The organism is Streptomyces sp. NPDC023838 (genome assembly GCF_040639555.1).
Lineage (GTDB): Bacteria > Actinomycetota > Actinomycetes > Streptomycetales > Streptomycetaceae > Streptomyces.
On record NZ_JBFAAD010000023.1, the window covers coordinates 39,399 to 96,245 of the forward strand.

The following is a 56,847-nucleotide window of genomic DNA, read 5'->3' on the forward strand; positions in this document are numbered from 1 at the left end:
GTTCGCGGCCCCGGCCCGCGAACGGCTGGGGGTCCGGGGGTTATCCCCCGGGACAACACAGCGTGGCGCGGCTGAAGCGGCCGACGGACTGAGACGGCCCCGGCCCGCGAACGGCTGGGGGTCCGGGGGTTATCCCCCGGGACAACACAGCGTGGCGCGGCTGAAGCGGCCGACGGACTGAGACGGCCCGGGCCCGCGAACGGCTGGGGGTCCGGGGGTTATCCCCCGGGACAACACAGCGTGGCGCGGCTGAAACGGCCGACCGACTGACGGGCTGACGGACTGACCGGCTGACGGGCCCAAAGAGGCCGACCCACAGAACCTCCACGTCCGGTATCCGGTACAGGGCTTCCGTGGCGCGATTCCGTCCCCTAGATTTCGTGCGCATTACACCAGGTGTGCACAGCGAGGGGACGGAGCCACCATGCCGGACACAACACACGAGCGGAGACCGGTGATCACGCCTGTGCGCGTGGTCATCGCCCTCTGCCTGACAGCGCCCTTCGTGGCGATGCTCTGGGTGGGTTCCTACGCGAAGGCCGACCCGGCACTCGCCGGGATCCCGTTCTTCTACTGGTACCAGATGCTGTGGGTGGTCATATCGACCGCGCTCACGATGCTCGCGTACAAGCTGTGGCAGCACGACCAGCAGGGCCGCAAGGCGGGTGAGGGCAAGTGACTCTCGCAGCCAACGACGGTGTCAACGGCGTCGCGCTCGGCGTCTTCATCTTCTTCTTCCTGGCCGTCACGGTCATCGGCTTCATGGCCGCCCGCTGGCGCCGCGCCGAGAACGAGCAGAGCCTGGACGAATGGGGGCTCGGCGGCCGCTCGTTCGGCACCTGGGTCACCTGGTTCCTGCTCGGCGGCGACCTCTACACGGCGTACACCTTCGTCGCGGTCCCCGCGGCGGTCTACGCGGCGGGCGCGGCCGGGTTCTTCGCGGTGCCGTACACGATCCTCGTCTATCCGCTGATCTTCACGTTCCTGCCCCGGCTCTGGTCGGTCTCGCACAAGCACGGCTATGTGACGACCTCGGACTTCGTACGCGGCCGGTTCGGCTCCAAGGGGCTCTCGCTCGCAGTCGCGATCACCGGCATCCTCGCCACGATGCCCTACATCGCGCTCCAGCTGGTCGGCATCCAGGCGGTGCTCGACGTGATGGGCATCGGCGGCTCCAGCAACTGGTTCCTCAAGGACCTGCCGCTGCTGATCGCCTTCGCGGTGCTCGCGGCGTACACGTACTCCTCGGGTCTGCGCGCCCCCGCACTGATCGCGTTCGTGAAGGACACCCTGATCTACATCGTCATCCTGGTGGCGATCATCTACATCCCGATCAAGCTCGGCGGCTTCGACGACATCTTCGCGGCGGCCCGGCACAAGTTCGAGACGCCCAACGCGGCCGGGAAGCCCACGGGCGCGCTGGTGCCCGGCGACGCGGGCCAGTGGACCTACGCCACGCTCGCCCTCGGCTCGGCGCTGGCGCTCTTCATGTACCCGCACTCGATCACCGCGACCCTCTCCTCCCGCAGCCGCAACGTCATCCGCCGCAACACCACGATCCTGCCGCTGTACTCGCTGATGCTGGGTCTGCTCGCGCTGCTCGGCTTCATGGCGATCGCGGCCGGGGTCAAGGTCAAGAACGGCCAGCTGGCGATCCCGCAGCTCTTCGAGGACATGTTCCCGGACTGGTTCGCGGGCGTGGCGTTCGCGGCGATCGGCATCGGCGCGCTCGTCCCGGCGGCGATCATGTCGATCGCGGCTGCGAATCTCTTCACCCGCAACATCTACAAGGACTTCCTCAAGCCGGACGCCACGCCGGAGCAGGAGACCAAGGTCTCCAAGCTGGTCTCGCTCCTGGTGAAGGTGGGCGCGCTGGTCTTCGTCCTGACGATGGACAAGACGGTCGCGATCAACTTCCAGCTGCTGGGCGGCATCTGGATCCTCCAGACCTTCCCCGCGCTGGTCGGCGGTCTGTTCACCCGCTGGTTCCACCGCTGGGCGCTGCTGGCGGGCTGGGCGGTCGGCATGGCGTACGGCACGCTCGCCGCGTACGGAGTCGCCTCGCCCACCCAGAAGCACTTCGGCGGCAGCTCCAAGGAGATCCCCGGCATCGGTGAGATCGGCTACATCGGCCTGACGGCGTTCGTCCTGAACGTCGCGGTGACGGTCGTCCTCACGGTGGCCCTGAGGGCCCTGAAGGCCCCCGACGGCGTCGACGAGACGTCCCCGGAGGACTACACGGCGGACGCGGGCGACCCGGGCGTACAGACGGAACTGCCCCCGGCGACGGCGGGCGCGTTGCACTAGCCGCCTCCCTCCTCCGTACGCGACGACGGGCCGCCGGGAATCCGGCGGCCCGTTGTCGTGTTCCTGGAAGACGAGTTGACGCTCCGACACCCTCCGAAGCCGACACGACACAACATGTGGGGGTGCCGCCGGAGCCCGGCACAAGATGTATGCTCATGCTCGCTGTCGCCGCAGGGGAATCCGGTGCAAATCCGGAACTGTCCCGCAACGGTGTACTCGTACGCATTTGCGTACCTGTTCAGTCCGAGGACCTGCCGACAGCGCGCCCTGGCCGTCCGGCCCGGGTGCCAGACGTCCGGGCCTCGCGGAATGGGCAAGTGGACGCGGCGTACCCCCGAGGGGGTGTGTCCGTGTGCCCGCGCACTTCCCCAAGGCCCCGTGCCGAGCGAGGAGTGCCCCCACGTGACCATCGCCCCTGCGGATCCCGCTTCAGCGATCGCCGAAGAGCCGGCCGATGCCCCCGGGACCGCCCTGCTGCGGACCCTGACCGACCTCACCGCCGATCTGCCGGACACCGACCCCGGCCGTGTCGCCGCCGCCGCCCTGCGCGGCCGCAACGCGCGCTCGGACGAGGCGGAGCTGCGTGGGCTCGCCACCGAGGCCGCCGCCGGGCTGATCTCCGAGGACCCGGCGTACTCCCGCCTCGCCGCCCGGCTGCTGACGATCACGATCGCCGAGGAGGCCGCGACCCAGGGCTCGGTCACCTTCTCCCAGTCGGTCGGGGTCGGCCACGAGGAGGGCCTGATCGCGGACCGCACGGCCGACTTCGTGCGGCTGCACGCGGCCCGCCTGGACGCGCTGGTCGAGGCCTCCCTCGCGGACGGCGCCGACGACCGCTTCGGCTACTTCGGCCTGCGCACGCTCTACTCCCGCTACCTGCTGCGCCACCCGATCACCCGCCAGGTCATCGAGACCCCGCAGCACTTCATGCTCCGGGTCGCGGCGGGCCTGGCCGAGGACGACTCGGTGCGTGCCCTGGACGAGGTCGCCTCGCTGTACGGCCTGATGAGCCGGCTCGACTACCTGCCGTCCTCCCCCACGCTCTTCAACTCCGGCACCCGTCACCCGCAGATGTCCAGCTGCTACCTGCTGGACTCCCCGCTGGACGAGCTGGACTCGATCTACGACCGCTACCACCAGGTGGCGCGCCTGTCGAAGCACGCGGGCGGCATCGGCCTGTCGTACTCCCGCATCCGCTCGCGCGGCTCGCTCATCCGGGGCACCAACGGCCACTCCAACGGCATCGTCCCGTTCCTGAAGACGCTGGACGCCTCGGTGGCGGCCGTCAACCAGGGCGGGCGGCGCAAGGGCGCGGCGGCGGTCTACCTGGAGACCTGGCACTCCGACATCGAGGAGTTCCTGGAGCTGCGCGACAACACCGGTGAGGACGCCCGGCGTACGCACAACCTGAACCTGGCGCACTGGATCCCGGACGAGTTCATGCGCCGCGTGGACGCGGACGGCACCTGGTCGCTGTTCTCCCCGGCCGACGTGCCCGAGCTGGTCGACCTGTGGGGCGACGAGTTCGACGCCGCGTACCGCAAGGCCGAGGCGGCCGGTCTCGCCCAGAAGACCATCCCGGCCCGGGACCTGTACGGCCGGATGATGCGCACCCTGGCGCAGACCGGCAACGGCTGGATGACCTTCAAGGACGCCTCCAACCGCACCGCCAACCAGACGGCGGAGCCCGGCCACACGGTCCACTCCTCCAACCTCTGCACCGAGATCCTCGAGGTCACGGACGACGGCGAGACGGCCGTCTGCAACCTCGGCTCGGTCAACCTGGGCGCCTTCGTGCTCGCCTCCGGCGAGATCGACTGGGAGCGTCTGGACGCGGCCGTCCGTACCGCCGTGACGTTCCTGGACCGGGTCGTCGACATCAACTTCTACCCGACCGAGCAGGCAGGCCGCTCCAACGCCAAGTGGCGTCCGGTGGGCCTGGGCGCGATGGGCCTCCAGGACGTCTTCTTCAAGCTGCGCCTGCCGTTCGACTCCCCCGAGGCGAAGGCGCTCTCCACCAAGCTGGCCGAGCGCATCATGCTCACCGCGTACGAGGCGTCCTGCGACCTCGCCGAGCGCAGCGGCCCGCTGCCCGCCTGGGACAAGACCCGCACCGCGCGCGGCGTGCTGCACCCCGACCACTACGACGTCGAGCTCAACTGGCCGGAGCGCTGGGCGGCGCTGCGCGAGCGGATCGCCTCGGTGGGCATGCGCAACTCGCTGCTGCTCGCGATCGCCCCGACCGCGACCATCGCCTCCATCGCGGGCGTCTACGAGTGCATCGAGCCGCAGGTCTCCAACCTGTTCAAGCGCGAGACGCTGTCGGGTGAGTTCCTCCAGGTCAACGGCTACCTGGTGGAGGACCTGAAGAAGCTCGGCGTGTGGGACGCGCAGTCCCGCGAGGCGCTGCGCGAGGCCAGCGGCTCGGTCCAGGACTTCAGCTGGATCCCCGCCGACGTGCGCGCGCTCTACCGCACGGCGTGGGAGATCCCGCAGCGCGGCCTGATCGACATGGCGGCGGCCCGCACCCCGTTCCTGGACCAGTCGCAGTCGCTGAACCTGTTCCTGGAGACGCCCACCATCGGCAAGCTGTCGTCGATGTACGCGTACGCCTGGAAGCAGGGTCTGAAGACCACGTACTACCTGCGTTCGCGCCCGGCGACCCGGATCGCCCGCGCCGCCCAGGCCACCGCCCCCATCCCCGTCCAGCAGGCCGCCCCCGACGCCGACGCGATCGCCTGCTCCCTTGAGAACCCCGAGTCCTGCGAGGCCTGCCAGTAATGAGCTCCAACTCCGAAAAGAACCTGCTCGACCCGGGCTTCGAACTGACCCTGCGTCCGATGCGCTACCCGGACTTCTACGAGCGCTACCGCGACGCGATCAAGAACACCTGGACGGTGGAGGAGGTCGACCTCCACTCCGACGTCGCCGACCTCGCCAAGCTCTCCCCGGGCGAGCAGCACATGATCGGCCGCCTGGTGGCGTTCTTCGCCACCGGCGACTCGATCGTGGCGAACAACCTGGTGCTGACGCTCTACAAGCACATCAACTCCCCCGAGGCGCGGCTGTACTTGAGCCGTCAGCTCTTCGAGGAGGCCGTGCACGTCCAGTTCTACCTGACGCTGCTCGACACCTACCTGCCCGACCCGGACGACCGCGCGGCGGCGTTCGACGCGGTGGAGAACATCCCCTCCATCCGCGAGAAGGCCCAGTTCTGCTTCAAGTGGATCAACGAGGTCGAGAAGCTGGAGCGCCTGGAGACCCAGGCCGACCGCCGCCGCTTCCTGCTGAACCTGATCTGCTTCGCCGCGTGCATCGAGGGCCTGTTCTTCTACGGCGCCTTCGCGTACGTGTACTGGTTCCGCTCGCGCGGGCTGCTGCACGGCCTCGCCACCGGCACCAACTGGGTGTTCCGCGACGAGACGATGCACATGAACTTCGCCTTCGAGGTCGTGGACACCGTCCGCAAGGAGGAGCCGGAGCTCTTCGACGACGCGCTCCAGCAGCAGGTCACCGACATGATCAAGGAGGCGGTCGAGGCGGAGCTCCAGTTCGGCCGCGACCTGTGCGGCGAGGGCCTGCCCGGCATGAACACCGAGTCGATGCGCGAGTACCTCCAGTGCGTCGCCGACCAGCGCCTGCAGCGCCTCGGCTTCGCCCCGGTGTACGGCTCGTCGAACCCGTTCTCGTTCATGGAGCTCCAGGGCGTCCAGGAGCTCACGAACTTCTTCGAGCGCCGCCCGTCCGCCTACCAGGTGGCGGTCGAGGGCTCGGTGGGCTTCGACGAGGAGTTCTAGCCGTACGTACGTGAAGGGGCCCCGCACCGGTCGTGGTGCGGGGCCCCTTCACGTACTCCGGGCAACCGGAATCAGGCGTTCGGGACGACCGGGTACCGGGGCGTGTTCTCCTCCATCTGCCGCAGCGCGTCCTTGCGGTCGCGCTTGGAGAGGCGGTCGATGTACAGGTACCCGTACAGGTGGTCCGTCTCGTGCTGGAGGCAGCGGGCGAAGTAGCCGGTGCCGCGCACCTTGATCGGGTTGCCCTCGGCGTCCTGGCCGCTGACCTCCGCGTAGTCGGGGCGGGCCAGCTCGGCGTAGGCCGTGGGGACCGACAGGCAGCCCTCGTTGGACTCGTCCAGGACCCGGCGGTCGGCCGGCAGCTCCTGGAGGACCGGGTTGCACACGACGCCGACGTGGCGCACGCCCTCGTCGTCCATGCAGTCGTAGACGAAGACCTTGAGGTCGACGCCGATCTGGTTGGCGGCCAGGCCCACGCCCTCGGCGGTGCGCTGGCTGGCGAACATGTCGTCGATGAGCGCGGCGAGCTTGTCGTCGAACTCGGTGACGTCCTTGCACTCCTTGTGCAGCACCGGGTTGCCGACGACCGTGATCGGCCGGGACGTGCCCCGCGCGCGGTACGCCTGCTCGCGCTCCTCGCAGTCCTCCGTGTCGACGACGAACCCGTCGTTCTCGACCTGCTGGTCCGTCTCCTGCTGCGACATGTCCGCCGTACGCCTTCCTCAAAACCCGATTCCGAACCCGTACAGCCTACGGGGACGGTCAGCAGACTTCCTCCAGATCCCGCCACTCGCGGCTGTCCGGGCTGTCCGCGACCCAGCCGTCGAGCAGTCCGCGCACCAGGCCGGGCGGGGCCGCGATGCCGCACTCGCGCTCGGGCACCCACAGGTCGCCGGCCGTGCGGTGGCCCAGCGGGCCCGGGTGGCCCGGCTCGCTGTGGTCGTGCGGGTCCAGGTGCTCGCCGTCGCCCTCGTCGCTGGGCATCCGCGACTCCGAGCAGGCCCGGCACAGCAGCCGCACCGACGAGGACCAGTCCTCGGCGGCGAAGCCCGCGTCGGCCGCGAGCCGCTCCAGCGCGTCCCGGTCGGCCTCGGTGGCGGCCTCCAGGAGCACCACCCAGGTGGGCACCGGCGAGGGCGCCCAGAGCTCGATCTCGTCGAAGACCGGGAAGGACGGCCCGGCCGCGACCGTGCGCTCGCCGTGCGGCACCCCGTCGTGCAGGACCACCTCGCCCCAGCGCCGCCCGGAGGACGGCAGCGGGATCGAGAGGACCTCGATCCGCGCCGGGTCCAGCCTGCGGCCCCACACCACCTCGGCCTCGCCCTCGGGCGAGAGCCGCACGGCGGCGCTGCCCAGCTCCATCCCGGACGGCTCGCCGGTGCCGGTGGAGCTCTCCTGGTAGCCGCGCACCTTCAGGCCGTACGCCTGCCAGGCGCGGCGGGCCAGCGGCCAGTCCTGGAGCGCGGTGGCGGCGATCCCCACGTTCCACCAGTCGGGGGCCCCGGTCTCCTTGTCGAGCAGCGCGACGGCCCGCAGGCCCGCCGCCCGCGCCTGCTCCCAGTCGTGCCGGAACTTGTGGAGCAGCGCCAGGTTGAACCAGGACTCGGAGAGCCAGGGCTCCAGATCCGCCGCACGCGTCAGCAGCGCGCCGGCGTCCTCGTACCGACCGTCGCCGATCAGCGTGAACGCACGGTCCGTGGCCTGCCGCCACGAGGCGGAGGGCCGGTGCCGTCCCTTGCCGAAGATCCTCACGATTCCCGCCTGCCCAGACCGACCTGCCTCCGAGCCGGTCTTACGGTCTCCCAGTTTTCTGGGTTCTTTCGCATCCAACCATGCCCGGCCGGAAGGCCGCTCATTACTCCTGGGTTACCCAGGTGCCAGCAGGGTCAGACAGCCCCTGGCCAGGACGCGTGCGAGTGATTCGACGACCTCGGGCTGATAGTCCCGTCCTGTCCCCAGCCGCAGCTGTTCCAGGGCGCTCAGCGAGCTGCCGGGGCGGCCCGGGGAGCCCGCCAGGTCGTCGTAGGCGTTGACCGCGCGCACGATCCGGGCGGGCAGCGGCTGCTCGCGGTACGGATCCGCCTGCCGCTCGACGATCACCGCGACCTCGGCGCTTCCCCCGGTCTGGCGCACCACGGCCCCGCCGAGCAGCGCTATCCGGCGCTGCTCGGCGGCGGGCAGCGGCGCGGTGGCCCCGGCGGGCACCGGGTCCACCAGCGAGAGCTGCCCGATGTCGTGCATCAGGGCCGCGTATTCGAGCACGGTCAGCTCGGACTCGCTCAGCCCCAGCTCGCGCCCGACGGCCCGGCTGAGCACCGCGACCCGGCGGGCGTGGCCCGGCTGGGTGTACCCGGCGATCTCGGTGGCCCGGGCGAGCGAGGTGATGGTCTGCCGATAGGTGGTGCGCACCGCCGCGTACCGCCGGAACGCCAGCTGGGTGAGGAGCAGCGGCACGCAGAACAGCGGCAGCGCCCACAGCCCCGCCACGGCGACCGCCAGCGCGATGACGGCCCCGGTGGCACAGACCGCCGAGCCGACACCGAGCAGCGCGCGCAGCTCGTCGCGGAGCAGCGGGCCGTACGGGAACGAGGTGCGGGCCCGCAGCAGCGCGGCGGCGACGACCGCGTCGCACAGCGCGGTCAGCACCAGGACGAGGAGCAGGAAGAGCGCGTAGTACGGGCCGTGCCCGACCCACAGCCCCAGCGTGCCGGAGTTGTAGAGCGGCTGGAAGCAGGCGGCGGCGAAGGCGACGGTCAGCACCCGCCGGGCCACCTGGTCCAGGCTCGGGCCCCGGCCGAGCGCCACGTGCGGCACGGCGCCGGCCAGGGCGGCGGCGAGGACGACGGCGACGGCCTGCAGGACGCCGTGGTGGGTGGCGTGCCCGGCGTTCTGGCCGAGCAGGGCGTACGCGAGGGCGCCCGCCGAGCCGAGCGGCGCGGACTCGCGTTCCCCGTCCTGGGAGACCTGGGAGCCCTGGGAGCCCCAGCGGGCGAGCTCCCCGACGGCCACGAGGGCCCCGAAGGCGAGCGCGACCTTGGGCTCCACGACCCCGTACCAGAGCGTCCTGGCCAGCGCCCAGACGGTGAGCGAGGCGGCGGCCGCGTACACCCCGGTGACGGTCAACGGCACCCGGGGCGCCCTGGCGGGGCGCGGGCACGCGGGGCCTCTGGGCGCGGGGCTCATGCGTGCCCGGCCGGGGCGGCGTCGCACGCCGGGACGTTTCCGCGCCCGGCGCCCGGGTCCCGGTCCGGCTCGTCCGCCGTCACGGCCGGGCGCCAGCCGTGCCGGTCGAGCGCGCGCACCAGCGCCCGGACCATCGCGGGGTCGAACTGGCGCCCCGCGCACCGCTCCAGCTCCTCGACGGCCGCCCCCACGGGGCGGGCGCGGCTGTAGGAGCGGGTCGAGGTCATCGCGTCGAAGGCGTCGGCCACGGCGACCACCCGGGCGAACTCGGGGATCTGGGAACCTGCCAGACCGTACGGATAGCCGCTGCCGTCGAGCCGCTCGTGGTGGTGCAGGATCGCGGCGCGCGCTTCGCCGAGGAAGCCGATCCCGCGCACGATCTCGTGCCCGTACTCGGGGTGCAGCTCGATCACCGCACGCTCCTGCAGGGTGAGCGGCCCGTCCTTGCGCAGCAGCCGGGTCGGCACCCCCAGCTTGCCCACGTCGTGCAGGATCCCGGCGAACCGCAGCACCTCCAACCGGCTCTCGTCCATGCCGAGTTCCCGGGCGATGAGGACGGAGGCGAGGCCGACGCGCTCGCTGTGGCCGCGCGTGTAGGTGTCCTTGATGTCGACGGCCTGCACCAGCGCCCGGATGGTGGCCTGGTGGGCGGCGTGCTCGCGGTGGTACTGCGCGAAGACCCAGCACGAGATGCACATCGGGAGCAGCACCAGGAGCGCGGCGGGCGGGCCGTACGGGCTGCGCCAGAGCACGGCCATCATCAGCCCGGCGAGCCCGTGAACGCAGTACGGGGCCAGGGAGCGCAGCAGCAGCCCGCGCCAGGCGGTGCGGGCGGGCAGCCGCTCGGCGGTCCACAGGATCAGCCCGTCGAGCGCGGCCAGCACCGCGCAGAAGACCAGCGCGGCCGCCCCGGCGGGCAGCAGGACGTACGGGAAGTCGGGGGCGAGGGGGGCGAGGGCCGCCCGGGCCCCGCCGAGGGCTTCGCGCCCGCCGAGCCGTCCGTACACCTCGGCGGCGGCGCCCACGGCGAGCGCCAGCTGGGCGGCGCGCCAGACGCGGCGCGGGGACCGGGGCGGCTGCTCGACCCGGGCGAGGAGCGCGCCGGGGACGGCGACCAGTGCGGCGGCGGGCGGCGGCAGCAGGAACGCGGCGGCGAGCAGGACGGGGAAGAAGGAGCCGGAGCCGGTCGGAATGGTGACGCATCCCCGAGCTCTCAACTTCGTTCGAGCAGGGGAGACCCCACTGGCGAGGAGGGGACAGCGCGCGGGCCATGCGCAGAGCGCGTACAGCCCGGCGAGCAGCCCGAACGCGCCCCACGGGACGCTTGCGCGCGCCACGGGTAACGCGCACGCCCCGGCGGCCACGACGGCGCCCAGGAGAGCGGCGCGCGCCCCCCAGGGCAGGGCGCGGCGCTGCGGTCCGTCCATGGCGCGCCTCCCTCCTGCTCCGGATCGGGAGGATAGGCCCGCGCGGGAGGGGAGGTAGGCGCATTGTCGGATTGAACCGTTTCGGTCCCACCGGATTAGCACCTTCGAGTGACAGGGAATCCGCGTACCGGAGAAACGGGGAAGGCGACAGGAAAAAGGGCCGCACCCCGTGGCTGCGGCCCTTCAGCGGAGCTGTTCCGACGCGATCCGACTCGATCCGACTCGGTCTGACGCGATCCGACTCGGTCTGACGCGATCCGATTCAGTCGGCTCAGCTCTCGGTCACGATGTCCTGGTCCGGCACGGCCTGGCCGGACCGGATCAGATCGATCCGCCCCATGACCTTGGACCGCAGATCGGACGGCACGTCGTCCGACCCGCAGCACCGCTTGACCAGCTTCTTCACGGCCTGCTCCAGCCCGTACTTCTCCAGGCAGGGCGAGCACTCCTCGAAGTGCACTTCGAACTTGTTGCAGTCACTGTCGGGCATCTCGTGGTCGAGGAACTCGTAGAGATGGTCCAGGACCTCAGAGCAGTCCGTCTCGTGCGGCTCTCCGCAGCTCATGAGCCCGAGCCTTTCGCTTCGTCCGACTCGCCGGCGCCGGCCGGGACGAGCCCGCGGTCACGGGCGTAGTCCTCCAGCATTCCGCGCAGTTGGCGGCGGCCCCGGTGCAGCCGGGACATCACCGTACCGATGGGTGTACCCATGATGTCCGCGATCTCCTTGTACGCAAAGCCCTCGACGTCCGCCAGATACACGGCGATACGGAACTCCTCGGGGATCGCCTGGAGCGCTGCCTTCACATCGGAGTCGGGCAGGTGGTCCAGCGCCTGCGACTCGGCCGACCGCAGTCCGGTCGACATGTGCGACTCCGCGCGCGCGAGCTGCCAGTCCTCGATCTCCTCGGCGGCGCTGCGCTGGGGTTCGCGCTGCTTCTTCCGGTACGAGTTGATGAAGGTGTTGGTGAGAATCCGGTAGAGCCAAGCCTTGAGGTTCGTCCCCTCCCGGAACTGGTGGAAGGATCCGTACGCCTTGGCATAGGTCTCCTGCACCAGGTCCTCGGCATCGGCGGGGTTGCGCGTCATGCGCAGCGCGGCCGAGTACATCTGGTCGAGGTAGCCGAGGGCGTCCCGCTCGAAGCGCGCGTTTCGCTCGGCGGTCGACTCTTCCACGTGGCCGTCGTCGGTCCCTGTGACCGGACCCACCTCCTCGAACGGTGTGGCGAGTCCGAAGCTGGACCCGCTCGAATCGGAGGATAGACGACGATCCGGTCCGCCCGCCGCTCGAATAGGAGCGGTCTTCGCCGCCGACAGCACCGTCCACTCCAGGTCAGCGGCGCGCGAGCGGCTGGGGCAGATGGTCGAACCCATGCGACGGACTCCCTCTCCACGAAATACCAGGCCTACGAATGTGTACGTCCGTCACAACAGCGGCTCGGTACGCGTCATTCCCGCAGGGCACCCGCCCAGCGGGTGATCCCGTCGGTGATGATCCCCAGAGCCTCGTCCTGGCTGAGGGAGGCGCGCTTGGGGACGGCGAACCCATGGTCCCCGAAGGGCACTTCCACCATCTCGTACTCCCCCTCCGGGAACTCCCCGGGCCGCCCGAAGGGATCGTTCCCGCCCTGTACGACGAGGGTGGGCACGCCGGCGCCGAGCAGCTCGTCCGCGCGGGACTTCTCGGGGCGGCCGGGTGGGTGCAGGGGGAAGCTCAGCGCGAGCACGGCGTGCGCGCCGAGCTCGGCGGCGGTGCGGCAGGCGACGCGGGCCCCGGCGGAGCGCCCGCCGGCGACGACGGGCAGCCCGTCCGCCTGCTCGGTGAGGGCGGGCCACAGTCCCCGCCACCCCACGTCGAGCGTCTTGGGCGCGGGCGCCACTTTCTTCCCGGCGACGCGCCAGGGCTGCTCGACGAGGGCGACGGTGACGCGGTGCGTCGGCAGGGCGTCGGCAATGGCCTGAAGATCACGTGCGTCGATGCCCCCGCCGGCGCCGTGGCTGAGGGCGAGGACAAGCCGGGCGCGCGCGGCATGATGCCAGGTGACGCGGGCGGCTCCGGCGGGGGTCTCGATGAGCTGGGTGTGGGTCACGGGTCCCATGGTGCCGGGTGAAGGGGCCCGGGGTTCGTCTGCGGACCGCGTGTGGCTGGTCGCGCAGTTCCCCGCGCCCCTAACCCATCTGGACCTGCGGACCGCGGTGGGTTGCTCGCGCAGTTCCCCGCGCCCCTAAAAATGCCGCTTCGCGGCATCCTCGGGAAGCCCCGGAGGGGCGCCTTTAGGGGCGCGGGGAACTGCGCGAGAAGCGACCACGGTCTGCAGACGACAGCGGGTTGGGGGGCGCGGGGAACTGCGCGAGCAACCCAGCACGGCCCGCAGACGAAATGGGGGTCGGGGCGCAGCCCCGTGAGCGGGGTGCAGGGGCCGCAGGTCCTGCGGAGGGTCCGTGGGCGCAGCCCCGGCAGCGGGGTGCAGGGGCCGCAGGCCCCGCGGAGGGGGCCGGGGGCGGAGCCCCCGGGAAAACCCACCTCCACCCCCACCCACCCCCGGAGGGTTCAGGGAAGGGGCGGGGTGGGGGCTAAAACAGCGTCCCCACCTCCGGCCCCGCCAGCTCCTTCACCAGCTCCGCCCCGTTGTTCCGGACATTGCTGACCGCCGTCGAGACGGCGTACGCCCGCATCAGCCCCTCCTCCGGCGGCGCGAGCAACCCCCGCACCTCCTCCACGGCCGTGACCGACGGGTCCAGCCAAGAAGCCCACCGCTCCCGCGGCAGCATCAGCGGCATCCGGGGATGGATCGCGGCCAGCGAGGACGGCCCCTCCGCCGGGCCCACCCCCAGCGGCCCCGTCTCCGCCTCCGTCGTGATCACCGAGCACGTCGCCCACCAGGCCGCCGGATGATCGTCCGGCAGCGTACGGTCGCGCCAGAACTCGTACAGCCCGGCCATCGCGAACACCGACCCGTCCGCCGGCGAGATGAAGTACGGCTGCTTCCGCGCCCGCTTCTTCTTCCCCTCGACCTCCAGCTCCCGCTCGTCCGCCCCGGTGACCCACTCGTAGTAGCCGTCCGCCGGGATGATGCAGCGGCGGGCCGCGAAGGGCTTGCGGAAGGACGGCTTCTCGTGCACCGTCTCCGCCCGCGCGTTGATCATCCGCGCCGCTCCCTCGGGCGACTTCGCCCAGGACGGCACCAGCCCCCACTTCAGCTTGCGCAGCTGGCGAACCGGACGCGGGTCGTCCGCGTCTTTCAGGGGACGCTCCAGGACCGCGTAGACCTCCTTGGTCGGGGCCACGTTCCAGTCGGGCGCCAACGTCTCGCGCGGATCGGGGTCCCACTTCTCTATCTCAAAGACTTCCGCGAGATCCTCGGGTCCACGACTCGCTGCATACCTCCCACACATGCCCGACACCCTGCCACGCGGCAGCCGACCACGAGGAGCCGTCCCGCACATGCCCGCCGAAATGGCCGATCTGCACCTCTTCGACACCCAGGCCGCCCCCACCCAGTGGCTGGTGGTGGCCACCGGGATAGCCGCCCTCGCCGCCGTCCTCCCGCACCGCGCCTGGCGCCTCTCGCGCAACGCGATCACCATCGCCCACGAGGGCGGCCACGGCCTGGTCGCCCTGCTCACCGGCCGCCGCCTGGACGGCATCCGGCTGCACTCCGACACCAGCGGCCTCACCGTGAGCCGGGGCCGCCCGACCGGCCTCGGGATGATCCTGACCGCCGCCGCCGGCTACACCGCTCCCCCGCTGCTCGGCCTCGGCGGCGCCTGGCTGCTCGCCGCCCACCACGTCACCCTGCTGCTGTGGGTCGCCACGGCCCTGCTCCTGGCGATGCTGGTGATGATCCGCAACGCGTACGGCGTACTCACCGTGGTCCTCAGCGGCGCCGCCTTCCTGCTGGTGTCCTGGCTCACCTCGCCCGATGTGCAGTCGGCGTTCGCGTACGCGGTGGTGTGGTTCCTGCTGCTGGGCGGCGTGCGGCCCGCCTTCGAGCTCCAGCGCAAGCGGCGCGGGCACAACAGTGGCGATTCGGACGCGGACCAGCTCGGGCGGCTCACCCACGTACCGCCCGCGCTCTGGCTCTTCCTCTTCCACGCCGTCTCGGTCTGCTCGCTCATCGGCGGCGGACGGTGGCTGCTCGGACTCTAGGTTCTCCCCCCACTAAAGTGAGAGCCATGACCGAAACGCCCGTGCACCCCGCCCTCTGGCCCGCCCCCGTCGCAAGCGGAGCCGTCGACGCGACGGTCACCGTGCCCGGATCGAAATCGGTCACCAACCGAGCGCTCGTGCTGGCGTCGCTCGCCGCCGAGCCCGGCTGGCTGCGCCGCCCCCTGCGCTCCCGGGACACCCTGCTGATGGCCGAGGCACTGCGTGCCCTCGGCGTCGGCATCGAGGAGGGGGTGGGCCCCGACGGCTCCGGCGAGGCCTGGCGCGTGATCCCCGCCGGTCTGCACGGCCCCGCCACGATTGACGTCGGCAACGCCGGTACGGTCATGCGCTTCCTGCCCCCGGTCGCCGCCCTCGCCGACGGGCCCATCCGCTTCGACGGCGACCCCCGCTCGTACGAACGGCCGCTGAACGGCGTGATCGACGCGCTGCGCACGCTCGGCGCCCGGATCGACGACGACGGCCGGGGCGCGCTCCCGCTGACCGTGCACGGCGGCGGCGCCCTCGACGGCGGCCGGGTCCGCATCGACGCGTCCTCCTCGTCGCAGTTCGTCTCCGCCCTGCTCCTCTCCGCGCCCCGCTTCAACCAGGGCGTGGAGGTGCGGCACACCGGCGCCTCGCTGCCGTCCATGCCGCACATCCGGATGACCGTCGACATGCTGCGCTCGGTCGGCGCGCAGGTGGACGAGCCGGAGACCGGCGGCGAGCCCAACGTGTGGCGGGTCTCGCCGTCCGCGCTGCTCGGCCGCGACCTCACCGTCGAGCCGGACCTGTCCAACGCCCAGCCGTTCCTGGCGGCCGCCCTGATCACCGGCGGCAAGGTGCTCGTACCGGACTGGCCGGAGCGCACCACCCAGCCGGGCGACCAGCTGCGCCGGATCTTCACCGAAATGGGCGGTTCCTGCGAGCTCACCGACCTGGGTCTGGTCTTCACCGGCTCCGGCTCCCTCCACGGCATCGACGTGGACCTGAGCGAGGTCGGCGAGCTCACCCCGGGCATCGCGGCGGTCGCGGCGCTGGCCGACTCCCCCTCGACGCTGCGCGGCGTGGCCCACCTGCGCCTCCACGAGACGGACCGTCTGGCCGCTCTCACCAAGGAGATCAACGAGCTCGGCGGCGACGTCACCGAGACCGCCGACGGTCTGCACATCCGCCCGCGCCCGCTGCACGGCGGCGTCTTCCACACGTACGACGACCACCGGATGGCCACGGCGGGGTCGATCATCGGCCTCGCCGTCGAGGGCGTCCAGATCGAGAACGTGGCGACGACCGCCAAGACCCTGCCCGACTTCCCGCGGATGTGGACCGAGATGCTCACCGGGACCGGAAACTGAGCGGGGCCTGAGCAGATGCGCCGCTACGGCAAGAACCCCGACGAGGACGACATCCGGGTCCGCCCCAACCGCAAGGGCAACCGTCCCCGCACCAACATCCGTCCCAAGCACGAGGACGCCTCGGAGGGCATGGTCCTCACCGTCGACCGGGGCCGGCTGACCTGCCTCGTCGAGGACCGCACAATCCACGCCATGAAGGCCCGTGAACTGGGGCGCAAGGCCGCGGTGGTGGGCGACCGGGTCATGATCGTCGGCGATCTCTCGGGCGACAAGGACACCCTGGCGCGGATCGTGCGCATCTCGGAGCGCACCTCGGTGCTGCGCCGCACGGCCGACGACGACGACCCGTTCGAGCGGGTGATCGTCGCCAACGCCGACCAGCTGGCCATCGTCACCGCGCTCGCCGACCCCGAGCCGCGCCCACGCATGATCGACCGCTGTCTGGTCGCGGCGTACGACGCGGGGCTCTCACCGCTGCTCGTGCTCACCAAGTCGGACCTGGCCCCGGCGGACGAACTCCTGGAGATGTACGGGACGCTGGGCGTCCCCCATGTCGTCACCTCCCGCGAGGAGCTCTACAACGGCGACGCGGCGGACCGGGTGCGCGAGCAGCTCGACGGCAAGGCCACCGCCTTCGTCGGCCACTCCGGCGTCGGCAAGACGACGCTGGTCAACGCGCTCGTCCCGGAGGACCAGCGCCGCATCACCGGCCATGTCAACGCGGTCACCGGCCGCGGCCGCCACACCACCACGTCCGCGCTGGCGCTGCCGCTGGCCAGCGCGCACGGCGGCTGGGTGATCGACACCCCGGGCGTGCGGTCGTTCGGCCTGCACCACGTCGACCCGTCCCGCGTCATCCTCGCCTTCCCGGACCTGGTGCCCGGCACCGAGGAGTGCCCGCGCGGGTGCAGCCACGACGAGGAGGAGTGCGCGCTGGACGCGTGGGTGGCCCAGGGGCACGCCGACCCGGCCCGGCTCTACTCGCTGCGCCGGCTGCTCGCCACCCGGGAGCGCCACGAGGGCGACTGACGGGCGCCGCGTGCATAATCACATCCAGCAATGACGAGCAGTCACCTATGCGTTGCGGGAGGGCCTGGACATGGCGTGGCTGCTGGTGGTGGTCGCCGGAATCCTGGAGACGGGGTTCGCCGTCTGTCTCAAGCTGTCACACGGCTTCACCCGGCTCGGCCCGACCATCGCCTTCGCGGCCTTCGCCCTCGGCTCCTTCGGCCTGCTGACCCTCTCCCTGAAGAAACTGGACGTGGGCCCGGCGTACGCGGTGTGGACCGGCATCGGCGCCGCGGGCACCGCGATCTACGGCATGGTCTTCCTCGACGACGTGGTCTCCACGCTGAAGCTGGTCTCGATCTCGCTGGTGATCGTGGGCGTGATCGGGCTGCAGATCTCGGGCTCGGCGCACTGAGGCCCGGACGCCACGCGTGCGTCGTTCACGGCACCGGGCGCACCGGCGTGCGCGCCAGGACCGCGCGGACGTGGGCGGCGTGCCCGCCCCCGCCGGGCGCTCCGGGCGCCCCTGGCGGGCCCGGGTCCGGCGCCATGACGTACGACAGCGCGAGCCGCACCACCGTCTCGCAGCAGCGCGCCAGCTCCCCCGGCTCCACGGCGGGCAGTTCCTTCTCCAGCGCCGCGAGCGAGCGGTCCCGTACCGTCGCCACCAGCTCGGACGGACCCGGAACCCCGGCGTCCGCGCGCCGTTGCGCCGGTACGGAAGAGTGCGCGCCGAGCGTGCGCTGGGCGCGCGGGGCCGGCAGACGCTCCCCCCAGCAGCCGGTGAGCAGCGCCCGGATCAGCGCGCTGGTGCGGGCCGAGCGCACGGTCCACTCGGCGAGCGCGACCAGCCGGTCGGCCGGGAACGCCCGCTCGGCGAGGACGCGGTCGACCCCGCGCAGATAGACGTCGGCCTCGCGCCGCACCAGGGCGCGGGCCAGGCCCTCCTTGCTGCCGAACTCGTTGTAGAGCGTCTGGCGGGACACCCCCGCGGCCGAGGCCACGTCCACCATCCGCACCGCCGACCAGGGCCGTGCGCAGAGCGCCGAGAGAGCGGCGTCCAGTAAGGCTTCTCGCGCTGTGGGCATCGCGCCTCCCCGGGCCGATGGAGGTCCCCCTGCTCCTGGAGAGCTCGGGGGGAGGCTCGTCCTCAGAGTTGACGCGTGCCCCCGCACTGTCAATAGCCGCGGCGGGCGGTACGGGGCCGCCGGCCGGTGTCCGCATCCCGGGCCATGTGGTCCCCGCAGGTGCTGGTCGATACGGTGTGGCCATGCCCGACTACCACGATGATCTGCGTCTCGCCCACGTCCTCGCGGACGCCGCCGACGCCGCCACGATGGACCGGTTCAAGGCGCTCGACCTCAAGGTCGAGACCAAGCCGGACATGACGCCGGTGAGCGAGGCCGACAAGGCCGCCGAGGAGCTGATCCGCGGCCATCTCCAGCGGGCACGGCCGCGGGACGCGATCCTGGGCGAGGAGTACGGCCTGGAGGGCACGGGTCCGCGCCGCTGGGTGATCGACCCGATCGACGGTACGAAGAACTATGTGCGCGGGGTGCCGGTCTGGGCGACGCTGATCGCGCTGATGGAGGCGGGCGAGGGCGGCTACCGGCCGGTGGTCGGCGTGGTGTCGGCGCCCGCCCTGAACCGGCGCTGGTGGGCGGCGAAGGGGCACGGCGCGTACACCGGCCGCAGCCTGTCGCAGGCGACCCGGCTGCGGGTGTCCAGCGTCGCGGAGCTCGCGGACGCGTCGTTCGCGTACTCCTCGCTGAGCGGCTGGGAGGAGCGCGGCAAGCTCGACGACTTCCTGGATCTGACCCGGGCGTGCTGGCGCACGCGCGCGTACGGCGACTTCTGGCCGTACATGATGGTCGCGGAGGGGTCGGTGGACATCTGCGCCGAACCGGAGCTGTCGCTGTGGGACATGGCGGCGAACGTGATCGTGGTGCAGGAGGCGGGCGGCGTCTTCACCGGCCTGGACGGCCAGGAGGGCCCGCACAGCGGCAACGCGGCGGCCTCCAACGGCCTGCTCCACGCCGAGCTGCTGAACTACGTGGGGACGGCGGACTGACGCGCGTCCTGGCGCGTCCTGGCGCTTCCTGGTGTGTCCCGGCGCAGCCCGCGCGGCTGAGGCGGTTCCCCCGCTGAGGCGCGAGAGGGGCGTGGGTCGTACTTTTACGCGCCCCTCAACTGACCTCTACCACCCTCTTGTTGACGCGCACCCGGTGATGCGACTCTAAGAGTCCCCCCACTTGTGAACTTGTGAATCCGTTCTCGTATCCCGTACTTCCGTACGCGATACGGGGGTTCACCAAGGAGGTGGCTCCATCCATGCTCGTCCGTGACGCCATGAGCACGGTGGTCCTCACCATCGGACCCGCGCACACCCTCCGCCAGGCGGCCCGGCTGATGGCCGCGCGCCGCGTCGGAGCGGCCGTCGTCCTCGACCCCGACACCAGCGGGCTCGGCATCCTCACCGAGCGCGACATCCTCAACTCCCTGGGCCAGAACCAGGACCCCGACCGCGAGACCGCGAGCACGCACACCACCACCGACGTCGTGTTCGCGGCGCCGGGCTGGACCCTGGACGAGGCGGCCCAGGCGATGGCGCACGGCGGCTTCCGGCATCTGATCGTCCTCGACGGGGACGGGCCGGTCGGCGTGGTCTCGGTCCGCGACATCATCCGCTGTTGGGCCCCCGGCCGCCGCCACCCGGCGGAGCTGGTCGGCTGAACCGCCCCGGGCACGCGCAGAGGACTGGGCACGCGCAGAGGGCCGGGCCCCCGAAGGGATCCGGCCCTCTGACTGCCTACGACAAGCGATCCAGTGCTGTTCAGCCGCGCAGGGCCTGGACCGCGGCCTCCAGCCGCTTGCCGAAGTCGGTGTCCGCCTTGCGGAAGTTCTCGATCGCGCGCTCGGCGATGTCGTCGCGCGAGACCTTGGCGATGAACCCGGAGAGGTTCTCGATCAGACGGGTCTTCTCGTCCTCCGAGTACAGCCGGTACAGGTTGCCCGCCTGGACGAAGTCGTCGTCCTCGGCGTGCAGCGGGGCCGCGTGGCCGCCCGTCGCGCCGGTGACCGGGACCGGCTGCCACAGCGGGCGGTCCGTCTGCCGCGGGCCGCCGAAGCTGTTCGGCTCGTAGTTCTTCGCGCCCTTATGGCGGCCGTCGTACAGGTAGCCGTCGCGGGAGTTGGTGCGCGCCTCGGTGGCGTGCGGGCGGTTCACCGGCAGGTGGTCGGCGTTGATGCCCACCCGGTAGCGGTGCGCGTCGCCGTACGCGAAGAGGCGGCCCTGGAGCATCTTGTCCGGGGACGGGCCGATGCCGGGCACGAAGTGCGCCGGGCTGAAGATGGACTGCTCGACCTCGGCGAAGACGTTCTCCGGGTTGCGGTTGAGCTCCAGCTTGCCGATCTCGATCGGCGGGTAGTCCTCGTGCGGCCACACCTTGGTGAGGTCGAACGGGTTGAAGCGGTAGTGCGCGGCCTCGGCGGCGGGCATGATCTGCACCTGCACCGTCCAGCTCGGGAACTCGCCGCGCTCGATCGCCTCGCGCAGGTCGCGCTGGTGGCTGTCCGGGTCCTCACCGGCGAGCCTGTTGGCCTCGGCCTGGGTGAGGTTCTTGATGCCCTGGTCGGTCTTGAAGTGGTACTTGACCCAGAAGACCTCGCCCGCCTCGTTGTTCCACTGGTACGTGTGCGAGCCGTACCCGTTCATGTGGCGCAGCGTGGCCGGGATGCCGCGGTCCCCGAAGAGCCAGGTGACCTGGTGCGTCGACTCCGGGCTCAGACCCCAGAAGTCCCAGACGTTGTCGGCCTCCTGGGAGCCCGTGTACGGGTCGCGCTTCTGGGTGTGGATGAAGTCGGGGAACTTGATGGCGTCCCTGATGAAGAAGACGGGCGTGTTGTTGCCGACCAGGTCGTAGTTGCCCTCCTCCGTGTAGAACTTAAGCGCGAAGCCGCGCGGGTCGCGCACGGCGTCGGCCGAGCCGAGGCTGCCGGCCACGGTGGAGAACCGCAGGAACGTCTCGGTCCGCTTGCCGACCTCGGAGAGGAACTTCGCGCGCGTCCACTGCGTGACGTCACGGGTCACCGTGAACGTGCCGTACGCGCCCGCACCGCGCGCGTGGACTATGCGCTCCGGGATGCGCTCCCGGTTGAAGTGCGCCAGCTTCTCCAGGAGCAGCTGGTCCTGGACGAGCACCGGACCGCCGACGCCGGCGGTCTCGCTGTTCTGGTTGTCGGCCACCGGCGCGCCGGCCTCCGTGGTGAGCGGTCCCTGCGTCACGTGCGCCTCCTGCGTCATTACGTGCAAGTCCTGTCCTGGGCGTTAGCCGTTCCCAATCCCGCTTCGAATCCTACAATGGACATTGTCTAAGTCAAACACCCATCCAAAGTCACACCCGTTCGGGATTCGATCCCCCGGCTGTTAGGCTGGCCCTCATGAGTGACCTGCTGGAACGACTGCGCGGACGCGGCTGGCGCATGACCGCACAGCGGCGTGTCGTGGCCGAGGTCCTCGACGGGGACCACATGCACCTGACGGCGGACGAGGTGCACGCCCGCGCGGTGGCCAAGCTGCCCGAGATCTCGCGCGCGACCGTCTACAACACGCTCGGTGAGATGGTGACTCTCGGTGAGGTCATCGAGGTCTCCACGGACCGCCGCGCCAAGCGGTACGACCCGAACGCGCACCGGCCCCACCAGCACCTGGTCTGCGCCCAGTGCGGCGCGATCCGCGACGTCCACCCCACAGGCAATCCGCTCTCGGCCCTCCCCGCAACGGAACGCTTCGGCTTCACGATCTCGGACGTCGAGGTCACGTACCGGGGGATCTGCCCGGACTGCACGGGGGCCTAGAGCGGCCGGCGGAACAGGGGGGCCGGTTCACATCGCACCCCTGCCGGCCTGGCTTGCGCCGGACCTTGGCGCTCAGGCTTGCGCCGCACCCCTGGCGGACTGACTTGCGCCGCGCCCCCGGTGGTTTGGCTTACGCCGCACCCCCGGCGGTCTGGCTTGCGCCGCGCCCTGGCGGTCTGGCTTGCCACCCGTGGCTTGTGGGCAGGCGTTCCGCACGGCGGAACGGGTGGGCACAAACCACCCACCGGGCCGTACCCGAGAAACGACTCAAGGCCCGGATCCATTGGATCCGGGCCTTGAATACTTGGTAGCGGGGACAGGATTTGAACCTGCGACCTCTGGGTTATGAGCCCAGCGAGCTACCGAGCTGCTCCACCCCGCGTCGGTAAACCCAACAGTACGTCACCGCGCCGACCAGCGCAAACCCGATCGGCGCACCCCACGTGCACGCCGGAGCGCGGCGCGCTAAGCGGCAACGGCAGCGGCAGCGGCAGCGGCAGTGGGAACGGTGGCGGCAGTGGGAACGGTGGCGCGGCGCGGCGGCGCCGCGCTAAGCCGTCAGCTCCTGATGCAGAGCCTCCCGCAGCCGCCCCGCCCGCTCCGCCACCTCCGCCGGCCCCAGCTCCACGGCCCGCGCGCACCACCGCTGCCCCTCCGCCAGCTCCCCGCACCGCGCGGCCAACAGCGCGAGCCGCAGCGCCGCACGCCCGTGCCCCGCGTGGGCGGCCCGGGTCCACCACAGCGCGGCCTCCCGCTCCCGCCCCTCGCGGGCGAGCAGCAGCCCGAGGTTGAAGGCGCCGTTGCGGCTGCCCGCCTCGGCCGCCTCCCGGTACCAGCGCGCGGCGCCGTCCTGGTCGCCCCGGGCCGCCGCGAGCATGCCCACGCGCACCTGGGCGCGCCGGTGCCCCTGCGCGGCCGCCCGCTCGTACCACTCCTCGCACTCCGTCTTCTCGGCCACCGGCTCGCCGAGCACCGGCGCGCCCGGCGGCGGCTGGCGTGCGTCGAGCACGGTGGCCAGCCGGAACGCCGCCTCCGCGCTGCCGCCGCCCGCCGCGCACCGCAGATGCCGCTCGGCGGCCGCCTCCTCGCCGTCCCTGAGCAGCGCCATGCCGACCTGGAGGGCCGCCTCGGTGTGCCCGGCCGCCGCCGCCCGCTCGTACCACTTCAGGGCCTCGCGGTCGTCGTCGCGGCTGGCGAAGAGGATGCCGAGGTTGAAGGCCGCGTCCACGCTGCCCGCCTCGGCCGCCTTGGAGAACCACGGCTCGGCGCCGGTCGCGTCGCCGGCCTGGAGCAGCAGCACGGCGAGCGCGTTGGCCGCCTCGCGATGCCCCGCGTACGCGGCCCGCCGGTACCACTGCTCGGCCTGCGCCGTCCGCTCCTGGGCGGCGCAGAGCAGTGCCAGGTTGTACGCCCCGTTGTCGTCCCCCGCGTCCATCGCCGCCCGGTACCAGCGCTCGGCCGTCTGCGGCTCGCCCCGGGCCGCGTGCAGCGCGCCCAGCGCGTTGGCGGCGTTGCCGTCGCCGTCCTGGGCAGCCCGCAGCCACCACACGGCCGCGCTCTCCTCGTCGCCCGCGTCCCGCAGCAGGAAGCCGAGCGCGCAGGCCGCCTTGGCCTCGCCGTCCTTGGCGGAGGTCAGGTACCAGCGCCCGGCCTCCTTCAGCTCGCCGCGCCTCTCCAGGATCGCGCCGAGGTGCAGCGCGGCCCGCCGGTGGCCGCGCGCGGCGGCCTGGCGGTACCACTGCTCGGCCTCGGCCGTCCTGGCCTCGGTGTCCGGTTCGGCTTCGACAGCGATGTCAGGCTCGCCGCTGTCGGGCTCGCCGCGCTGGTCGATGAGCCGGGCGAGGCGGTACGCGGCCTCCCGGTGGCCCTGTTCGGCGGCGGCGCGCAGCCACCGCTCGGCGCCCACGTCGCTGCGGTGTTCCAGCAGGTCCGCCAGGGCGTACGCCCCCAGCGCGTGGCCCTGCTCGGCGGACTGGCGCAGCCAGTACTCGGCGGCCGGCTCGTCGCCGCGCTCGCGGTAGTGCCGGCCCAGCGCGTGCGCCGCGGCGGCGGAGCCCGCGACGGCGGCGATGCGCCACCACCCGGCCGCCTCGTCGGCGTATCCGCGCTGGTGCAGCAGCACGCCCAGGTTGTTGGCCGCGGCGCGGTCGCCCTCGGCGGTGGCGCCGCGCAGATACGGCTCGGCGCTGTCGAGGTCGCCGCGGCGCAGCAGCAGGGAACCGAGAACGCTCATGGACGCAGCGTCGCCGCCGTCGGCAGCACGCCGGTGCCGTGCCTCGGTCTCGGCATCGGCGGCGTCATCGGAGCGCATCTGCGCAAACCGCCCTGTCTCCAACAGAGTTGCCCTGTCCCCCATAAATACCATCGTCGCACCACCCGCAACCGCCGTACACCTGGTATACCGCAGCCAGTGAGGTCACTTCAGCGTTTTGTCGACATGCCCACAGAGAGATAAGCCAAACGCAGCAAGGGCACATCCGGACACGCCAAATCGACGAGGGCCCGGATCCTGATGGATCCGGGCCCTCGTCTGTGAGTAGCGGGGACAGGATTTGAACCTGCGACCTCTGGGTTATGAGCCCAGCGAGCTACCGAGCTGCTCCACCCCGCGTCGGTGAACACAACGTATCACGACGCGGGACGGAGCCTTGACCGGTTTACCCGCCGCTGCCGGTCCCCCCGGTCGACCCCTTGGCCTTGGCCTCGGCCTCGGCGGCCCGCTGGAGCGCCGCCTGGAGCTCCTGCTGGGCCTTGCCGTACGCCGTGAAGTCGCCCTTCTGCAGCGCCTTCTGGCCGTCGTCGTACGCCTTCTGCGCGTCCTTGATGGCCTGTTCCACCGTGGCGTTCGTCCCGGTGGACGGCGGCTTGGTGGTATCGGCGGGCGGCTTGGTCGCGGGCGGCTCGGAGCCGTCCACGCCGAACACCGCGTTCAGCGCCTGCGCCAGGGTGTCCTTGAAGACGGTCTTGTCCCCGTAGGAGACACCGACCTTCTTCAGGAGCGGGTAGTTGGCGGAGCCACCGCGCGCGTACACCGGCTCGATGTACAGGAACCCGCCGCCCAGCGGCACGGTCAGCAGGTTGCCGTAGTCGATCTCGGAGTCGCTGCCGCGCAGGTTCCGCACGAACTCGGCGACCTCCGGCAGGCCGTTCAGCTTGCTCTGCACCTGTTGCGGGCCCTGGACGTTGTCCGTGACCCTGAGCAGTCTGATCGTGCCGAAGTCCTTGCTGGCCGCGTCCGCGTCGATCGCCATGAACCCGCCGAGGTTCGGCCGTCCGTTCGGCGTGAACGTCGTCGTCAGGGAGAACTGCTTCCCCTGCGTCTCGGCGCCCGGCATCTTCATCGACAGGTAGTACGGCGGAACCGCGACGCCGTCCTTGTTGGTCGGGTCGTCCGGCACCTGCCAGGCGTCACTGCCGCTGTAGAACTGCACCGGGTCGGTGACGTGGTACCGGGTCAGCAGTTCGCGCTGGACCTTGAACATGTCCTGCGGGTACCGCAGATGGGCGAGCAGGTCCCCGGGGATCTCGCTCTTCGGCTTCACCGTGTGCGGGAACGCCTTCATCCAGGTCTTCAGGACCGGGTCCTGGGTGTCCCACTGGTACAGCGTGACCGTGCCGTCGTACGCGTCGACGGTGGCTTTCACCGAGTTGCGGATGTAGTTGACCTGGTTCTGCTGGGCCACGACCGCCCGCTGGCGGGTGGTCAGCGAGTCGGCCGTCGTCTCACCGAGCGTCGTACGCGAAGCGTAGGGATAGCCGTTGGTCGTGGTGTACGCGTCGACGACCCACTGGATCCGCTTGCCGACCTTGGCCGGATACGGGTCGCCGTCGATGGTCAGCCACGGGGCGACGGCCTCCACGCGCTGCTTCGGGGTGCGGTTGTAGAGGATCTTCGAGCCCTCGCCGATGGCTCCCGAATACAGGATCTGCGGCTCGCTGAAGGCCACCGCGTACGCGGCGCGGTTGAAGGGGTTGGACAGGCTGACGCCGCCCTTGCCCTTGAAGCTCGTCGTCTCCTGGCCCTTGCCCTCGGCCTCGTAGTCGAGCTCCTTCTGCGGGCCGCCGACGATCGAGTACTGCTCGGTCTTCTCGCCGTAGTAGATCCGCTGCTCGTACGTGTTCTGGTCGAACTGGCCCTTGGTGGGCAGGCCGGACTCGGTGAAGTCCGGGGAGCCCGTGGAGTCCACGCTGGTGCCCTTGGCCGCGATCATGCCGTAGCCGTGGGTGTAGGTGAAGTGGTCGTTGATCCAGTTGCGCTTGTCGATGCCGCTGAGGTTCAGCTCGCGCAGACCGACGACCGTGTCCTGCTCCTTGCCGTCCTTGTCCGTGTAACGGTCCACGTCCAGCGGTACGGCGAACTGGTAGTACTTGCGCTCCTGCTGGAGCTGCTGGAAGGCGGGGGTGACGACATTGGGATCGATCAGCCGGTAGCTGGCGGCCGTGTCCGCGTCCGCGCGCAGCTTGCCGTTGTCCTCCGCCGCGGTCGTCCCCTTGTAGTCCCTCACCTCGGTGGCGTCGATGCCGTACGCCTTGCGGGTGGCATCGATGTTCTTCTGGATGTACGGCGCTTCCTTGGCCTGCTCGTTCGGCTGGACCTGGAACTTCTGGACGATCGCCGGGTAGAGCCCGCCGATGAGGATCGCCGAGAGGACCATCAGGCCGAAGCCGATCACCGGGAGCTGCCAGGTGCGGCGCCACAGCGTGGCGAAGAAGAGCAGCGCGCAGATGACGGCGATGCAGAACAGGATCGTCTTCGCCGGCAGATAGGCGTTGGCGTCCACGTACCGCAGGCCCGTCCAGTTGCTGCTGGCCTTGAAGTCGCTGGACTTCACCGCCAGCCCGTACCGGTCCAGCCAGTACGCCACGGCCTTCAGGGCGACGAAGACCCCGAGCAGCACCGACAGGTGCCCGGTGGCGGCGCCGGTGGCGCGCGCGCCGGGGCTGGTGATCCGCAGCCCGCCGTACAGGTAGTGCGTGAGGGCGGCGGCGATCAGGGACAGCACGGCGGCCGCGAAGCCGAAGCCGACCAGGAACCGGTACCAGGGCAGGTCGAAGGCGTAGAAGGACACGTCCATGTGGAACTGGGGGTCCTTCTGCCCGAACGGCACCCCGTTGACCCACAGCAGCCAGGTGCGCCACTGCCCGGAGGCGGAGGCTCCGGCGATCAGGCCGACGAGCGCCGTGATGCCCAGGAGCAGCCACTTCTTGAACGGGGCGATGCCCATCCGGTAGCGGTCCAGGCTCTGCTGCTCCAGCGACATCGCGCTGAGCGGCGGCCGCAGCCGGTGCGCCAGCCAGATGTTCAGGCCGACGGCCACGGCCATCAGGAGGCCGAAGACCGAGAAGAGGCCGATCTTGGTCCACAGGGTGGTGGTGAAGACGGACGAATAGTGCACCGAGCGGTACCAGAGCCAGTCCGTCCAGAACCCGGCGAACATGACGAACACCATGGCCAGCACGGCCAGGATGCCCAGTGTCATGAGCAGGGTCCGGACCCGGCGGGACGGCCGGCCGACTCTGATCCGTGGCCCGGACGGGCCTCCGCCGCGGTCCGGCATCTGGAAAGCCAAGGTGCGCACCTCGAAGTTCGCTGTCGATTGAGCAGGCCCCGCGATCGTAGAGCCCACTCATGCAACTTACTGAGGCTTTACTCAGTTCCCGATCCCGGGGTGAAAGAGGGCAGGATGTTGGTCATGTCCAACGTTTCCCCCTCCGGCCCCCCGATGGCCGCGAGCCCCCTCACCCGCGCAGTGCTGGAAATCGACGAGTACGCGTCCGGCCTCGGCTGGGACCAGCCGGCCCGCCTGTTCGCCCTCGTCGACACCGCCAAGCTCCGTACCCAGGAGCCGGGGCTCGCCGCCCAGCTCGGCCTCGACCAGGGCGAATCGGCCGCCCCGCTGACCCCGATCGAGCAGGACGAGATCCCGGCCGGCCAGGCCCTCGACGACTTCCTGGGCACCATCGCCTGGCCGGACGCGGTGGTCGGCTGCGCGCTGACCGTGGAGCGCCTGATGCTTCCGCCGTCGGCCGAGACGTCCGTGCCCGAGGGCATGAACGACAAGCAGCTGGCGAAGTGGGTGGCCAAGCACCCGGACCGCCAGGAGGTCCGGATGACCGTGGCGGTGCTGCGCGACGGCGCCCGCGAGTCGGCCGTACGGCTGCGCGAGAAGGACTCGCCGACCGAGGTGCTCACCGGCGCCGGCCTGGTCCCGGGCCTCGCCGAGGCGCTCGCCGCGACGTTCGCCGAGTAACGCGCGCCACCGAGGCCGCGAACGCTACGAGGCCGCGCTCACGCGCGCGTGATGGACGACACATCCACGCGCGCGTGGGGCGCGGCCGGTCACTTCGCCGAGCAGCTCGGCAGACCGGCCGTGTCCCCCGTGCGGATCTTCTCCAGCGCCTTGGTGGCGTCGTCGATGGTGGAGACCTTCACCAGGGTCAGCCCACTGGGCGTGTCCGAGGCGGCCGCCGCGCAGTTCTCGGCCGGCGTCAGGAAGTAGCGGGCGCCCGCGCCGCGCGCGCCGATCAGCTTCATCTCGATGCCGCCGATCGGGCCGACCTTGCCCGCGTCGTCGATCGTTCCCGTACCGGCGATGAACTTGCCGCCGGTCAGGTCACCGGGCGTCAGCTTGTCGACGATCCCGAGGGCGAACATCAGCCCGGCGCTCGGGCCGCCGACGTCCGCGAGCTTGATGTCGATGGAGAACGGGAAGGTGTGGTCGGTCCCGGCCTGGATCCCGACGATCGCCCGGTCGCCGTCCTTGGCCCTCTGCGTGGTGATCGTGACGTTCTCGGCGCCCTCGGGCTGCTTGCCCGCCTTCTCCGCCGCGGCCGCCTCCTTGGCCGGGACGACGGTGAAGAGCACTTTCTGGCCCGGGCGGTGCTTGGTGACCAGCTTCGCCACGTCGGCGGGCTCCTTGACGGGCGAGCCGTCGACGGACTTGATCACATCGCCCGCGTGCAGCTTGTTCTCGGCCGGGCTGCCCTTGACCACGGACGCCACGACGACCCAGGACTTCACCGGGATCTTCAGCTCGTTGAGGGCCGCGACCTTGGCGCTCTCCTGGGACTGGCTGAACTCCTCGGCGTTCTCCTGCGAGGACTGCTCCTCGGTCTTGCCGTCCGGGTAGAGCGTGTCGTGCGGCACGACCTTGTTGTCATGGGCCAGCCAGCCGTAGACGGCCTCAACCAGGTTCATGTTGTAGTCCGCACCGGTGACCCTGACCGTCGTCATGTTGAGGTGGCCGGTCGTCGGGTAGGTCTTGTGCCCGGAGATCTGCAGCACGGGCTCGCCACGCGCCTCGCCGAGGGTGTTCACCGTGGGGCCGGGCGACATCTCCGCGTACGGCACTTTGATGAGGACGCCTGCGCAGAGCAGCGCGATCAGGATCAAGGTGGAGGCGAGCATCGTCGCGGTGCGGCGTGGCATGGAACGACAGTACGGGACGTGCCTGTCGGTGCACCGCCGGGGCCGGTCCGTACGGGGAGAGTCCACATCCGCGTACGGGACGGGGCGCGAGGAGCGCGCCGAGGGGGGTCAGGCGGGCTCGGTTCCGGAGTGGGATTTCTCCATCGCCTCTCGGAACCGGCTGTAGCCGGCGAGTTCCGCGGTGTCGCCGGTCGTGCGATTGCGGGCGGCCCAGCTCGCCCATATCGCCGCGCCGACAGCAGCGAAAAGCGGAATCAGCAGCCAGGTGAGTGCAGCCATTCCGTCCTCCCGTCCCCAGATGAGCGACCGCAACTGACAGATCAGCAGATTAACCCTCTGCGAGATCAACGCTCGGGGCAGGGGGGCGGTTACGCAAATCGGGGCGGATCCCCCCGACAGGGTTTCAGACCCCCGGACCGGGAGGTCCGTTCACCCGTTCGAGGCACCCGGGAGCGGTCAGCAGGCGCCCACCCACTCCTCGGTGCCGTCCTCGAACGTCTGGTGCTTCCAGATCGGGACCTCGTGCTTCAGGTCGTCGATCAGCTTGCGGCATGCCGCGAACGCCTCCCCGCGGTGCGGACAGGAGACCGCCACGACGACCGCCAGATCGCCCACGGCCAGTTCACCCACTCGGTGGACGGCCGCCAGCGCGCGGACCGGGAACTCGGCGACGACCTTGTCGGCCACTCGGCGCATCTCCGCCTCAGCCGTGGGATGGCACGAGTAGCCGAGCCCTGCCACGTCGGCGCCGCCGTCGTGGTCGCGCACGGTGCCGACGAAGAGCGCGGTGCCGCCCGCCGAGGGGTCTCCCACGGCGCGGAACACCTCGTCCAGGGAGAGCGGGGTGTCGCGGATCTCGAGCAGCCGGATCGGGTCGTCCGCCGCCTGCTCGCCGGGGTGATCGGGGTGGGTCTGTGCCATGGATCCATCCTGCCGTACCGCACTGACAACGCGGTATGGCTCTTTCACCCCGTCACCGGCACCCTCCGTAGGAGGGTCCTACAGCCCCCGGCGCTTGCGGGCCCGGCGGACCACCGCGGCCGCTCCCAGCAGGGCGACCGTCGCTCCGGCGGCCCCAGCGGCGGTGGCGTCCTTGCGGCCCAGCCGGCGGCCCGCCACGGTGTGTCGTCCCGCGACCTCCTCCAGGAGCTCGGCGAGGACCTCCTCGTTGGTCCACTGCGGCCGCCAGCCCGCGTCGTGCAGCCTTCCGACGCTGACCACCCAGGGGTGCATCGTGTACGCGAGGTCGCCCGCCGGGGACGGGGTGAGCCCGATCCGGTGCAGGCGGGCCGCCGCGCCGAGTGCGACCGCCGAGGGCAGCTCCATCCGCCGGATGCCGCTGAGCTCCTCGACCTCCTCCTGTTCGAGCCAGCCGTCGCAGCCGACCGCGAACTCCCCGTCGACCTTCTCCAGAGCCGCGTACTCCAGAGCGCTGCACAAGTCCTCGACGTGGCAGAACTGCCAGGTCGGACGGGACCCGGCGACCACCAGGAGGCGGGGTGACTCGAAGTACCGGGTGAGCGCGGTGTCCGTGCCGCCCACCAGGACGGCGGGGCGGACCACCGTGACGTTGAGCCCGGGGTGGGCGCGCGGGGCGCGCCGGCCCAGGCGCTCGATCTCCAGGAGGTCGCCGACGCCGGTCGCCTCGGCGGTGGCCCGCAGCTCGGCGTCCTCGGAGAGCGGGATGTCGTTGTCGGGCAGGGCTCCGTAGACCATGGCGGAGGTGCACAGCACCACCCGGTGGACCCCGGCCGCAGCGGCGGCGGTCAGCACCGTCTGCGTGCCGCGTACGTTGTACGCCGTACGCGCGGCCGCGTCGGTCTCCAGGTCGAGGTCGAGCGCCAGGTGGACGACGACGTCGGCGCCGCGCAGCTTCTCGGCGATCGCCGGGTCGCGCACGTCCAGGATGTGCCAGGTGGCCTCGGACACCTCGCCCCGGCGCTCGTCGATGGCGATGACCTGCTTGATCTCCTCGGACGCGGCGAGCCGCGCCGTGAGCAGCGCGCCGATTCCGGCGGCGGCGCCGGTGACCGCGACGACGGGACCCCGCGCGGCTGAGGGGGAATGGTTTCGCGCTGCGCGAACCTGCGGATCTGGGGAACTCACCGGGCGTCTCCAGCGGTTGTCTTCAGTACGTACACGAATGACGCGTACGGACCAGGTGACGTCCATCCTGCCGCAGGCCAAGAGTCGGCGGAGCACCGAGCCCTTATCCGGCCCGGATGTCTACGCTGGTGGTGTTGGTGGGCAGTCGCCGTCGGCAGGAGCCGGCGGCCCTAGGAGCCGAGGAAACCCCGTGAGTGACAACCCATTCGGATTCAGCCTTCCGCCGGAGGAGCCGGAGAACGGCGACGAGGGCAAGGAGAAGGGCAAGGGCGACCAGGGCGGCCCGGCGAATCCGTTCGGGTTCGGTGCCGGCGCCGGCGGCGCGGACAACCCGTTCGCGGCGATGTTCGGTTCGCTGAACCCGAACGACCTGGGAGCGGCCTTCCAGCAGCTCGGCCAGATGCTCAGCTACGAGGGCGGTCCCGTGAACTGGGACATGGCCAAGCAGATCGCGCGCCAGACGGTGGCGCAGGGCACCGCCGACGGCACCAAGGACGAGAGCGTCGGCCCGGCCGAGCGCGCCGCCGTCGAGGAGGCCGTCCGCCTGGCCGACCTGTGGCTGGACGGGGTGACGTCGCTGCCCTCGGGCGCGTCGACGGCCGTGGCGTGGAGCCGCGCGGAGTGGGTCGAGGCGACCCAGCCGGCCTGGAAGGAGCTCGTCGACCCGGTCGCGGAGCGGGTCGGCGCAGCCATGGGCGGCGTGCTGCCCGAGGAGATGCAGGCCATGGCGGGCCCGCTGATCGGCATGATGCGCTCCATGGGCGGCGCCATGTTCGGCCAGCAGCTCGGGCAGGCCGTGGGCGTCCTCGCGGGCGAGGTCGTCGGCTCGACCGACATCGGCCTGCCGCTCGGCCCGGCCGGCAAGGCCGCGCTGCTGCCGTTGAACATCGCGGCGTTCGGCAAGGACCTGGGCGTCCCGAAGGACGAGGTCAGGCTCTACCTCGCCCTGCGCGAGGCGGCGCACCACCGCCTCTTCGCCCACGTGCCGTGGCTGCGCTCGCACCTGTTCGGCGCGGTCGAGGGCTACGCGCGCGGGATCAAGGTCGACACGGCGAAGCTGGAGGACGCGGTCGGCCAGCTCGACGTGTCCAACCCCGAGCAGCTTCAGGAAGCCCTCCAGCAGGGCATGTTCCAGCCGGAGGACACTCCGGAGCAGAAGGCCGCCCTGGCCCGTCTGGAGACGGCCCTGGCACTGGTCGAGGGCTGGGTGGACGCGGTGGTGCACGAGGCCGCCAAGCCGCGCCTGACCTCGGCCGACGCCCTGCGCGAGACGCTGCGCAGGCGCCGGGCCAGCGGTGGCCCCGCCGAGCAGACCTTCGCCACGCTGATCGGTCTCCAGCTGCGCCCGCGCCGTCTGCGGGACGCCTCGCGCCTGTGGGCCTCGCTCACGGACGCGCGCGGGGTCGACGGCCGCGACGGACTGTGGGAGCACCCGGACATGCTGCCGACCGCCTCCGACCTGGACGACCCGGACGGCTTCGTCCACCGCGAGCAGCTGGACTTCTCGGAGCTCGACAAGATGCTCGGCGAGGCGGCTTCCCGCAAGGACGAGCCCAAGGACGGCCCGGCGGCCAAGGGCGACGACGGCAAGGACGACGAAAGCAAGTGAGCCTGCACGAAGACGCGGTCCTCGTCCTGAAGGGGTACGAGGGCCAGCCCGAGCTGCGCGAGACCTATCTCGGCCATCTGTCGGCGCACCCGGACGGGATGTGGAAGGCCTGCGAGGCCGGCCACCTCACGGCGAGCGCGCTGGTGATCGCCCCGGAGCGCGGGCAGGTGCTGCTGACGCTGCACCGGAAGCTGAACATGTGGCTGCAGATGGGCGGCCACTGCGAGCCGGAGGACGTCTCGCTGCCGGCCGCCGCCCTGCGCGAGGCGACCGAGGAGTCCGGTGTGTCCGGTCTCACACTGCTGCCGGGCGGGCCCGTCCGGCTCGACCGCCATCCGATCCCGTCGCCCTGCAACTGGCACCTGGACGTCCAGTACGCGGCGCTGGCTCCGGCCGGAGCAGTCGAGGCGATCAGCGACGAGTCGCTGGACCTGCGCTGGTTCGGCTACGAGGAGGTGACGTCGGTGGCCGACGAGTCGGTGGTGCGGCTGATGGAGGCCGCGCGGGCCCGGCTCTGAGTCTCCAGGAATCTGTAGGGGTAAGGGGCGGTCGCCATTGGCGACCGCCCCTTACCCATACCCGGCCGGCTCCGGACCGACGAACGGTCAGCTCCAGACCAACCGCCGCCCGGCTCCAGGCCGTTGGCCGGTCAGCTCCAGGCGTTGCCCTGGTTCTGGGCGTGGGCGCCGTGCTGGCCCATGCCGTACTGGGCCCGCAGGCCCTGGCCGATCACCGCGTTCTGCGGCGGCAGCACCTCGCTGGGCTGGACGAGCGCGAAGCCCTGTCCGAGGAAGCTGAGCTCCCAGCCCTCGCCGGTGTTGCCGCGGCGCCGCCACACGCCCGTGGAGTGCGTCTGCGCCTGCATCTGCACCCGTAGCGAGGTGGACCAGGCCACGATCGCGTCGGCGTCGGCGTTGACGTACTTGTCCGGGGTGACCTGGAGCATCAGCGGCTGTCCCGAAGTCATCAGGACGACCTTGCCGGTACCGGTGATGTTGAGCTGGAACTTGCCGGTGCCGGAGATGCCGTACTGGCTGTCCACCGCGATGACCTCGTAGTGCAGCGAGGAGTCCATCGCCAGTACGTAGCCGCTGTCCACGGTCAGCCCGTCCCGGTCCACGTCCACTACGTGGACGTACTGCGCGAGGTTGGCGAGGTAGACGGTGCCCTGGCCGGAGACGCGCATCAGGTCCAGGCCCTCGCCGGTGCCGGCCCGGGCGCGCTGGTGGCCGTTCGACTGGTACTCGCCGTCGAACTCCATCAGCCCCTGGTAGGCGACCATCGAGCCCTTGCGGGCGAGGATGTCGTCGTGGCCGGTGAGGACCACCCGCAGCATCTGCGCGTTCTGCGCGCTGTAGCGCTCCTGGGACTGCTGCTCGGTGTAGCTGAAAAGCGGGCTCTGCATGGTGTTCTCGCTCCCCCTCAGCCCCGGGCCCGCAGGCGGTCGGTGCTGTCCTCACTCGGCTGTACGACGACGATCCCCTGGCCCGAGAAGGCCATCTGGTACGCCTCTCCGCTGCCCCGGCCGATCAGCGAGGACGCCTTGAAGCTGCGCTTGCCCTTCACCTTGAGGTTCGGGGACCAGGCCACCAGGGCGTCCGGGTCGACGTACGTCTCGTCCTCGCCGCTGCCGCAGTCGACGACGACCGGGGTGCCGCGCGAGGTCAGCGCGACCCAGCCGGTGCCGGAGATCTTCACGTTGAACAGGCCCTGCCCCGCGAACTTGGCGAGGCCCTTGACCCGTTCGACGCCCCACTGCAGGCTCGCGTCGAAGGCGAGCACATTGGTGCCGTTGACGGACAGCGCGTCGTTGTTCAGCTGGACGACGACCACGTTGGCGCCGTAGTCGGCGAGGTAGAGCAGTCCGTCGCCGGTGCACTTCATCAGCGGGGCGCCCTCACCGGTGATCCAGTCCCGGGCGATCTGGCGCACGGCCGGCGGGTTCGGCTCGTACTGGATGAAGCCTTCGTAGGCGACCATCGAGCCCACGCGCGCGAAGAGGTCCTGTCCGGTGGCCATGGCCACCTTGAGCATGGCGCTGCCGTGGTTCTCCATCCGGGCGGCGACCGGGGCGGGGGCATAGCCCGCGAGCTGCTGATTCATTGTCCGGGCTCCCTCAGACCTCGTACGGCTGGACGACGATGAAGTTCCCGGGCGCGCCGCGGAACTGCAGGTTGACGGACTCGCCGCTGTGGCCCGGGTAGGCGTTGCGGCGCAGCCGGACCTGGCTGGAGACGATCACCTGGGAGGCGGACGACCAGGCCACGATCGCGTCGCTGTCCGCGAACGTGGTCGGCGTGACCGGGAGGACCACCGGGGTGCCGTGGGTCATCACCACGAGCGTGCCGGTGCCCTGGAACTGCATGGTGAACAGCGCGCCGCCGGGGATCCCGTGGCCCTCGATGCGCCGGACCTCGTACTGGAGCGACTCGTCGAAGGCCAGGACGTGTTCGGCGGAGACGCAGATGCCGTCGCCCTGGAGCTCGATGGGGTGCAGATGGGCGCTGTTCTCGGCGAGGAAGACCTGCCCGCGGCCGCTGCAGCGCATCAGCTGCATCTCCTGGCCGGTCGCGTTGCCGACGAGCCGGCCGGCGAATCCGGCGCCCTTGTAGCTGAAGTCCACCTTGCCCTGGTACATCACCATGCTGCCCTGACGGGCCAGCACCGGGGAGCCGCCGGCGCCGAGGTCGACCCGGACGAGCTGCTTGTTCTGCGGAGTCCAGCGCTGCCCGGTGGGCAGCTCCTTGTACTGCTGGATGGCGCCCGCGAGACCGCCGCCGGACTGCGGCATCCCTTGCGGGACACCGGGCTGCTGGCCGTACGGGGCGGGCTGGCCGTAAGGAGCCGGCTGACCGTAGGGCGCGGGCTGACCGTACGGGGCGGGGGCGCCGGGCGGCGGGACCTGGCCCGGGTACTGGCCCGGGACCTGACCGTACGAAGGCTGCTGGGGCGGCTGCCCGTACGGCGCCGGAGCGGCCGGGGGCGGGACGGTGCCCGGCGGCATGACCATGGGCGCGGCGATGGTCGGCGCCGCGTGGATCTGCGGGCTGGGCGCGGGCGCCGGGGGCGGCGTGGATCCCGGCGGCGGCGGTGCGTAGTGCTGCGCGGGAACCGGGGCCGGCGCGGCGGCGCCGAACTGCGGGGCCGGCTGCGAGGGCTGGGGCTGCTGCGGTGCGGCCGGAGCGCCGAAGTGCGGCGCGGAGGCGCTCTGGGCGGGCGGAGCGAAGCCCGGGGCGGCTCCCTGCGGCTGCTGCGGCGCCGCGGGCTCCTCCTCGGCGACCTCACCGCCGAAGTTCTTCAGCAGCGCCTCCAGGCCGCCGTCGAAGCCCTGCCCGACGGCCGCGAAGCGCCAGACGTCCTTGAGGTAGAAGTCGCCCAGCATCACCGCGCGCTCGGTGCTGAACTCGGCGCCCGTGAACGCGTATCTGACGACCTCTTCGCCACCGGCCACGACTCTGATGTAGCCGGGGCCGACCTGCGACATCTGGCCCGGGCCGTCGATCGTCGCGGTGAACGAGAGCTTGTGGACATGGGCCGGGAGGCGGTCCAGGGTGACGCGGAACGACTCGGAGTCACCGGCCTGGGCGCCCAGGAGCTGAATGGACTCCTCGGGCGACTTGGGCTGGTTGAAGAAGATGAAATACCGGTCGTCGGACAACTGCTCGTGCGCGTCGAGGCCGAAGCAGCTGATGTCGAAGGACAGTCCGGGCGCGCCGATCTGCACGCCTACATACAGATCCGTCCCCGCTGTCAGGTCACTGATCTTGGCCTTGTGGCCGCGTTGGAATTCCCTGGCCATGCGTAACGACCGTCCCCCATCCCGAGTGCGATTGGTCGCGCCAGGCTAACGGCTGCCTGCGACAATCGGCCAAGCCGGTACGCATTCGGTACACGATCGGCGAGATCCGGCGAGACCGGGGAAGATCACTCTCCGCGTGCGGCGGGCAGATGCGGCAGCCGGTCGGCCGCCACCACCCCTTCGAGGTATCCACGCGCGCGTTCCGTACGGGGATAGGCCTCCAGGAGCTGCCAGAAGCGCGGCCCGTGGCCCGGCACCAGGAGATGGGCCAGCTCGTGGACGAGGACATAGTCGACGACGTACTCCGGCATGCCCTGGAGCCGGTGCGAGAGGCGGATGCTGCCCTCCGCGGGGGTGCACGAGCCCCAACGGGTGTTCTGGTTGGTCACCCAGCGCACCGAGGCGGGACGCGCGCGACCGTCGAAGTACAGGGCGGACAACCGCTCGGCCCGCTCGGTCAGTTCCGCGTCGCCCAGCATCCGCTTGCTCTCCTGGGCGGCGAGCTTGTCGAGCATCACGTTCACCCAGCGCTGCTCCTCGGCCTCGGACATCCGGGCCGGGATCAGCACGATGGTGCGGTCGCCCTCTCGGTACGCGGAGACCGTCCTGCTGCGCCGGGCGCTCCTGCGCACCTCGACCGCGCTCGTCGCATGACCGCGGGGCGGCGGACTTGTCGGACTGCGGGGCGGGCTTCCGGCACTCTGCAGTGGGTCGGCGGGCACGCCCCGACGTTACCCGCTGTCAGTGGGGGAAGTCCCGCCTCCGGGAGGGTTGAGCCATGATCCATTCCGGCCGTGCACCATTTGAACGACTAATGCCCCCGCCTGTGGACAACTTTCAGCACGACTTCGCGGCACCCGTCATTCTGGCAACGGATCGCACGACGCATCGCGGCCGGACGACAGGTGCCCGGTCGCGGACACGCGGAACAACGGGGGTCGAAAATGCATCCGATGCTGAAGCCGGCACTGCGCCGGGCATGGCGGGACCGGCAGACCGTGCAGTTCGGGATGACACCGGCACGGGCGGTGGTGGTCTCGCCCGTGGACACGGCGACGGGAAGCTTCCTGGGGCTCCTGGACGGCACCCGCGGACTGCCACTGCTGTACGAGGAAGCCCGGGCCGCGGATCTGACGCCCGGCCAAGTGGACGCGCTGGTGGAGCGGTTGACCGAGGCCGGGGTGATCGACGATCCGACGGCCGGCGGCCCGGCGGCTCAGGCGCTGCGCGGGCGGACCGAGGCGTTCGACCGGACCAGGTCCGATCTGGCCTCGCTCTCCCTCGTCCACCCCGAACCGGGCGGCGGCGCCCAGCGGTTGGCGGCCCGCCGGTCCCTGAAGGTGCAGGTGCGGGGCGCGGGGCGGGTGGGGGCGACGATCGCCTCGGTCCTCGCCGCTTCGGGGGTGGGCCGGGTGGAGGTGCTCGACGGCGGGACGGTGCAGCCGTGGGACGTGGCGCCCGGCGGGCTGCCCGAGCAGGCGGTCGGCGAGCGCCGGGGCGCGGCGGCCCAGCAGCTCGTGCGGGGCGCGGCGCCGGGCCGTCCGCCTCGATCCGGCGGGGGCGACGAGCCGACCGGCCTGTCACTGATCGTGGTGGCCCCCAGAGACGGGCTTGATGTGTACGCACCGGATCCGGTCACCGGCGGGGAGTGGGTGGCGGCGGGCATCCCTCATCTGTACGCGGGAGTTGCGGAGACGACCGGTCTCGTGGGGCCGCTGGTCCTGCCCGGTGGCACCGGGTGCGCGGGCTGTCTGGCGCTGGAGCGGGCCGAGCGCGATCCCGGCTGGCCCCGGATGCTGGCGCAGTGGCGCTCCGGCCGCCGCCAGGGCGCCGTACCGGCCTGTGACGTCGCGCTCGCGACCGCCGTGGCGGGGCTGGCGGCGGCGCACGCCCTGGCTTTTCTGGACGGCGACCTCCCGGCGAGCACGGGCACGCGGTGGGAGGCGTCGCTGCCCACACTCGGCTGGCGGCCGCGGCACCTCGCGGCCCGGCTCGACTGTCCCTGCGGCGCTGGTGGGAACAGTGAAGGGGAGGACACCTCGGTGGACGCACGGCCGCAGGACACAATGGCCCGGTAACCGCTGTCGACGACGCACTGCCGCGAGGCGCGCGGCACGACCGGCTGGGAATTGGAGGGGCGCATGTCTGATCTTCCCCGGAAGGCGGTCACCCGGACCGCCAAGTTGGCCGCGCTGCCACTTGGATTCGCCGGGCGTGCCACGTGGGGCCTGGGCAAGCGGATCGGAGGCAAGTCCGCGGAGATAGTCGGCCGCGAGCTCCAGCAGCGCACCGCCGAGCAGCTCTTTAAGGTCCTGGGCGAACTCAAGGGCGGAGCGATGAAGTTCGGGCAGGCCATGTCCGTCTTCGAGTCGGCGCTGCCCGAAGAGATCGCCGGGCCCTACCGGGCCGCGCTGACGAAGCTGCAGGAGGCGGCGCCGCCCATGCCGACCCGCACCGTGCACACGGTCCTCGCGGAGCGGCTGGGTGAGCAGTGGCGTGAGCTGTTCCTGGAGTTCGAGGAGAAGCCCGCCGCGGCGGCCTCGATCGGGCAGGTGCACCGGGCGGTCTGGCACGACGGGCGCGAGGTCGCGGTCAAGGTGCAGTACCCGGGCGCCGGTGAGGCGCTGCTCTCGGATCTGACACAGCTGAGCCGGTTCGCCCGGCTGCTCGGGCCGCTGATACCGGGCATGGACATCAAACCGCTCATCTCGGAGCTGCGCGACCGGGTCTCGGAAGAGCTGGACTACGAGCTGGAGGCGCAGGCCCAGCGGGAGCACGCGGCGGAGTTCGCGGACGACCCGGACGTGGTGGTGCCCGATGTGGTGCACCAGGCCGACCAGGTCCTGGTGACCGAGTGGATCGACGGGACCCCGCTCTCCGAAGTGATCGCGGACGGTACGGAGGAGCAGCGCGACCGGGCGGGCCAGCTGCTGGCGCGGTTCCTCTTCTCGGGCCCGGCGCGCACCGGCCTGCTGCACGCGGACCCGCATCCGGGCAACTTCCGGCTGCTGCCGCCGGAGAAGGAAGGGGGTGCGTGGCGACTGGGCGTACTGGACTTCGGGACGGTGGACCGGCTGCCGGGCGGACTGCCCCGGACGATCGGCGAATCGCTGCGGATGACGCTCGCCGGCGACGCCGAGGCCGTCTACGCGCTGCTGTGCGAGGACGGCTTCGTGAAGGAGTCGATAGACCTCGACCCGGACGCGGTCCTGGACTATCTGCTGCCCATCATCGAGCCCGCACAGGCGGACGAGTTCACCTTCACCCGTGCCTGGATGCGCGGGCAGGCCGCCCGGATCGCCGACCCGCGCTCCCCCGCGCACCAGCTGGGCAAGCAGCTCAATCTGCCGCCCGCGTATCTGCTGATACACCGGGTGACGCTCTCCACCATCGGCGTGCTGTGCCAGTTGGACGCCACGGTCCGGCTGCGGCACGAGTTGGAGCAGTGGGTGCCCGGGTTCCTCCCCGCCGCGGCGGAGGACCTGGCCGAGCTGGAGAACCTCACGGTCCTGGAGACCGGCGAGCCGGAGGACGAGGAGGACGAACAGCCCGCGGAGGCGTGAGGGCCGACGGGAGGCCCGGCGCGGGGCGATGACACATGGCGGGGGCGGGGAGGCCCGGCGCGAGGCGATGACGCATGGCTGGGGGTGGGGTGGGCCGGGGGGGGGCGGGGGTGGGGGCGGGGGGGGAGGCCCCCCCGGGGGGAAGTCACCACCACACGGAGTCGAGTCTGCTCTCGATCGCCCGCAGGTTCGCGCGCGCGCAGGCGTCGCAGAAGTAGAGACGCTCGCCGTTCTCAACGGAGTAGGTCCACGTCGGCGGGGTGCTCTCGGCGGGCGTGCCGCAGCGCGAGCACACAACGGTCTCGGCAGCCGGCTGAGTCGGGTCGTCCATTTCGTGACGATACCGCCGCGGCAGGTGGTTAGGGGCACAACGCACCGTGGGGGCCGGTCCGTTCGGACCGGCCCCCACGGGCTCAATTCATCACTTCGCGCTGCCTGGCGGTGTGGCCGTTACTGCATGACGGCCATGGCCAGGGCGCGGCGGGCACGCATCGACACGCGCTCGGCGCGGCGCTGCATCCGCCGGGCGGCGAGCAGGCGCATGGCCTGCCGCTCGGCCTCGGCTTCCCGCAGGCGCTCGTGCATATGGGCACGGGCGAGGGCTTCTGGCATGAGTTGCATTTCGAGGGTCCTGTTCTGACGCGAGGCGTTCGCGCCGGTGGTGGTGAAGTCTGGGGTCGCGGAGCCCATGGGCTCGCTGGCGGACGTCGTCATCGGGGCCTGCTTCTGGGGGTCGTTCGTGAGGGGGCGGTCGATGGTTCCCGGGCGATTCATGCGGCGACCGGGTTCTTGCGCGGGCGGCCACGCGGCCGCTTGCGGGCAACGACCACGCCCTGGACGAAGAGCTCGCCGCCCCAGACACCCCAGGGCTCGCGCCGCTCCTTGGCCCCGGCGAGGCAGGCCTCGACCAGCGGGCAGGTGCGGCAGAGGGACTTGGCGTACTCGACGTCTGCCGGGGACTCGGCGAAGAAGACCTCCGGGTCGTACGAGCGGCAGGGGACGGGTACGCCGAGGTTCTCGATGGCGTCGTCGAGCGCGGTGAGCGCGGTGAGGGGAGTCAAGGCGGGGTCCTCCGTGAGACCGGGCGGGGGGATCGTCTGGGCGGGCGGTACGGACGGGGCGTGCGCTTCGAGTTGCACGGTGTTTGTTTCCTCGTCTTGTTGTCGGTCCGGCCGGTCGGCCGGGTTTCGGCTGGTACCGAGACCCCTTCGCGCTGTCGTCCCCGTTCGGGGACAAACAGAAGGGCCGCGGATCCCTGGTGGGGTTCCGCGGCCCTGAAGGCGCCTGCCTGATCCTGGATCAGGCTGGATCACTCCAGGGTTCGAGCCCACGGAAGGCCCACATGGTGTGGTGCTGCGTCGTCTGCTTCTCGGCTCCGGCACCGGCCTGCGCAAAGGCATAGGCCTGGAGGGCCTGTCCCTTCGCCACTACTGCTTCCGGTGCCTGGGTCGGTCGCTCATTGCCGTTGCGCACGGGGAGGCTCGCCAGGGAGGACGGAATGACGACCGAGAGGCCGAGCAGACCGGAGACACCGGTGGACAGACCGGTGCCCTGGAACGAGGAGCCGAGCGGGCAGGTGGCGACGACCGAGCGATCGGTCAGTTTGGCGGTGCTGATGCTGGTGAAGTTCATGAAGCTGATCACTGGTCTCGCCTCCTCTCGGCGTCTCGGGGAGCTGGGGCCCGGGGGCCTTGATCCCATGCGTATTCGGATAAGTACAGCAAGTAGAGCACGGACCCAGGGCCTCTGAGAAGCCGCTGTTTCCGTGGTTAAGAACCTATGGGGATTCCTGGGGCGGGCGCAAACTATTTTTGCGACGAGTTTTCAAGAGGGCTCCTCGTCGCTTCCGCCAACCTCCTGGCCTGCGCAGATGGCCAGGACATCGGTGCCGAAACGGTCCAGCTTGCGGGCGCCGACACCCGAGATCACCGCGAGCTCCCCGCCGCTGGACGGGACGGCCTCCGCGATCGCCATCAGGGTCTTGTCGGTGAACACGCAGTACGGCGGCTGCCCGAGCAGGCTCGCCTGGCCGGCCCGCCAGTCGCGCAGCCGCTCGTACAGACCCTCGTCCATGTCGGAGGGGCAGTCCTCGCAGCGCATCAGCTTCATCTCGCCGGCTTCGGTGAGCGTCTTGCCGCACACCCGGCACAGGACGGGTCCGCGCCGGGTCCGTCTGCGGGCGGCGCCGCGCTCGATCCCGGTCGAGGAGTTCGCCGACGAGGCGCGGGCGCCGGGAGCCGCCGAGCCCGGCCGCAGGCCGTTCAGGAAACGGCTGGGGCGTCGCGACGGCCGGCCGCCGGGAGACCGCGAGAGCGACCAGGACAGAGCCAGGTGCACCCGGGCCCGGGTGACGCCCACGTACAGGAGCCGGCGCTCCTCCTCGACCTGCTCATCGGTCTTCGCATATGTGATCGGCATCATGCCCTCGGTGAGGCCGACCAGGAAGACCGCGTCCCACTCCAGGCCCTTCGCGGCGTGCAGCGAGGCCAGTGTGACGCCCTCGACCGTCGGCGCGTGCTGCGCGGCGGCGCGCTCGTCGAGTTCGGCCACCAGGTCGGAGAGCGTCGCGCCGGCCTTGGCACGCGCGAAGTCCTCCGCCAGCCGGACGAGCGCCGCGAGCGACTCCCAGCGGTCGCGGACCGCGCCGGAGCCCGCCGGGGGCGCGGAGGTCCAGCCCTTGGTTCCGAGGACGGCCCGGACCTGGGACGGCAGGTCCACGGCGTCGTCCAGGAGCGAGTCGTTGCCCCCCGCCCGGGCCGCGCCGCGCAGGGCGATGCCCGCCTCTCGGACCTCGGGCCGCTCGAAGAACCGCTCGGCGCCGCGCAGCTGGTAGGGCACGCCGGCGTCGGCGAGGGCCTGCTCGTAGATCTCCGACTGCGCGTTGATCCGGTAGAGCACGGCGATCTCGCCGGCCGACACCCCGGAGGCGATGAGGTCGCGGATGCGGCGGGCGACGCCTTCGGCCTCGGCGGGTTCGTCCCCGTACTCCGTGTAGAGCGGCTCGGGGCCCGCGTCGCGCTGGGAGACGAGTTCGAGGCGGTGCTCGGCGGCGCGGCCGCGTGCCTGGCCGAGCAGGCCGTTGGCGAGGTGCACCACCTGGGGGGTGGAGCGGTAGTCCCGGACCAGCTTCACCACCGTCGCGTTCGGATGGCGGGTGCGGAAGTTCAGCAGGTGGTCGGGGGTGGCGCCGGTGAAGGAGTAGATCGTCTGGCTGGCGTCGCCGACGACGCAGAGGCTGTCCCGCTCGCCGAGCCACAGCTCCAGGAGGCGCTGCTGGAGGGGGCTGACGTCCTGGTATTCGTCGACCACGAAGTGCTGGTACTGGCTGCGGATCTGTTCGGCGATGTCGTGCCGGTCCTGGAGGACGCCGACTGTGAGCAGCAGCACGTCCTCGAAGTCGATCATGCCCCGGTCGCGCTTGAGCTCTTCGTACGTCCCGTAGATCTGGGAGATCTCGGCGGGGTCGCGCGGGGCGTCGCGCAGGGACTTGGCGACCGCGGCCGGGTAGTCGGCGGGGACGGTCTGGGTGACCTTCGCCCATTCGATCTCGCTCGTGACGTCCCGCAGCTCGCCCCGGTCGAGCCGGACGCGGCAGCGGGCGCCCGCCTCGGCGACCAGCTGGACCTTGCGCTCGACCAGCCGGGGCAGCTCACCGCCGACCGCCTTGGGCCAGAAGTACTGGAGCTGGCGCAGGGCGGCCGAGTGGAAGGTGCGGGCCTGGACGCCGCCCGCGCCGAGCTGGCGCAGCCGGCCGCGCATCTCGCCCGCCGCGCGGTTGGTGAACGTGACGGCCAGCACACTGCTCGGCTGAAGGATCCCGGCCCGCACTCCGTACGCGATCCGGTGGGTGATCGCGCGTGTCTTGCCTGTCCCGGCGCCGGCCAGCACGCACACCGGTCCGTGCAGGGCCGTCGCGACCTCGCGCTGCTCGGGGTCGAGGCCGTCGAGCACCGCGTCCGCCGAGTCGGGGACCTGTGGGAAGAGGGGGGAGTGCGTTGCTGATGTCACCCCGCCATGCTGCCAGGTCGGCGGAGGCGGACGGGACGCGTTGTCCACAGGGGGCGGGATTGGTCGTACTAATGCGGCAAGGGCGGCTCTGGTCTCATGCGGGAATGGTGGCCCGGTCGCGTACGTTCACCCCTTGGCGCTCACCCGCTGGGCTCCATCCGGTGAGTTCCACCTGTGAGCTCCACCGACCAAGATCCACCCACCGAGCCGAACATGAGGAGTGCGAGAGCATGCCGGGCACTGTGACGATGTACAGCACCACGTGGTGCGGCTACTGCCGTCGGCTGAAGAGCCAGATGGACCGCGAGGGCATCGCGTACAACGAGATCAACATCGAGCAGGACCCGGAGTCGGCGGCCTTCGTCGAGAAGGCCAACGGGGGCAACCAGACGGTGCCGACCGTGCTCTTCGCCGACGGCTCGACGCTGACGAACCCGTCGCTCGCGCAGGTCAAGCAGAAGATAGGCGTCTGAGCCCGCGCTCCCGAGTCTCAGCACGACGAGTCTCCGCGCCGCGGGTCTCCGCACTGCGCGTCTCCGCACTGCGAGCCTGCGCATCACGAGCCTGCGGCTCCACGAGCTCGCTCCACGCGCGCGTAGAGGGCCCCCACCGACGCGGTGGGGGCCCTCCGTGTGCCGGGGCCCGGGGCCGTACCGGGGCCCGCGGCAGTGCCGGGGCTCGGGCCCCCGGGGCTCAGTGCGTGGGCCTGGGCAGCGGCTTGCCGTACCAGAGTTCGATGAGGCGGGCCGCGATCGAGATACCGTACGGCGGCAGGACCTCGCCCGACTCGAACGCGGCGCGCAGGTCTTCGCGGGAGAACCAGCGGGCCTCGTGGATCTCCTCGCCGTCCACGTTGATCTCGGAGGACGTGGCGTGCGCCATGAAGCCGAGCATCAGGCTGGACGGGAAGGGCCAGGGCTGGCTGGCGACGTACTCGACCTCGCCGACCGTCACGCCCGCCTCTTCGAAGACCTCGCGGCGCACCGACTGCTCGATGGACTCGCCGGGCTCCACGAAGCCGGCCAGGGTCGAGAAGCGGCCCTCCGGCCAGTGCACCTGGCGGCCGAGCAGCGCGCGGTCCTGCTCGTCCGTGACGAGCATGATGACGGCCGGGTCGGTGCGCGGGTAGTGCTCGGCGCCGCACGCCTGGCAGCGGCGGATGTGGCCGGCGGCCGCGATGACGGTGCGCTCGCCGCAGCGGGAGCAGAAGCGGTGCAGGCGCTGCCAGTTCTCCAGGGCGACCGCGTGGACCATGAGACCGACGTCCCGGGGCGACAGGAGCAGCCCGGCCTCGCGCAGACCCGCGGCGCGCGCGGACTGGTCCATGCGGCCCGGCAGGGAGTCCTTCTGGAGCGCGAAGTAGCTGACGCCGTCGTCGTCGGTGCCCAGGAAGTAGCGGTGGGTCTCGGTGACCGGGGCCTCGAAGGCCGGGGTCATCACCAGTTCCGTGCGGCCGTCGGCGGTGTCGTCGATCAGGACCTGTCCGCCGGAGACCACGAAGACCCTGGTCGTCGGGTGGCTCCAGGCGGCCGCCAGCCACGCCTCGTCCAGGCGGTGGTGGGCCGCGCGGTCGACGCCGCTCGGCTCGGTGAGGCTGATGGGCGTGGTGAGGCCGATGGGCCGGTCCGCGGTGGCGTCACTGCTGGTGGTGCTGGTGGTGCTCACAGGTGCTTCCAACTCCCCCGGGGTGGATGGGTTCAGCGGTGTTCGTTCGGCGGTGGTGCTCCAGGGCCGGCTGCGCGCGCGGCCCCGCGGCCCTTCACCGCCGTACGGCGGCGAGGTCGCCCCACAGGTGGGCGGTGGTCTCGACGCCCTTGAGGAGGAGGTCGACCTCGACCTTCTCGTTGGGCGCGTGCCAGCCGTCGGACGGGACGGAGATCCCCAGGAAGAGCACGGGTGCGCCGAGCACGTCCTGGAGGTCGGCGGCCGGGCCGGAGCCGCCCTCGCGGGTGAAACGGATCTTCTGGCCGAAGGCGCGGCCCATGGCCCGTACGACGGATTGCAGGGCCGGGTGGTCCAGCGGCGTCAGGCAGGGGCGGGTGCCCGCGCTGAAGGCGATCTCGTGCCGGATGCCGGCCGGGATCTGGGTGGCGACCCACTCCGTGACGAGCTTCTCGACCCGGTCCGGGTCCTGTCCGGCGACCAGCCGGAACGACAGCTTCACCATCGCCGACGAGGGGATGATCGTCTTGCCGCCGGGGCCCTGGTAGCCGCCGCCGATGCCGTTGACCTCGGCGGTCGGCCGGGCCCAGACGCGCTCCAGCGTCGAGTACCCGGCTTCGCCGTGGGCGGCGCGCGACTTGGCGGTACGCAGCCACTCGGCCTCGTCGAAGGGCAGCTCGGCGACGAGCTCGCGCTCGGCGTCCGTCAGTTCGGCGATGCCGTCGTAGAAGCCGGGCACGGCGACCCGCTCGTCGGCGTCGTGCAGCGCGGCGACCAGGCGGGCGGCGGCGGTGGCCGGGTTGGGCACGGCGCCGCCGAAGGAGCCGGAGTGGATGTCCTGGTCCGGTCCGTACAGCCGGATCTCGCACTCGGCGAGGCCGCGCATGCCCGTACACACCGTAGGTGTGGTCTGTGACCACATACCGGTGTCGGAGACGATCACGGCGTCGGCGGCGAAGCGGTCGGCGTGGGCTTCGACAAGGGCGCGGAAGTTCGGCGAACCGGACTCCTCCTCGCCCTCGACCAGGAGCTTGAGGTTGACGGCGGGCGCGGTGCGGCCGGTGGCGGCGAGGTGCGCCCGTACGCCCAGGGTGTGGAAGAACACCTGGCCCTTGTCGTCGGCCGCGCCCCGCCCGTACAGCCGCCCGTCGCGCAGCTCCGGTTCGAAGGGCTCGGTGTGCCAGCCGTCCTCGCGCGCGGCGGGCTGCACGTCGTGGTGGCCGTAGACGAGCACGGTGGGGGCGTCGGGGTCGCCGGAGGGCCACTCCGCGTAGACGGCAGGGGCGCCGGGGGTCGGCAGGACCTCGGTGACCGGGAAGCCGGTCTCCTTGAGCTTGGCGGCCAGCCACTCGGCGCTGCGCCGGACGTCGCCGTCGTGCTCGGGCTGGGCCGACACGGACGGGATCCGCAGCCACTGCGCGAGGTCGTCGAGGAAGGCGGCGCGGTGCTGCTCGATGTACGCGCGCACCGTGTCGTCGGCTGCGGTCTGGACGGCGCTGTCCGGGGTCTCGCTCATGCCATTGAGCCTATCCGGCCGGTGGTGGTGGCATGTTCGCCGGTGTCCCGGCCGGGCCTGGTGGGGGCACGTGAGCGGCTTCCTCGCGCGCGTGCCCGCGCTCGGCGCCGCCGGTGTTCCCTCCCCCGCTCTCCCCCAGCAGGATCCGCTCCAGCTCGGCGCGGCCCGGCAGGCGGGCGGGGCGGACGGTGTCCCCTGTACGTACGTACAGGAAGGCGGCCGTGACGGATTCCAGCGGGACGCCGTGCTGCTCGGCCCAGGCGAGGCGGTAGACGGCGAGCTGGAGCGGGTCGCCGGTGGCGCCGCGGCCGGTCTTCCAGTCGACGATCTCGTACGTGCCCGGCGTCTCGCCCGGGTACACCGCGTCGATACGGCCGCGGATCACCCGGCCCGCCAGCGTGAGCTGGACCGGCGCTTCGGTGCGGAGCGGGGTGCGCCGGGCGTACGGGGAGCGCTCGAACGCCTCCTTGAGGGCCGTCAGGTCGCGCTCGTCCGCGATGTCGGCGTCGCTCTCGTCGCCGCCGGGAAGCTCGTCGGGGCCGAGCATGGGCAGCGGCAGTTCCTCGAAGCGGGACTCCACCCAGGCGTGGAACCGGGTGCCGCGGCGGGCGGCGGGCTGTGGCGGCTTCGGCATCGGGCGGGCCAGCTCCTGGGCGAAGCCGTCCGGGTCGGCGGCGAGCCGCAGCAGGTCGGAGGCGGTGAGCGAGGCCGGTACCTGGACGTCGCGGCTGGTGGCCCTGGCGCGGCGGAGCTCGGTGGTGAGGGCCTCCAGATCGCGGTCCCAGGAGGCGATGGCCCGGCGCTCCTCGGGGGTGAGGACGCGCTGCTGCGGGAGGGGGGCGTCGGGGCGGGTGTGCTGGACGGGGACGTCGGGGCCGGGGCGGGGGGCCACGGGGGCGTCCACCGGCGCCGGGCGCTGGGTGGGGAGGGCGTCCCAGCCGTCCTCAAGGAAGGGGAGGTCATCGGGGTCGCCGAGGCCGCCGAAACCGTCCAGCGGCTCGTCCAGGGGGCCGTCCGGCGGTCCGTCCAGCAGTCCGTCCGGCGGTCCGTCCAGCGGGAAGGGGCCGCCCTCGTCGAAGGTTTCCTCGCCGAAGAGATCCTCGTCGAACGGGTCCTCGTAGAGCCCGTCCCCGTGGGACCCGTCTGCGTACGGGAAGTCCGCCTCCTCGCGCGCGTGGCGCGACGCCGTACGGGCGGAGCGCGCGTCCTCGCGCGCGTAGTGCGGCTCTTCGGCGTCGGCCGTGGCCTCCGCGTCCAGATACGCCAGGACCGTGTCCGCCGCCGCCCGTCGGCGGGCCAGCGACGTGGGGTCGAGCGGGAGCGGCCACGCGTGCGTGGCGGCCGACTCGCTCAGGGCCGGGTTCTCGGCGTCCTCGGCCGGCGCGTCGGCCCAGGCCTCGATCTCACCGTGGCCCGCCTCGCAGTGGGTGTACAGCGCGTGCAGGAACTCGGACGGGCCGCGCGGCTTCTTCTGGCTCGGGCCCCACCAGTGGCCCGAGCCGAGGAGGAGCGAGCGCGGGCGCGTGAACGTGACGTAACCCAGGCGCAGTTCCTCGGTGTGCTGGTGCTCCTTCAGCTCTTCCTTGAAGGCCTTGAGGCCCTTGGCGTCCCACTCCGGAGTGGCCGGGAGGGTCGGGGCGTCGCCGCGAAGGGCGTGCGGGAGGACCTTGGCCTGGGCCGTCCAGGCCTCCCGCGGCTGTGTGGAGGGGAAGGTTCCGTTGACCAGGCCGGGGACGGCGACGACGTCCCACTCAAGTCCTTTGGACTTGTGGGCGGTGAGCACCTTCACGGTGTTCTCGCCGCCCGGCAGGGCGTTGTCCAGGCCCTTCTCGTACTGGGCGGCGGTGCGCAGGAAGCCGAGGAAGGCCAGGAGCGAGGCCTCGCCGTCCAGGGCCGCGAACCCCGCCGCTATGTCCAGGAAGTTGGCGAGGGTCTCGCGGCGGCGGGCGGCCAGGGCGTGCGGCGAGGCCGAGAGCTCGACCTCCAGGCCGGTGGTGGTGAGCACGCGGTGGAGGAGGTCCATGAGCGGGTCGGCGAGCGAGCGGCGCAGATCGCGCAGCTCGGCGGCGAGCCGGGCGAAGCGGACCCGTGCCTCGGCGGAGAACGGCAGCGCGTCGTCCTCGCCGTCGCCCGCCTCCAGGAAGGTGTCGAGCGCGTCCGCGAGGGAGATCACCTCGGCCGGGTCGACGCCCTCCACGGCGTCTGCGAGCCGCTGGTCCGGGTCGTCGGACCCGGCCCTCTCGCGCCGTACGAGACGGCGGGCGCGGCGGCCGAGCAGGGCGAGGTCGCGGGGGCCGATGCGCCAGCGCGGGCCGGTCAGGACGCGGACGAGCGAGGCGTTGGCACCGGGATCCTGGAGGACTTCGCAGACCGCGACGAGGTCGGCGACCTCGGGCAGGTGCAGCAGCCCGGAGAGGCCGACGACCTCGACGGGGATGTCGCGCGCGACGAGTGCGCCCTGGATCTGCGGGAAGTCGCCCGCGGTCCGGCACAGGACGGCGATCTCACCGGGTTCCTTGCCGGTGCGGACGAGGTGCGCGAGGGAGTCCGCTAGCCAGTCGGTCTCCTCCTGGTGGGTGTCGAGCAGGGCGATGCGGACCGTGCCGTCGCGCTCGGCGCCGGGTGCGGGGCGCAGCGCCTCCACGCCCGCGTGCATCGCGCGCAGCGGCGCGGCCAGCGAGTTGGCGAGGTCGAGCAGCCGGCCGCCGCTGCGGCGGTTCTCGCTGAGGGAGTGGCGGGTGGCGGGGCGGCCGTCCGCGTACGGGAAGTGGCGCGGGAAGTCGTCGAGGTTGGCCACCGAGGCGCCGCGCCAGCCGTAGATGGCCTGGCAGGGGTCGCCGACGGCGGTCACGGCGTGCCCGGTGCCCTCGCCGAACAGGGCGGCGAGCAGCCGGCGCTGGGCGACCGAGGTGTCCTGGTACTCGTCGAGCAGCACGACGCGGAACTCGTCGCGCAGGATCCGGCCGACCTCGGGGCGGGTGAGGGCGAGCTCGGCGGAGAGCGCGATCTGGTCACCGAAGTCGAGCAGGTCACGGGATTTCTTGGCATCCCGGTAACGGACGGTGAGATCGAGGAGTTCCCGCCGTCCCTCGGCCGCTTCTGGCACCTTGCGCAGATCCGCGTTGCTGAGGCGGGCGCCCTCCAGCGCCCTGAGCAGCTCCCGGTCGTACGCCCGCAGCTCCTCCGGTCGTACGAGGTGCTCGGCGAGCTCCGCGTCGAGCGCCAGCAGGTCGCTGACGAGGGAGGCGAAGGACTTGGTCAGCGCGGGGTAGGGGCCGGGTGCCTCGCGCAGCACGCGGGCCGCGAGCTGGTAGCGGGTGGCGTCGGCGAGCAGCCGGGAGGTGGGTTCGAGACCTATCCGCAGGCCGTGATCGGTCAGGAGCTGTCCGGCGAAGGCGTGGTACGTCGAGATCCGGGGCTCGCCCGGCGGGTTGTCCGGATCGATCGCGTCCGGGTCGGTGATGCCGGCGCGGACCAGGGCCGTCCGGACCCGCTCGGCGAGCTCGCCCGCCGCCTTGTTGGTGAAGGTCAGGCCCAGGACCTGCTCGGGGGCGACCTGCCCGGTGCCGACCAGCCAGACCACCCGGGCCGCCATCACGGTGGTCTTCCCGGACCCGGCGCCGGCCACGACGACCTGCGGGGCGGGCGGGGCGGTGATGCACGCCGTCTGCTCCGGGGTGAACGGGATACCGAGGAGCTCCTTGAGCTCTTCGGGATCGCTGAGGAGGGGCACCCCAGAGAGGCTAACGGGGGCCACTGACAACCGTGGCCCCCGTCGAGGCCGGTGTGACGCTCCCCGCACCCCGGCTGGGGACGCGGATGAGGCTCCCGCGCGGCACCGCACCCGGGACGCGGGCGACGCTTCTCGCACTCCGCCCAGGACTCGGGCGATGGCTTCCCGCACCCCGCCCGGGACCGGTCGGCGGGGCGGCAGCCCCCTCGCCCTGCCCGCGCCGCGCCCCCGGCGCGCCCGACCGTCAGGCCTTCATCTCTCCGGGCCTTCCGGAGCCGGAGCCGGAGCCTGAGCCGGAGCCGGAGCCGGAGCCGGAGCCGGAACGCCGCCCGGCTACATGCCCAGCTTCTCCAGGTCCATGATCTGGTCGGCGGGCGGCGGAGTGATCGTCACGGGCTTGTCGTAGTCACCGAAGGTGACGGTGCCCGGCTCTTTGCCGCCCGTCTCGACGACCTTCAGGAGATGGGCCGGCCCCCGCTTGGCGACGTACATCGTGACGGCGGAGCCGTCGCTCTTCTTCTTGCCGACGAGCGTGACCGCCGGCACACCGGCGACGACGGTGTCGGCGCCCTTGGTCATCCCGGTGCGGTCGGCCTTGTCGTCGTCCATGCCCGCGACGAGCTCGGAGAGCACGCAGAACTGACCCATGTCGTCGTCCGACGACTTGTCGTGGCGCTTCGCGGACTTCGCCGGGGCGTCCGACGGGATCTTCATCCAGCGGCCCTTGAGGACCTCGACCATGGCGTCGGCCTCCTGCTTGGAGGTGCCGTCCTCCTTGGCCATGGCCCGGTAGAACTTCTCGTCGGCCTTCATGTAGTAGGCCTTGGCGTCGGCCTTGAGTATGTGGGCCTTGCCGCCCTTGACGGTCACGCTGCCGGAGCAGTGGCCCGCGCGGGTGACCGTGACCTCCAGGCTCATGTGCTCGCCGTCGGAGATCCCCGCACCCGCCACCTTGACGGTGTTCGCCGTCTTCGTGACGCCGACCGCCTTCTCGGCGATCGCGTCGGCGCTCATCCCCGCGAACGGGTCCGCGGGTGTCGCGGAGGCCGTCGCGGAGGGCTTCCTGGCCTCGGAAACCCCCTTGGCACTGTTGGCGTCTTCCTTGCCGCACCCAGCAAGCCCGGCGACAGCGGTCGTACCGACCACCGCGACGACCAGGGCGTTCCGTCTGACCCGCATGTGTCTCTCCTCACGACTGGTGAACCGGAGACATCGTGCGACTGGCGTGCCCCCGTCACTACAGCGGCTCTGCGCCCCAAAACGTCACTCCAGCACCTGCCGCCCCTCCGGCTGGGCCGAGCACGACGTACGGAAGGTGCAGTTGGTGCACTGCTGACCCGGGTTCGGGGTGAACTGCTCGTCCAGGACGCGGCCCGCGGCCGTGGCGAGGAGGTCGCCGACCCACTCCCCCGCCAGCGGCTCCTGCGCCTGCACCTTCGGGTACGCCTCGCCGCCCTCCTTCTTGGGGGCGGGCTGGCGCAGATGGACCAGCTCGGCGCCGCCGGACACGGGGCGCTCGCCCGCGAACGCCTCGTCGACCGCACCCCGCTCGACCGCCAGCTGATAGACCGCCAGCTGGGGATGCGCGGCCACCTCGCCCGCGGTGGGCGCCTGCTTGCCGGTCTTGAAGTCGACGACGTAGGCGCGGCCCGCCTCGTCCTGTTCCACCCGGTCCATGGACCCGCGGATGCGGACCTCGTACTCGCCCGCCTCCAGCGTCACGTCGAAGTCGTGCTCGGTGGCGACGGCGGTGCGGCCCGTACGGTCCAGCGTGTGCCAGCGCAGGAACCGCTCCAGCGCCACGCGCGCGTTGTTCTTCTCCTGGGCCGACTTCCAGGGCGCGTCGAAGGCCAGGGCGTCCCACACCGAGTCCAGCCGTTCCATCAGCACGGCCAGATCGGCGGCCGTACGCCCGGAGGCGACCTCGTCCGCCAGTACGTGCACCACGTTGCCGAAGCCCTGCGCGGCGGTCGCGGGGGCGTCGGCCTTCACCTCGCGGCCCAGGAACCACTGCAGCGCGCAGGTGTTGGCGAGCTGGTCGAGCGCGCTCCCGGAGAGCACGACCGGGTGATCGCGGTCGCGCAGGGGAACCGCCGAGCGCGTCGGCTCGTTCAACCCCCACCAGCGGTACGGGTGAGCCGCGGGGACGAGCGGCTGGCCCTCGTCGTCGGTGAGGGCGGCGAGGCGGGCGAGGCGGCGGGCGGCGGCGTCCCGCAGCGCCTCGGACGCCTCCGGGTCGACAGTGGTGGCGCGCAGCTCCGCCACCAGCGCGGCGACGGCCAGCGGGCGGCGGGGCCTGCCGGTGACGTCCTTCGGTTCCTCGCCGAGCTCGGTGAGGAAGCGGGAGGGCTGGTCGCCGTCGTCGGCCGGGGCCTTGACGGCGGTCACGACGAGACGGTCGCGCGCGCGGGTGGCGGCGACGTAGAAGAGGCGGCGCTCCTCGGCCAGGAGAGCGCCGGGGGTGAGCGGTTCGGCGAGGCCGTCGCGGCCGATGCGGTCGGCCTCCAGGAGCGAGCCGCGGCGGCGCAGGTCGGGCCAGAGGCCCTCCTGCACGCCCGCGACGACGACCAGGCCCCACTCCAGCCCCTTGGAGCGGTGGGCGGTCATGAGGCGTACGGCGTCGGGGCGCACCGCGCGGCGGGTGAGGGTGTCGGCGGCGATGTCCTGCGCGTCGACCTCCTCCAGGAAGTTGAGGGCGCCCCGGCCGCCGGTGCGCTCCTCGGCGCGCGCCGCGGTGTCGAACAGCGCGCACACCGCGTCCAGGTCGCGGTCGGCGTTGCGTCCGGCCGTACCGCCGCGCAGCGCGGCCCGTTCCAGGCGCTGGGGCCAGGGGGTGCCGCTCCACAGCTCCCACAGGGCTTCGGCCGCGGTGCCGCCGCCCTCCAGGAGCTCGCGGGCCTTGCGCAGCAGCGCGCTCAGGCGCTGGGCGCCCCGGGCGTACGCCGGGTCGTGCGCGACGAGCCGCTCGGGCTCGGCGAGCACGCGCGCGAGGAGGACGTCGGAGGGCGCCGGCACGCGGTTGCCCGCGGCCCGCTCCTCGTCGCGCAGGGCGCGGCCGAGGCGGCGGATGTCGGCGCTGTCCATGCCGCCGAGGGGCGACGTGAGCAGTTCGAGGGCGGTTTCGGGGTCGAGCCAGGGGGGTGGGGCGTCATCGGCCGCGCGGCCGTGAGCGGCAGGACCGCCCTCCTTGCCGTCGTCGGCCGCACTACCGTCGGGGGCAGCACCCCCCTCACCGTCATCGGCCGCGCCGCCCTCAGCCGCAGGACTGTTCTCACCGTCATCGGCCGCGCCGTCGGCGGAAGCGCCCTCCTCGCCGGCGTCGGCCGCGCGGGCACTCTCCTCGCCGTCAGTGGGGGCGCCCGCCGCCACGACGCCGTCGGCTGCCGCTCCGGGCCCCTCCTCGCCCTCCTCCGCCGGGCCCCGCAGCGCCGCCGTCGCCACCGCCCGCAGGGCCGTCAGCAGGGGCGTCACCGCGGGCTCGTGGCGCAGCGGGATGTCCGTGCCGTCCACCTCCACCGGAACGCCCGCCGACGTCAGGGCGCGGCGCAGGGCAGGCAGGGCGCGGGCGCCCGCGCGGGTCAGGACCGCCATGTCGTGCCACGGAACGCCCTCTTCCAGATGGGCGCGCCGAACGATGTCCGCGATGTTCTCCAGCTCCGTTGAGGCGGTCGGGTAGGTGTACGCCTCCACGCGCCCACCCGCGCGTACCGCCGCCAGCTCGCGGTGGGCCCGTACCTTCTCGTACGGCAGGCGCGGCATCGGCATCCGCCGGGTCAGCAGTCGGGTCGCGGCGAGGAGCTTCTCGCCCGAGCGGCGGGACGTCGTCAGCACCTCGACCGGCGCCGGAGTGCCGTCAACGCGCCGGAACGTGTCCGGAAAGTCGAGGATCCCGTTGACGTCGGCGCCCCGGAACGCGTAGATCGACTGGTCCGGGTCGCCGAAGGCGACCAGCGTGCGGCCACCGCCCGCGAGGGCCCGCAGCAGGCGGACCTGGGCCGGGTCGGTGTCCTGGTACTCGTCCACGAACACGGCGTCGTACGCATCGGCCAGAGCGGGCCCGTACGACCGGGCGGAGGAGGAGACGTGGGACGACGTGCCGGAGTGCGGGCCGCGCTCGGCGAGCAGCACCGCCCGGTGGACCAGTTCCGCGTAGTCCAGTACGCCCTGGAGGTCGAGGACATCGAGATATTCGGCCAAGAACGCCGCCGCCGCACGCCAGTCGGGGCGGCCGGTGCGCCGGGCGAAGGCGGCCAGCGCGTCCGGTGCCAGGCCCAGTTCGCGGCTGCGGGCGAGCACCGCGCGCACCTCGTCGGCGAAGCCGCGCGTGGTCAGACAGGCGCGCAGTTCGTCGGGCCAGCGGACGTGGGCGAGCCCCTCGCGCTCCAGGCCGAGCTGACCGGCCAGCAGATCGCGCACGGCCACGTCCTGCTCGGGGCCGGACAGCAGCCGCAGCGGCTCGGCGAACAGGTCGGCGTCCTGGTGGGCGCGGACCAGGGCGTAGCAGTAGGAGTGGAAGGTGGTGGCCTGCGGGCCCCGGGTGCCGCCCAGGCGCAGCGCCATCCGGTCGCGGAGCTCCACCGCGGCCTTGCGGCTGAAGGTGAGGACGAGGATGCGCTCGGGGTCGGTCCCGGCGGCCACCCTGGCCGCGACCGCCTCGACGAGCGTCGTGGTCTTGCCGGTGCCCGGTCCGGCGAGGACGAGCAGCGGCCCCTGGCCATGGTCAACCACCGCCCGCTGACGTGCGTCCAGCAAAGGGGGGGCCACCGGGCTCAACGGGGTACGTACCAGTCGGTACGCGCCGGCGGACCGCCGTCGTACCTGGGGGTACGTCGTACGCCCGGTGAAGGAGGAGGAGCTCACGTGGATCGCCGGTCCTGGTGGGTGTGCTGGTGATGGGGGTACGGAAGGGGGCCGTGCCGACTGTCGACGGTACGCCGAAGCGCGCCCGGCACGCAGCGAGTCATCCGTACGGTCCTGCGGCCGCCCCCGGTGACGCCCCATGGCCGAAGCTGTCAGATATGAGCCGCTCCGCCGCCGACCTCGTGCTTCGCGCCCGCCGACCGCGCGGCGCCCGCTATCTCTCCGGCGCGCGCGGACCGGCTCCCCGCGCCCTCGCCGCCCTGCGCACCGCCGCCCCAGCGCGCCCTGCGCATGTCCAGGCGCGGCAGATGTCCCTCGGCCGAGCGGCTCGCCTCACGCAGGGGCGTGGACTCCTCCCGGTAGTGACCGAGGGCGCGCAGCTCGTGGCCCGGCAGCAGTGCGCCGTCCGCGCGCACCACGCGCCACCAGGGCGCGGCGCCGCCGTACAGCGCCATGACGCGGCCGACCTGGCGGGGGCCGCCCT

At 71.9% G+C, this 56,847-nt stretch carries 48 protein-coding genes, 2 tRNA genes and 1 riboswitch (1 of these 51 cut by a window edge); of the genes, 17 read left to right on the forward strand and 33 right to left on the reverse strand.

Annotation, left to right across the window (positions count from 1 at the left end; genetic code table 11):
- Positions 1-424 precede the first annotated feature (424 nt).
- The 4 genes from AB0G17_RS25240 (at position 425) to AB0G17_RS25255 (ending at position 6,104) form a co-directional block, all read left to right on the forward strand.
- Positions 425-679 carry a DUF3311 domain-containing protein gene (locus tag AB0G17_RS25240; protein WP_361387041.1) on the forward strand — a complete coding sequence of 85 codons (255 nt, stop codon included), beginning with the start codon at positions 425-427 and terminating at the stop codon, positions 677-679.
- Complete coding sequence (gene mctP, locus AB0G17_RS25245) at positions 676-2,307, forward strand: monocarboxylate uptake permease MctP (protein WP_361387044.1); 1,632 nt, start codon at positions 676-678, stop codon at positions 2,305-2,307. The genes AB0G17_RS25240 and mctP overlap by 4 nt, the downstream gene beginning before the upstream one ends.
- A 103-nt stretch (positions 2,308-2,410) precedes the next feature.
- A riboswitch (cobalamin riboswitch) is annotated at positions 2,411-2,581 on the forward strand.
- A 128-nt stretch (positions 2,582-2,709) separates the two neighbouring features.
- Positions 2,710-5,088: a ribonucleoside-diphosphate reductase subunit alpha gene (locus tag AB0G17_RS25250; protein ID WP_361387047.1), complete on the forward strand. Its 2,379-nt coding sequence runs from the start codon at positions 2,710-2,712 to the stop codon at positions 5,086-5,088.
- Positions 5,088-6,104: a ribonucleotide-diphosphate reductase subunit beta gene (locus AB0G17_RS25255; protein WP_361387050.1), complete on the forward strand. Its 1,017-nt coding sequence runs from the start codon at positions 5,088-5,090 to the stop codon at positions 6,102-6,104. The genes AB0G17_RS25250 and AB0G17_RS25255 overlap by 1 nt, the downstream gene beginning before the upstream one ends.
- Positions 6,105-6,175: 71 nt before the next feature.
- Here AB0G17_RS25255 and def read toward each other — a convergent pair whose 3' ends face one another.
- The 8 genes from def to AB0G17_RS25295 form a co-directional block, all read right to left on the reverse strand.
- Complete coding sequence (gene def / locus AB0G17_RS25260; protein ID WP_361387053.1) at positions 6,176-6,808, reverse strand: peptide deformylase; 633 nt, start codon at positions 6,806-6,808, stop codon at positions 6,176-6,178.
- Between the two features lie 58 nt (positions 6,809-6,866).
- Positions 6,867-7,856 (reverse strand): hypothetical protein, encoded by a 990-nt coding sequence (locus tag AB0G17_RS25265; RefSeq protein ID WP_361387056.1) that lies wholly within the window; start codon positions 7,854-7,856, stop codon positions 6,867-6,869.
- A 114-nt stretch (positions 7,857-7,970) separates the two neighbouring features.
- Positions 7,971-9,233, reverse strand: coding sequence for an HD domain-containing protein (locus tag AB0G17_RS25270; RefSeq protein WP_361387059.1), 1,263 nt, complete (start codon positions 9,231-9,233; stop codon positions 7,971-7,973).
- Positions 9,234-9,283: 50 nt separating this feature from the next.
- Complete coding sequence (locus AB0G17_RS25275) at positions 9,284-10,714, reverse strand: HD-GYP domain-containing protein (RefSeq protein WP_361387062.1); 1,431 nt, start codon at positions 10,712-10,714, stop codon at positions 9,284-9,286.
- 271 nt (positions 10,715-10,985) lie between these two features.
- Positions 10,986-11,279: a mycothiol system anti-sigma-R factor gene (gene rsrA / locus AB0G17_RS25280; protein ID WP_361387065.1), complete on the reverse strand. Its 294-nt coding sequence runs from the start codon at positions 11,277-11,279 to the stop codon at positions 10,986-10,988.
- Positions 11,276-12,085: a sigma-70 family RNA polymerase sigma factor gene (locus AB0G17_RS25285; protein ID WP_361387068.1), complete on the reverse strand. Its 810-nt coding sequence runs from the start codon at positions 12,083-12,085 to the stop codon at positions 11,276-11,278. The genes rsrA and AB0G17_RS25285 overlap by 4 nt, the downstream gene beginning before the upstream one ends.
- Positions 12,086-12,159: 74 nt before the next feature.
- Positions 12,160-12,810, reverse strand: a complete 651-nt coding sequence (locus AB0G17_RS25290) for an alpha/beta family hydrolase (RefSeq protein WP_361387071.1) — start codon at positions 12,808-12,810, stop codon at positions 12,160-12,162.
- A 475-nt stretch (positions 12,811-13,285) separates the two neighbouring features.
- The gene (locus AB0G17_RS25295) at positions 13,286-14,107 is read right to left on the reverse strand and encodes an SOS response-associated peptidase (RefSeq protein WP_361387074.1); all 822 of its coding nucleotides are present in this window, start codon (positions 14,105-14,107) and stop codon (positions 13,286-13,288) included.
- Positions 14,108-14,156: 49 nt separating this feature from the next.
- On the opposite strand from AB0G17_RS25295, the gene AB0G17_RS25300 reads away from it, so the two are divergent.
- The 4 genes from AB0G17_RS25300 to AB0G17_RS25315 all read left to right on the forward strand — a co-directional run bounded on the left by AB0G17_RS25300 (position 14,157) and on the right by AB0G17_RS25315 (position 17,636).
- Entirely contained in the window at positions 14,157-14,861 is a 705-nt protein-coding gene (locus AB0G17_RS25300; RefSeq protein WP_361387077.1) for a M50 family metallopeptidase, read from the forward strand.
- 26 nt (positions 14,862-14,887) lie between these two features.
- Positions 14,888-16,213: a 3-phosphoshikimate 1-carboxyvinyltransferase gene (gene aroA, locus AB0G17_RS25305; RefSeq protein ID WP_361387080.1), complete on the forward strand. Its 1,326-nt coding sequence runs from the start codon at positions 14,888-14,890 to the stop codon at positions 16,211-16,213.
- Between the two features lie 15 nt (positions 16,214-16,228).
- Positions 16,229-17,242: a ribosome small subunit-dependent GTPase A gene (gene rsgA, locus AB0G17_RS25310; RefSeq protein WP_361387083.1), complete on the forward strand. Its 1,014-nt coding sequence runs from the start codon at positions 16,229-16,231 to the stop codon at positions 17,240-17,242.
- Between the two features lie 70 nt (positions 17,243-17,312).
- Complete coding sequence (locus AB0G17_RS25315) at positions 17,313-17,636, forward strand: multidrug efflux SMR transporter (RefSeq protein WP_329401624.1); 324 nt, start codon at positions 17,313-17,315, stop codon at positions 17,634-17,636.
- Between the two features lie 25 nt (positions 17,637-17,661).
- Here the strand turns inward: AB0G17_RS25315 and AB0G17_RS25320 are convergent, their stop codons facing one another.
- On the reverse strand, positions 17,662-18,309 hold the full coding sequence (locus tag AB0G17_RS25320; protein WP_361387086.1) for a helix-turn-helix domain-containing protein: 648 nt from the start codon (positions 18,307-18,309) through the stop codon (positions 17,662-17,664).
- A 182-nt stretch (positions 18,310-18,491) separates the two neighbouring features.
- Here AB0G17_RS25320 and hisN point away from each other — a divergent pair, with 182 nt between their 5' ends.
- Positions 18,492-19,292 carry a histidinol-phosphatase gene (hisN, locus tag AB0G17_RS25325; RefSeq protein ID WP_361387089.1) on the forward strand — a complete coding sequence of 267 codons (801 nt, stop codon included), beginning with the start codon at positions 18,492-18,494 and terminating at the stop codon, positions 19,290-19,292.
- 260 nt (positions 19,293-19,552) lie between these two features.
- Complete coding sequence (locus AB0G17_RS25330) at positions 19,553-19,954, forward strand: CBS domain-containing protein (RefSeq protein WP_361387092.1); 402 nt, start codon at positions 19,553-19,555, stop codon at positions 19,952-19,954.
- A 100-nt stretch (positions 19,955-20,054) separates the two neighbouring features.
- Here AB0G17_RS25330 and AB0G17_RS25335 read toward each other — a convergent pair whose 3' ends face one another.
- The gene (locus tag AB0G17_RS25335; RefSeq protein WP_361387095.1) at positions 20,055-21,524 is read right to left on the reverse strand and encodes a catalase; all 1,470 of its coding nucleotides are present in this window, start codon (positions 21,522-21,524) and stop codon (positions 20,055-20,057) included.
- Positions 21,525-21,661: 137 nt separating this feature from the next.
- Between AB0G17_RS25335 and AB0G17_RS25340 the strand changes: the two genes are divergently transcribed.
- Positions 21,662-22,078, forward strand: a complete 417-nt coding sequence (locus tag AB0G17_RS25340; protein ID WP_361387098.1) for a Fur family transcriptional regulator — start codon at positions 21,662-21,664, stop codon at positions 22,076-22,078.
- Positions 22,079-22,383: 305 nt separating this feature from the next.
- Here AB0G17_RS25340 and AB0G17_RS25345 read toward each other — a convergent pair.
- The 4 genes from AB0G17_RS25345 to AB0G17_RS25360 all read right to left on the reverse strand — a co-directional run bounded on the left by AB0G17_RS25345 (position 22,384) and on the right by AB0G17_RS25360 (position 27,636).
- Positions 22,384-22,460 (reverse strand) — tRNA-Met (locus AB0G17_RS25345).
- Between the two features lie 168 nt (positions 22,461-22,628).
- Positions 22,629-24,443, reverse strand: a complete 1,815-nt coding sequence (locus AB0G17_RS25350) for a tetratricopeptide repeat protein (protein ID WP_361387101.1) — start codon at positions 24,441-24,443, stop codon at positions 22,629-22,631.
- Between the two features lie 172 nt (positions 24,444-24,615).
- Positions 24,616-24,689, reverse strand: a tRNA-Met gene (locus AB0G17_RS25355).
- 46 nt (positions 24,690-24,735) lie between these two features.
- Positions 24,736-27,636 carry a UPF0182 family protein gene (locus AB0G17_RS25360; protein ID WP_361387241.1) on the reverse strand — a complete coding sequence of 967 codons (2,901 nt, stop codon included), beginning with the start codon at positions 27,634-27,636 and terminating at the stop codon, positions 24,736-24,738.
- A 126-nt stretch (positions 27,637-27,762) separates the two neighbouring features.
- Between AB0G17_RS25360 and AB0G17_RS25365 the strand changes: the two genes are divergently transcribed.
- Complete coding sequence (locus AB0G17_RS25365) at positions 27,763-28,329, forward strand: PPA1309 family protein (protein ID WP_361387104.1); 567 nt, start codon at positions 27,763-27,765, stop codon at positions 28,327-28,329.
- Between the two features lie 89 nt (positions 28,330-28,418).
- Here the strand turns inward: AB0G17_RS25365 and AB0G17_RS25370 are convergent, their stop codons facing one another.
- The 4 genes from AB0G17_RS25370 to AB0G17_RS25385 all read right to left on the reverse strand — a co-directional run bounded on the left by AB0G17_RS25370 (position 28,419) and on the right by AB0G17_RS25385 (position 31,613).
- Positions 28,419-29,507 (reverse strand): PDZ domain-containing protein, encoded by a 1,089-nt coding sequence (locus AB0G17_RS25370; protein WP_361387107.1) that lies wholly within the window; start codon positions 29,505-29,507, stop codon positions 28,419-28,421.
- 108 nt (positions 29,508-29,615) lie between these two features.
- Positions 29,616-29,786, reverse strand: a complete 171-nt coding sequence (locus AB0G17_RS25375) for a hypothetical protein (protein WP_361387109.1) — start codon at positions 29,784-29,786, stop codon at positions 29,616-29,618.
- Positions 29,787-29,963: 177 nt separating this feature from the next.
- Positions 29,964-30,428, reverse strand: a complete 465-nt coding sequence (locus AB0G17_RS25380; protein WP_361387112.1) for a molybdenum cofactor biosynthesis protein MoaE — start codon at positions 30,426-30,428, stop codon at positions 29,964-29,966.
- 78 nt (positions 30,429-30,506) lie between these two features.
- Entirely contained in the window at positions 30,507-31,613 is a 1,107-nt protein-coding gene (locus tag AB0G17_RS25385) for an SDR family oxidoreductase (protein ID WP_361387115.1), read from the reverse strand.
- A gap of 190 nt (positions 31,614-31,803) precedes the next feature.
- Between AB0G17_RS25385 and AB0G17_RS25390 the strand changes: the two genes are divergently transcribed.
- The gene (locus AB0G17_RS25390) at positions 31,804-33,222 is read left to right on the forward strand and encodes a zinc-dependent metalloprotease (protein ID WP_361387118.1); all 1,419 of its coding nucleotides are present in this window, start codon (positions 31,804-31,806) and stop codon (positions 33,220-33,222) included.
- Positions 33,219-33,740: an NUDIX hydrolase gene (locus AB0G17_RS25395; protein WP_361387121.1), complete on the forward strand. Its 522-nt coding sequence runs from the start codon at positions 33,219-33,221 to the stop codon at positions 33,738-33,740. The genes AB0G17_RS25390 and AB0G17_RS25395 overlap by 4 nt, the downstream gene beginning before the upstream one ends.
- A gap of 131 nt (positions 33,741-33,871) precedes the next feature.
- On the opposite strand, the gene AB0G17_RS25400 is transcribed toward AB0G17_RS25395, so the two are convergent.
- The 4 genes from AB0G17_RS25400 to AB0G17_RS25415 form a co-directional block, all read right to left on the reverse strand.
- Positions 33,872-34,627, reverse strand: coding sequence for an AIM24 family protein (locus tag AB0G17_RS25400; RefSeq protein ID WP_361387124.1), 756 nt, complete (start codon positions 34,625-34,627; stop codon positions 33,872-33,874).
- 17 nt (positions 34,628-34,644) lie between these two features.
- Positions 34,645-35,325, reverse strand: a complete 681-nt coding sequence (locus AB0G17_RS25405) for an AIM24 family protein (RefSeq protein WP_361387127.1) — start codon at positions 35,323-35,325, stop codon at positions 34,645-34,647.
- A gap of 13 nt (positions 35,326-35,338) precedes the next feature.
- Complete coding sequence (locus AB0G17_RS25410) at positions 35,339-37,021, reverse strand: TerD family protein (RefSeq protein WP_361387130.1); 1,683 nt, start codon at positions 37,019-37,021, stop codon at positions 35,339-35,341.
- Between the two features lie 125 nt (positions 37,022-37,146).
- Positions 37,147-37,743, reverse strand: coding sequence for a M48 family metallopeptidase (locus AB0G17_RS25415; protein ID WP_361387133.1), 597 nt, complete (start codon positions 37,741-37,743; stop codon positions 37,147-37,149).
- A 222-nt stretch (positions 37,744-37,965) separates the two neighbouring features.
- Between AB0G17_RS25415 and AB0G17_RS25420 the strand changes: the two genes are divergently transcribed.
- Both AB0G17_RS25420 and AB0G17_RS25425 read left to right on the forward strand, forming a co-directional pair.
- Positions 37,966-39,099 (forward strand): ThiF family adenylyltransferase, encoded by a 1,134-nt coding sequence (locus AB0G17_RS25420; RefSeq protein ID WP_361387136.1) that lies wholly within the window; start codon positions 37,966-37,968, stop codon positions 39,097-39,099.
- Between the two features lie 63 nt (positions 39,100-39,162).
- A complete protein-coding gene (locus tag AB0G17_RS25425) occupies positions 39,163-40,584 on the forward strand; it encodes an AarF/ABC1/UbiB kinase family protein (protein WP_361387139.1) in 1,422 nt (473 codons plus the stop codon).
- Positions 40,585-40,729: 145 nt separating this feature from the next.
- Here AB0G17_RS25425 and AB0G17_RS25430 read toward each other — a convergent pair whose 3' ends face one another.
- The 5 genes from AB0G17_RS25430 to AB0G17_RS25450 all read right to left on the reverse strand — a co-directional run bounded on the left by AB0G17_RS25430 (position 40,730) and on the right by AB0G17_RS25450 (position 44,592).
- A complete protein-coding gene (locus AB0G17_RS25430; RefSeq protein ID WP_361387142.1) occupies positions 40,730-40,915 on the reverse strand; it encodes a hypothetical protein in 186 nt (61 codons plus the stop codon).
- A 119-nt stretch (positions 40,916-41,034) separates the two neighbouring features.
- The gene (locus AB0G17_RS25435; protein WP_361387145.1) at positions 41,035-41,358 is read right to left on the reverse strand and encodes a hypothetical protein; all 324 of its coding nucleotides are present in this window, start codon (positions 41,356-41,358) and stop codon (positions 41,035-41,037) included.
- Positions 41,355-41,723 carry a WhiB family transcriptional regulator gene (locus AB0G17_RS25440; protein WP_067163768.1) on the reverse strand — a complete coding sequence of 123 codons (369 nt, stop codon included), beginning with the start codon at positions 41,721-41,723 and terminating at the stop codon, positions 41,355-41,357. The genes AB0G17_RS25435 and AB0G17_RS25440 overlap by 4 nt, the downstream gene beginning before the upstream one ends.
- Before the next feature lie 160 nt (positions 41,724-41,883).
- Positions 41,884-42,216: a hypothetical protein gene (locus AB0G17_RS25445; protein WP_361387244.1), complete on the reverse strand. Its 333-nt coding sequence runs from the start codon at positions 42,214-42,216 to the stop codon at positions 41,884-41,886.
- Between the two features lie 192 nt (positions 42,217-42,408).
- A complete protein-coding gene (locus tag AB0G17_RS25450; protein ID WP_361387148.1) occupies positions 42,409-44,592 on the reverse strand; it encodes an ATP-dependent DNA helicase UvrD2 in 2,184 nt (727 codons plus the stop codon).
- A gap of 230 nt (positions 44,593-44,822) precedes the next feature.
- Between AB0G17_RS25450 and AB0G17_RS25455 the strand changes: the two genes are divergently transcribed.
- Positions 44,823-45,065 carry a mycoredoxin gene (locus AB0G17_RS25455; protein ID WP_329401603.1) on the forward strand — a complete coding sequence of 81 codons (243 nt, stop codon included), beginning with the start codon at positions 44,823-44,825 and terminating at the stop codon, positions 45,063-45,065.
- A 220-nt stretch (positions 45,066-45,285) separates the two neighbouring features.
- On the opposite strand, the gene nudC is transcribed toward AB0G17_RS25455, so the two are convergent.
- From nudC to AB0G17_RS25485, 6 genes are all read right to left on the reverse strand, one after another.
- Positions 45,286-46,257 carry an NAD(+) diphosphatase gene (gene nudC / locus AB0G17_RS25460; RefSeq protein WP_361387151.1) on the reverse strand — a complete coding sequence of 324 codons (972 nt, stop codon included), beginning with the start codon at positions 46,255-46,257 and terminating at the stop codon, positions 45,286-45,288.
- Positions 46,258-46,351: 94 nt separating this feature from the next.
- A complete protein-coding gene (locus tag AB0G17_RS25465) occupies positions 46,352-47,770 on the reverse strand; it encodes a dipeptidase (protein WP_361387154.1) in 1,419 nt (472 codons plus the stop codon).
- A 10-nt stretch (positions 47,771-47,780) separates the two neighbouring features.
- Positions 47,781-51,503, reverse strand: a complete 3,723-nt coding sequence (locus AB0G17_RS25470) for a UvrD-helicase domain-containing protein (RefSeq protein WP_361387157.1) — start codon at positions 51,501-51,503, stop codon at positions 47,781-47,783.
- A gap of 333 nt (positions 51,504-51,836) precedes the next feature.
- The gene (locus tag AB0G17_RS25475; RefSeq protein ID WP_361387159.1) at positions 51,837-52,682 is read right to left on the reverse strand and encodes a hypothetical protein; all 846 of its coding nucleotides are present in this window, start codon (positions 52,680-52,682) and stop codon (positions 51,837-51,839) included.
- A gap of 84 nt (positions 52,683-52,766) precedes the next feature.
- Positions 52,767-56,363, reverse strand: coding sequence for an ATP-dependent DNA helicase (locus tag AB0G17_RS25480; RefSeq protein WP_361387162.1), 3,597 nt, complete (start codon positions 56,361-56,363; stop codon positions 52,767-52,769).
- A 152-nt stretch (positions 56,364-56,515) separates the two neighbouring features.
- On the reverse strand, positions 56,516-56,847 hold the 3' portion of the coding sequence (locus AB0G17_RS25485) for an MGMT family protein (RefSeq protein WP_361387165.1). It continues 115 nt past the right edge of the window; 332 of the gene's 447 nt are visible here — the last part of the coding sequence; its start codon lies beyond the right edge, outside the window; it ends in the stop codon at positions 56,516-56,518.

Coding starts and splice junctions, on each gene's coding strand:
- AB0G17_RS25240 (WP_361387041.1), top strand. CDS start 425: ATGCCGGACACAACACACGAGCGGAGACCGGTGATCACGCCTGTGCGC.
- AB0G17_RS25255 (WP_361387050.1), top strand. CDS start 5,088: ATGAGCTCCAACTCCGAAAAGAACCTGCTCGACCCGGGCTTCGAACTG.
- def (WP_361387053.1), bottom strand. CDS start 6,808: ATGTCGCAGCAGGAGACGGACCAGCAGGTCGAGAACGACGGGTTCGTC.
- AB0G17_RS25275 (WP_361387062.1), bottom strand. CDS start 10,714: ATGGACGGACCGCAGCGCCGCGCCCTGCCCTGGGGGGCGCGCGCCGCT.
- rsrA (WP_361387065.1), bottom strand. CDS start 11,279: ATGAGCTGCGGAGAGCCGCACGAGACGGACTGCTCTGAGGTCCTGGAC.
- AB0G17_RS25285 (WP_361387068.1), bottom strand. CDS start 12,085: ATGGGTTCGACCATCTGCCCCAGCCGCTCGCGCGCCGCTGACCTGGAG.
- AB0G17_RS25290 (WP_361387071.1), bottom strand. CDS start 12,810: ATGGGACCCGTGACCCACACCCAGCTCATCGAGACCCCCGCCGGAGCC.
- AB0G17_RS25295 (WP_361387074.1), bottom strand. CDS start 14,107: ATGTGTGGGAGGTATGCAGCGAGTCGTGGACCCGAGGATCTCGCGGAA.
- AB0G17_RS25300 (WP_361387077.1), top strand. CDS start 14,157: ATGCCCGCCGAAATGGCCGATCTGCACCTCTTCGACACCCAGGCCGCC.
- aroA (WP_361387080.1), top strand. CDS start 14,888: ATGACCGAAACGCCCGTGCACCCCGCCCTCTGGCCCGCCCCCGTCGCA.
- rsgA (WP_361387083.1), top strand. CDS start 16,229: ATGCGCCGCTACGGCAAGAACCCCGACGAGGACGACATCCGGGTCCGC.
- AB0G17_RS25315 (WP_329401624.1), top strand. CDS start 17,313: ATGGCGTGGCTGCTGGTGGTGGTCGCCGGAATCCTGGAGACGGGGTTC.
- AB0G17_RS25320 (WP_361387086.1), bottom strand. CDS start 18,309: ATGCCCACAGCGCGAGAAGCCTTACTGGACGCCGCTCTCTCGGCGCTC.
- hisN (WP_361387089.1), top strand. CDS start 18,492: ATGCCCGACTACCACGATGATCTGCGTCTCGCCCACGTCCTCGCGGAC.
- AB0G17_RS25330 (WP_361387092.1), top strand. CDS start 19,553: ATGCTCGTCCGTGACGCCATGAGCACGGTGGTCCTCACCATCGGACCC.
- AB0G17_RS25335 (WP_361387095.1), bottom strand. CDS start 21,524: ATGACGCAGGAGGCGCACGTGACGCAGGGACCGCTCACCACGGAGGCC.
- AB0G17_RS25340 (WP_361387098.1), top strand. CDS start 21,662: ATGAGTGACCTGCTGGAACGACTGCGCGGACGCGGCTGGCGCATGACC.
- AB0G17_RS25350 (WP_361387101.1), bottom strand. CDS start 24,443: ATGGTATTTATGGGGGACAGGGCAACTCTGTTGGAGACAGGGCGGTTT.
- AB0G17_RS25360 (WP_361387241.1), bottom strand. CDS start 27,636: ATGCCGGACCGCGGCGGAGGCCCGTCCGGGCCACGGATCAGAGTCGGC.
- AB0G17_RS25365 (WP_361387104.1), top strand. CDS start 27,763: ATGTTGGTCATGTCCAACGTTTCCCCCTCCGGCCCCCCGATGGCCGCG.
- AB0G17_RS25370 (WP_361387107.1), bottom strand. CDS start 29,507: ATGCCACGCCGCACCGCGACGATGCTCGCCTCCACCTTGATCCTGATC.
- AB0G17_RS25375 (WP_361387109.1), bottom strand. CDS start 29,786: ATGGCTGCACTCACCTGGCTGCTGATTCCGCTTTTCGCTGCTGTCGGC.
- AB0G17_RS25380 (WP_361387112.1), bottom strand. CDS start 30,428: ATGGCACAGACCCACCCCGATCACCCCGGCGAGCAGGCGGCGGACGAC.
- AB0G17_RS25400 (WP_361387124.1), bottom strand. CDS start 34,627: ATGCAGAGCCCGCTTTTCAGCTACACCGAGCAGCAGTCCCAGGAGCGC.
- AB0G17_RS25405 (WP_361387127.1), bottom strand. CDS start 35,325: ATGAATCAGCAGCTCGCGGGCTATGCCCCCGCCCCGGTCGCCGCCCGG.
- AB0G17_RS25410 (WP_361387130.1), bottom strand. CDS start 37,021: ATGGCCAGGGAATTCCAACGCGGCCACAAGGCCAAGATCAGTGACCTG.
- AB0G17_RS25420 (WP_361387136.1), top strand. CDS start 37,966: ATGCATCCGATGCTGAAGCCGGCACTGCGCCGGGCATGGCGGGACCGG.
- AB0G17_RS25425 (WP_361387139.1), top strand. CDS start 39,163: ATGTCTGATCTTCCCCGGAAGGCGGTCACCCGGACCGCCAAGTTGGCC.
- AB0G17_RS25430 (WP_361387142.1), bottom strand. CDS start 40,915: ATGGACGACCCGACTCAGCCGGCTGCCGAGACCGTTGTGTGCTCGCGC.
- AB0G17_RS25435 (WP_361387145.1), bottom strand. CDS start 41,358: ATGAATCGCCCGGGAACCATCGACCGCCCCCTCACGAACGACCCCCAG.
- AB0G17_RS25445 (WP_361387244.1), bottom strand. CDS start 42,216: ATGAACTTCACCAGCATCAGCACCGCCAAACTGACCGATCGCTCGGTC.
- AB0G17_RS25455 (WP_329401603.1), top strand. CDS start 44,823: ATGCCGGGCACTGTGACGATGTACAGCACCACGTGGTGCGGCTACTGC.
- AB0G17_RS25465 (WP_361387154.1), bottom strand. CDS start 47,770: ATGAGCGAGACCCCGGACAGCGCCGTCCAGACCGCAGCCGACGACACG.
- AB0G17_RS25475 (WP_361387159.1), bottom strand. CDS start 52,682: ATGCGGGTCAGACGGAACGCCCTGGTCGTCGCGGTGGTCGGTACGACC.